This is a genomic window from Sporolactobacillus vineae DSM 21990 = SL153 (assembly GCF_000377985.1).
In the GTDB taxonomy this organism is placed as follows: Bacteria; Bacillota; Bacilli; order Bacillales; family Sporolactobacillaceae; genus Sporolactobacillus; species Sporolactobacillus vineae.
Genome location: NZ_KB899045.1, coordinates 241,684 through 299,354, shown reverse-complemented (window position 1 = coordinate 299,354; position 57,671 = coordinate 241,684). Strand labels below are relative to the sequence as shown.

At 49.5% G+C, this 57,671-nt stretch carries 51 protein-coding genes, 1 tRNA gene and 1 pseudogene (1 of these 53 running past the window's edge); 4 read left to right on the top strand and 49 right to left on the bottom strand.

The annotated features are described in order from the left end of the window. From hypF to D889_RS0107445, 18 genes and pseudogenes are all read right to left on the bottom strand, one after another. Positions 1 to 1,404, bottom strand: the 5' portion of a protein-coding gene (gene hypF, locus D889_RS0107525; RefSeq protein WP_010631942.1) for a carbamoyltransferase HypF. The gene continues 882 nt to the left of window position 1, outside the view; 1,404 of the gene's 2,286 nt are visible here — the first part of the coding sequence; it begins with the start codon at positions 1,402 to 1,404; its stop codon lies beyond the left edge, outside the window. Further along, positions 1,389 to 2,048 carry a hydrogenase nickel incorporation protein HypB gene (gene hypB, locus D889_RS0107520; protein WP_018962246.1) on the bottom strand — a complete coding sequence of 220 codons (660 nt, stop codon included), beginning with the start codon at positions 2,046 to 2,048 and terminating at the stop codon, positions 1,389 to 1,391. Before hypB ends, hypF begins: the two co-directional genes overlap by 16 nt. A 4-nt stretch (positions 2,049 to 2,052) precedes the next feature. After that, a complete protein-coding gene (locus D889_RS0107515) occupies positions 2,053 to 2,406 on the bottom strand; it encodes a hydrogenase maturation nickel metallochaperone HypA/HybF (RefSeq protein WP_010631940.1) in 354 nt (117 codons plus the stop codon). Then, on the bottom strand, positions 2,399 to 2,827 hold the full coding sequence (locus D889_RS0107510) for a (2Fe-2S)-binding protein (RefSeq protein WP_010631939.1): 429 nt from the start codon (positions 2,825 to 2,827) through the stop codon (positions 2,399 to 2,401). Before D889_RS0107510 ends, D889_RS0107515 begins: the two co-directional genes overlap by 8 nt. Then, positions 2,827 to 3,303 (bottom strand): HyaD/HybD family hydrogenase maturation endopeptidase, encoded by a 477-nt coding sequence (locus D889_RS15835; protein ID WP_238537653.1) that lies wholly within the window; start codon positions 3,301 to 3,303, stop codon positions 2,827 to 2,829. The genes D889_RS0107510 and D889_RS15835 overlap by 1 nt, the downstream gene beginning before the upstream one ends. Before the next feature lie 60 nt (positions 3,304 to 3,363). Beyond that, positions 3,364 to 4,059, bottom strand: a pseudogene (gene cybH / locus D889_RS15830) (Ni/Fe-hydrogenase, b-type cytochrome subunit); the annotation flags it as partial. 75 nt (positions 4,060 to 4,134) lie between these two features. After that, complete coding sequence (locus D889_RS0107500; RefSeq protein ID WP_010631937.1) at positions 4,135 to 5,862, bottom strand: nickel-dependent hydrogenase large subunit; 1,728 nt, start codon at positions 5,860 to 5,862, stop codon at positions 4,135 to 4,137. After that, positions 5,855 to 6,946 carry a hydrogenase small subunit gene (locus D889_RS0107495; protein WP_010631936.1) on the bottom strand — a complete coding sequence of 364 codons (1,092 nt, stop codon included), beginning with the start codon at positions 6,944 to 6,946 and terminating at the stop codon, positions 5,855 to 5,857. The genes D889_RS0107500 and D889_RS0107495 overlap by 8 nt, the downstream gene beginning before the upstream one ends. Before the next feature lie 291 nt (positions 6,947 to 7,237). Next, positions 7,238 to 8,107 (bottom strand): DUF2231 domain-containing protein, encoded by an 870-nt coding sequence (locus D889_RS0107490; RefSeq protein ID WP_010631935.1) that lies wholly within the window; start codon positions 8,105 to 8,107, stop codon positions 7,238 to 7,240. A 188-nt stretch (positions 8,108 to 8,295) separates the two neighbouring features. After that, positions 8,296 to 9,180: an AraC family transcriptional regulator gene (locus D889_RS0107485; RefSeq protein WP_010631934.1), complete on the bottom strand. Its 885-nt coding sequence runs from the start codon at positions 9,178 to 9,180 to the stop codon at positions 8,296 to 8,298. A 157-nt stretch (positions 9,181 to 9,337) separates the two neighbouring features. Then, complete coding sequence (gene eno / locus D889_RS0107480) at positions 9,338 to 10,627, bottom strand: phosphopyruvate hydratase (protein WP_010631933.1); 1,290 nt, start codon at positions 10,625 to 10,627, stop codon at positions 9,338 to 9,340. 181 nt (positions 10,628 to 10,808) lie between these two features. Then, positions 10,809 to 11,570 carry a triose-phosphate isomerase gene (gene tpiA / locus D889_RS0107475; protein WP_010631932.1) on the bottom strand — a complete coding sequence of 254 codons (762 nt, stop codon included), beginning with the start codon at positions 11,568 to 11,570 and terminating at the stop codon, positions 10,809 to 10,811. A gap of 40 nt (positions 11,571 to 11,610) precedes the next feature. Beyond that, the gene (locus D889_RS0107470) at positions 11,611 to 12,798 is read right to left on the bottom strand and encodes a phosphoglycerate kinase (RefSeq protein ID WP_010631931.1); all 1,188 of its coding nucleotides are present in this window, start codon (positions 12,796 to 12,798) and stop codon (positions 11,611 to 11,613) included. A gap of 159 nt (positions 12,799 to 12,957) precedes the next feature. After that, a complete protein-coding gene (gene gap, locus D889_RS0107465) occupies positions 12,958 to 13,965 on the bottom strand; it encodes a type I glyceraldehyde-3-phosphate dehydrogenase (protein ID WP_010631930.1) in 1,008 nt (335 codons plus the stop codon). A gap of 24 nt (positions 13,966 to 13,989) precedes the next feature. Next, complete coding sequence (locus tag D889_RS0107460) at positions 13,990 to 15,015, bottom strand: sugar-binding transcriptional regulator (RefSeq protein WP_026039087.1); 1,026 nt, start codon at positions 15,013 to 15,015, stop codon at positions 13,990 to 13,992. A gap of 476 nt (positions 15,016 to 15,491) precedes the next feature. Beyond that, positions 15,492 to 16,799, bottom strand: coding sequence for an RNA polymerase factor sigma-54 (gene rpoN / locus D889_RS0107455; protein ID WP_010631928.1), 1,308 nt, complete (start codon positions 16,797 to 16,799; stop codon positions 15,492 to 15,494). A 118-nt stretch (positions 16,800 to 16,917) separates the two neighbouring features. Beyond that, complete coding sequence (locus D889_RS0107450) at positions 16,918 to 17,859, bottom strand: magnesium transporter CorA family protein (RefSeq protein ID WP_010631927.1); 942 nt, start codon at positions 17,857 to 17,859, stop codon at positions 16,918 to 16,920. 362 nt (positions 17,860 to 18,221) lie between these two features. Continuing rightward, positions 18,222 to 18,674: a CotD family spore coat protein gene (locus tag D889_RS0107445; RefSeq protein WP_010631926.1), complete on the bottom strand. Its 453-nt coding sequence runs from the start codon at positions 18,672 to 18,674 to the stop codon at positions 18,222 to 18,224. Positions 18,675 to 18,896: 222 nt separating this feature from the next. Between D889_RS0107445 and D889_RS0107440 the strand changes: the two genes are divergently transcribed. After that, a tRNA-Arg gene (locus D889_RS0107440) sits at positions 18,897 to 18,971 on the top strand. Positions 18,972 to 19,214: 243 nt separating this feature from the next. Continuing rightward, entirely contained in the window at positions 19,215 to 19,799 is a 585-nt protein-coding gene (gene clpP, locus D889_RS0107435; RefSeq protein WP_010631925.1) for an ATP-dependent Clp endopeptidase proteolytic subunit ClpP, read from the top strand. 171 nt (positions 19,800 to 19,970) lie between these two features. Here clpP and D889_RS0107430 read toward each other — a convergent pair whose 3' ends face one another. From D889_RS0107430 to D889_RS0107325, 20 genes are all read right to left on the bottom strand, one after another. Next, complete coding sequence (locus tag D889_RS0107430) at positions 19,971 to 20,228, bottom strand: HPr family phosphocarrier protein (protein ID WP_010631924.1); 258 nt, start codon at positions 20,226 to 20,228, stop codon at positions 19,971 to 19,973. A 16-nt stretch (positions 20,229 to 20,244) separates the two neighbouring features. Beyond that, complete coding sequence (gene whiA / locus D889_RS0107425) at positions 20,245 to 21,183, bottom strand: DNA-binding protein WhiA (protein WP_010631923.1); 939 nt, start codon at positions 21,181 to 21,183, stop codon at positions 20,245 to 20,247. A 29-nt stretch (positions 21,184 to 21,212) separates the two neighbouring features. Beyond that, the gene (locus tag D889_RS0107420) at positions 21,213 to 22,175 is read right to left on the bottom strand and encodes a gluconeogenesis factor YvcK family protein (RefSeq protein ID WP_010631922.1); all 963 of its coding nucleotides are present in this window, start codon (positions 22,173 to 22,175) and stop codon (positions 21,213 to 21,215) included. 8 nt (positions 22,176 to 22,183) lie between these two features. Beyond that, positions 22,184 to 23,047: an RNase adapter RapZ gene (rapZ, locus tag D889_RS0107415; RefSeq protein WP_010631921.1), complete on the bottom strand. Its 864-nt coding sequence runs from the start codon at positions 23,045 to 23,047 to the stop codon at positions 22,184 to 22,186. 341 nt (positions 23,048 to 23,388) lie between these two features. Then, a complete protein-coding gene (trxB, locus tag D889_RS0107405) occupies positions 23,389 to 24,339 on the bottom strand; it encodes a thioredoxin-disulfide reductase (RefSeq protein ID WP_010631919.1) in 951 nt (316 codons plus the stop codon). A 100-nt stretch (positions 24,340 to 24,439) separates the two neighbouring features. Beyond that, the gene (locus D889_RS0107400; protein ID WP_010631918.1) at positions 24,440 to 25,981 is read right to left on the bottom strand and encodes a tetratricopeptide repeat protein; all 1,542 of its coding nucleotides are present in this window, start codon (positions 25,979 to 25,981) and stop codon (positions 24,440 to 24,442) included. Positions 25,982 to 26,224: 243 nt separating this feature from the next. Then, a complete protein-coding gene (locus tag D889_RS0107390; protein ID WP_010631917.1) occupies positions 26,225 to 26,746 on the bottom strand; it encodes a DoxX family membrane protein in 522 nt (173 codons plus the stop codon). 166 nt (positions 26,747 to 26,912) lie between these two features. Beyond that, positions 26,913 to 27,563, bottom strand: a complete 651-nt coding sequence (ppaX, locus tag D889_RS0107385; protein ID WP_010631916.1) for a pyrophosphatase PpaX — start codon at positions 27,561 to 27,563, stop codon at positions 26,913 to 26,915. Between the two features lie 87 nt (positions 27,564 to 27,650). Continuing rightward, entirely contained in the window at positions 27,651 to 28,460 is an 810-nt protein-coding gene (gene lgt / locus D889_RS0107380) for a prolipoprotein diacylglyceryl transferase (protein WP_010631915.1), read from the bottom strand. A 159-nt stretch (positions 28,461 to 28,619) separates the two neighbouring features. Beyond that, positions 28,620 to 29,540 carry an HPr(Ser) kinase/phosphatase gene (gene hprK / locus D889_RS0107375; protein ID WP_010631914.1) on the bottom strand — a complete coding sequence of 307 codons (921 nt, stop codon included), beginning with the start codon at positions 29,538 to 29,540 and terminating at the stop codon, positions 28,620 to 28,622. Between the two features lie 141 nt (positions 29,541 to 29,681). Then, complete coding sequence (locus tag D889_RS0107370; protein WP_010631913.1) at positions 29,682 to 30,059, bottom strand: phage holin family protein; 378 nt, start codon at positions 30,057 to 30,059, stop codon at positions 29,682 to 29,684. 5 nt (positions 30,060 to 30,064) lie between these two features. Continuing rightward, positions 30,065 to 30,259: a PspC domain-containing protein gene (locus D889_RS0107365; protein WP_010631912.1), complete on the bottom strand. Its 195-nt coding sequence runs from the start codon at positions 30,257 to 30,259 to the stop codon at positions 30,065 to 30,067. A gap of 87 nt (positions 30,260 to 30,346) precedes the next feature. Beyond that, complete coding sequence (gene uvrA, locus D889_RS0107360; protein WP_010631911.1) at positions 30,347 to 33,229, bottom strand: excinuclease ABC subunit UvrA; 2,883 nt, start codon at positions 33,227 to 33,229, stop codon at positions 30,347 to 30,349. 7 nt (positions 33,230 to 33,236) lie between these two features. Beyond that, positions 33,237 to 35,207, bottom strand: a complete 1,971-nt coding sequence (gene uvrB, locus D889_RS0107355) for an excinuclease ABC subunit UvrB (RefSeq protein ID WP_010631910.1) — start codon at positions 35,205 to 35,207, stop codon at positions 33,237 to 33,239. Positions 35,208 to 35,385: 178 nt separating this feature from the next. Further along, positions 35,386 to 35,676, bottom strand: coding sequence for an AbrB/MazE/SpoVT family DNA-binding domain-containing protein (locus D889_RS0107350; protein WP_010631909.1), 291 nt, complete (start codon positions 35,674 to 35,676; stop codon positions 35,386 to 35,388). 278 nt (positions 35,677 to 35,954) lie between these two features. Beyond that, positions 35,955 to 37,157, bottom strand: a complete 1,203-nt coding sequence (locus D889_RS0107345; RefSeq protein ID WP_010631908.1) for a cell division protein — start codon at positions 37,155 to 37,157, stop codon at positions 35,955 to 35,957. A 279-nt stretch (positions 37,158 to 37,436) separates the two neighbouring features. Continuing rightward, the gene (locus tag D889_RS0107340) at positions 37,437 to 38,891 is read right to left on the bottom strand and encodes a S41 family peptidase (protein WP_010631907.1); all 1,455 of its coding nucleotides are present in this window, start codon (positions 38,889 to 38,891) and stop codon (positions 37,437 to 37,439) included. Positions 38,892 to 39,137: 246 nt separating this feature from the next. Beyond that, a complete protein-coding gene (gene ftsX, locus D889_RS0107335; RefSeq protein ID WP_010631906.1) occupies positions 39,138 to 40,031 on the bottom strand; it encodes a permease-like cell division protein FtsX in 894 nt (297 codons plus the stop codon). Then, positions 40,021 to 40,707 carry a cell division ATP-binding protein FtsE gene (gene ftsE, locus D889_RS0107330; RefSeq protein ID WP_010631905.1) on the bottom strand — a complete coding sequence of 229 codons (687 nt, stop codon included), beginning with the start codon at positions 40,705 to 40,707 and terminating at the stop codon, positions 40,021 to 40,023. The genes ftsX and ftsE overlap by 11 nt, the downstream gene beginning before the upstream one ends. A gap of 310 nt (positions 40,708 to 41,017) precedes the next feature. Next, positions 41,018 to 41,914 carry a YitT family protein gene (locus tag D889_RS0107325; protein ID WP_010631904.1) on the bottom strand — a complete coding sequence of 299 codons (897 nt, stop codon included), beginning with the start codon at positions 41,912 to 41,914 and terminating at the stop codon, positions 41,018 to 41,020. A gap of 139 nt (positions 41,915 to 42,053) precedes the next feature. On the opposite strand from D889_RS0107325, the gene D889_RS0107320 reads away from it, so the two are divergent. Beyond that, positions 42,054 to 42,413, top strand: coding sequence for a DUF4181 domain-containing protein (locus D889_RS0107320; RefSeq protein ID WP_010631903.1), 360 nt, complete (start codon positions 42,054 to 42,056; stop codon positions 42,411 to 42,413). Between the two features lie 75 nt (positions 42,414 to 42,488). On the opposite strand, the gene prfB is transcribed toward D889_RS0107320, so the two are convergent. The 3 genes from prfB to hpf form a co-directional block, all read right to left on the bottom strand. Beyond that, positions 42,489 to 43,590 (bottom strand): peptide chain release factor 2 gene (prfB, locus tag D889_RS0107315; RefSeq protein WP_141629373.1). Its coding sequence is split into 2 segments (ribosomal slippage): positions 42,489 to 43,517 and positions 43,519 to 43,590, totalling 1,101 coding nucleotides; the frame shifts between segments, so codons are not numbered across the junction. 102 nt (positions 43,591 to 43,692) lie between these two features. Next, entirely contained in the window at positions 43,693 to 46,218 is a 2,526-nt protein-coding gene (secA, locus tag D889_RS0107310; RefSeq protein WP_010631901.1) for a preprotein translocase subunit SecA, read from the bottom strand. 394 nt (positions 46,219 to 46,612) lie between these two features. Next, a complete protein-coding gene (hpf, locus tag D889_RS0107300) occupies positions 46,613 to 47,176 on the bottom strand; it encodes a ribosome hibernation-promoting factor, HPF/YfiA family (protein WP_010631900.1) in 564 nt (187 codons plus the stop codon). 404 nt (positions 47,177 to 47,580) lie between these two features. On the opposite strand from hpf, the gene D889_RS15600 reads away from it, so the two are divergent. Next, positions 47,581 to 47,721, top strand: coding sequence for a hypothetical protein (locus tag D889_RS15600; RefSeq protein ID WP_018962238.1), 141 nt, complete (start codon positions 47,581 to 47,583; stop codon positions 47,719 to 47,721). A gap of 120 nt (positions 47,722 to 47,841) precedes the next feature. Here D889_RS15600 and fliT read toward each other — a convergent pair whose 3' ends face one another. From fliT to D889_RS0107255, 8 genes are all read right to left on the bottom strand, one after another. Then, positions 47,842 to 48,186 carry a flagellar protein FliT gene (gene fliT, locus D889_RS0107290; protein ID WP_010631899.1) on the bottom strand — a complete coding sequence of 115 codons (345 nt, stop codon included), beginning with the start codon at positions 48,184 to 48,186 and terminating at the stop codon, positions 47,842 to 47,844. Between the two features lies 1 nt (position 48,187). Beyond that, on the bottom strand, positions 48,188 to 48,595 hold the full coding sequence (fliS, locus tag D889_RS0107285) for a flagellar export chaperone FliS (protein ID WP_010631898.1): 408 nt from the start codon (positions 48,593 to 48,595) through the stop codon (positions 48,188 to 48,190). A gap of 20 nt (positions 48,596 to 48,615) precedes the next feature. Continuing rightward, complete coding sequence (fliD, locus tag D889_RS0107280) at positions 48,616 to 50,490, bottom strand: flagellar filament capping protein FliD (protein WP_010631897.1); 1,875 nt, start codon at positions 50,488 to 50,490, stop codon at positions 48,616 to 48,618. Between the two features lie 16 nt (positions 50,491 to 50,506). Then, positions 50,507 to 50,869, bottom strand: a complete 363-nt coding sequence (locus D889_RS0107275; protein WP_010631896.1) for a flagellar protein FlaG — start codon at positions 50,867 to 50,869, stop codon at positions 50,507 to 50,509. A gap of 101 nt (positions 50,870 to 50,970) precedes the next feature. Beyond that, on the bottom strand, positions 50,971 to 52,035 hold the full coding sequence (locus D889_RS0107270) for a glycosyltransferase family 2 protein (protein WP_010631895.1): 1,065 nt from the start codon (positions 52,033 to 52,035) through the stop codon (positions 50,971 to 50,973). A gap of 112 nt (positions 52,036 to 52,147) precedes the next feature. After that, positions 52,148 to 53,227 carry a glycosyltransferase gene (locus tag D889_RS0107265; protein ID WP_010631894.1) on the bottom strand — a complete coding sequence of 360 codons (1,080 nt, stop codon included), beginning with the start codon at positions 53,225 to 53,227 and terminating at the stop codon, positions 52,148 to 52,150. A gap of 46 nt (positions 53,228 to 53,273) precedes the next feature. Then, on the bottom strand, positions 53,274 to 56,288 hold the full coding sequence (locus D889_RS0107260; RefSeq protein ID WP_010631893.1) for a CDP-glycerol glycerophosphotransferase family protein: 3,015 nt from the start codon (positions 56,286 to 56,288) through the stop codon (positions 53,274 to 53,276). Between the two features lie 97 nt (positions 56,289 to 56,385). Beyond that, positions 56,386 to 57,213 (bottom strand): flagellin N-terminal helical domain-containing protein, encoded by an 828-nt coding sequence (locus tag D889_RS0107255; RefSeq protein WP_010631892.1) that lies wholly within the window; start codon positions 57,211 to 57,213, stop codon positions 56,386 to 56,388. Positions 57,214 to 57,671 lie beyond the last annotated feature (458 nt).

The following is a 57,671-nucleotide window of genomic DNA, read 5'->3' as shown; positions in this document are numbered from 1 at the left end:
GCTGAAAAGCGGGTGCCTGTCGACGGCCAGCAATTTCGGCGTGATTCCCATCCACCGTGTCAGGTGGGCAAATGTTTCTTCATAGTGATCCATGCCTTCCACCGACGACAGATCGCCAAGATGCGGGCTGATAAAAATCTGGCGGCCGCGGCCGAGCGCGAACGTGTTCTTCATCTGGCTGCCCAGCGCCGCAATGCCGTCTACGCTCATTTGGGTTGCCATCGGATCCGGTACATAACCGCGTGACCGCCTGAGAAAAAAAGGCAAATCCTGACCGACACGGACGACGGAATCATCAATTGCATGCAGAATCGGCCGGTTATGGCTCAGAATGCAGTCCGAGATCCCCGATAAATACTGGACGGCCCGTTCGTTCTGATAGAGAATCGGCAGGCCGGACGGATTCGCACTGGTCATCACCAGAAACTGATACGTGCCGTCGTCGAACAGTAAATGATGCAGCGGCGCATAGGGGAGCATAATCCCGACTGTCCCGACGCCCGGTGCCACCGCCCGTGCTATACTCTGAGGAAACACCTGCCGCTGGCGCAGCAGGACAATCGGTGCTTCCGGTGAACGGAGCACGCGTTCCTCTTCTGGAGACACTTCGGCAATCCGCTTTGCCTGTTCCACCGAAGCGGCCATGATCGCGAGCGGTTTATCCGGCCGCCCCTTTCGCTGCCTCAGACGGGCTACGGCTTCCTGATCCGCTGCATTGCAGGCCAGATGGAACCCGCCGATCCCTTTGATGGCGACAATCCCGCCCTGCTCCAGCGTATCAACAGCCCGGCCAAGTGCTTTTTCCCCGTTCCCCAGTGCGGTCCCGTCCGGAGCAATAAGTGAGAGTTCCGGTCCGCAGGTGCTGCAGGCAATCGGCTGCGCATGGTGGCGCCGGTTCAGCGGATCCTCATATTCCTGCCGGCAGTCCGCACACATCTCAAAAGCTATCATCGACGTATAAGCCCGGTCATAGGGCAATCCTTCAATGATCGTATAGCGCGGACCGCACTGGGTGCAGTTGATGAACGGATACCGGTAGCGGAAATTTTTCGGATCACGCATTTCCCGCAGACAATCGTCACACACTGCTGAATCGACAGGAATCACCAGTTCCGATTTTCCCGACCGGTCACTTTCGATAATCCGGAAAGTCGTGTAGCCTTCCGGCGGAATAGCCTCCGCAATCACCCGGTCGATACGGGACAGGCGCGGCCGTTCGTTCATCAGCCGGAGCCTTGCCCGGTCGATCCGGTCACGGCTTCCCTCCCAGATGATCCGCACGCCGTCCATATTGTTCTGAACCGTGCCAGACAGCTTTTCTTCAGCAGCAATCCGGTAAACGAACGGACGGAAACCGACCCCCTGAACCCGGCCGCGGACGATGATTTTTACGGCTTCAGGCACGCCTGCCGCGCCTCTTTAATCCAGTTCAGCCAGTCATCGAAGCCCTGGCCGCTCCGGGCGGAAACCGGCATCAGCCGGGATTCCGGATTAATCGCCTGAAGATCTTTGCGCGCCTGATCGAGATCGAACGGGACATAAGGGATCAGGTCGGTTTTATTGATCAGTGCCAGTTCCGTGACATGAAACATTAATGGATATTTGGGAATCTTATCGTTACCCTCCGGCGTGCTGAGCACAACCACCTTATGTGTCTGACCGAGATCGAATTCAGACGGACAGACGAGATTGCCGACATTCTCAATAAAAAGAATATCCGTTTCATCGAGATCGATCTCCGGAAGTACCTTGGCGATCATCCGCGGATCCAGGTGGCATTCTCCCTCTGTCGCAATCTGCACGGCACGCGTACCCGCTGAACGGATCCGGTCGGCGTCGCGTTCGGTGGCAATATCGCCTTCAATCACAGAAATCCGGTACTGACCGGACAGAGCTCTGACCGTTTTCTCAAGAATCGTCGTTTTGCCGGCACCCGGTGAACTCATGATATTGATTACCAGTGTTCCGGTCTTCTGAAAAAGCTTTCGATTGAATTCAGCGGCACGGTCGTTATTCTCCATGACATCCTTTTCCAGTGTCACTTTCATGATCTCAGCTCCCTTCATATGACTCAATTCTAAATGTTTCTCCGGAAATAACCACCCCGAACGGCATGCCGCAATCAGGGCAGAGGGCCAGATACTCATTCGGTTCGTATTCTTTGCCGCAGACGGCACACCTTGCTTTTCCCGGTTCGCGGATGATCTCCAGGCGTGCCTGCCCGCCGATCCCCGGAATCTCTCCGGTCTTCCTGAAGGCATCAAAGGCAAATCGCAGCGCATCAGGCAGAACATTGCTCAGATCACCGACAATCAGCGACACTTTCTCAACACTTTTCATCCCATGGCCGGCAGCATCCTTGGAAACCATCTGCAAGGCGTCTTCCATCAGACCCATCTCATGCATGCGGCCTGTCGCCTCCTTCCGGCAGAGCGACCCACCAGCTCCCTTTCTCGTGTTTCACCTGATAGCCTTCGAGTTTCAGCGGCTGTTCCTCCCCGGTAAACGTGTAGTTCTTTCCGCACGCCGGGCAATGGAGCTGCCGGGCGTAAGCAATCCAGGACAGAAGTTCGTGGCAATCGGGACAGGATTTTCCGCACACCGTCAGCTTCCCGTCATGGCCATAGAGGCAGATCAGTCGCCCGTCACAGACCTGTTCGGAATATCCGGAGCCGACGGGATCAAGACGGTGCCAGCTGACCCCGTTCAGCACATCGGCCGCTCTGCCGATTTTAGCCATATCCTGTTCGATAAATGGGGAGACAATCTCTTTCCCGGTATCCGTCAGGCTCTGAACCAGTTCTTTTAAAAAGGAACGGCGGTCCATTAAACTTCCCGCCATTCACGGAGCTGTCGGCGAATCCGGCCGATCAGTTCCGGAACAGCCGACTGAACCGTTTCGCTCAGTTCCGTGCCGAGATCGAGCGATGCCGGCTGAATCCCGAACATCACCATCCGTTCGGGAAGACGGTCGCGCAGCTGGGCTGCGGATACCACTTCCTGAAAGCCGATCTGGTGCACGGACATTTTGATTCCGTTAAAGGAGGGAATCTCCTCCTTTTCCAGCCTGATCTGTGTTCCGGGATCCTTTCCGGCATTAACGGCATCGATGATGATCAGTGACCGTGTCGCCTCAACCGGGCCGAGCAGCTGCATGCCTTCCGTCGTTCCGTCGACAAATTCAAGATTGCCGATATCCTTGAGCGCTTCCTGCAGCCGGGGAAGGATCTGAACGCCCAGTCCTTCATCACTGTATAAAGAATTGCCGATACCGAGAATCGTGATCTTCCGCGCTTCGTCCACGGCCGCCGTCTGCTTGTGCAGCACCGTCACCGCCGCTTTTTCCTCCGCACGATGTGCCGGCTCGAACTTATATCCGGTAAAAATCGACGACATCGTCCCGTTCTTTGCCAGCCAGTCTTCACGAAACGCCATATAGACGTGAATCACGATGAACAGCATAAAAGCCCAGGCAACCAGATGATGCCAGGAACGCACGGTATAGTCCGAACCGCCGAAGACGAACGTCACCCAGGCGAACGCTTTGCCAAAAATGGAATCCGGCTGCGGCTGAAAAAGCAGGTAATAGCCGGTAAATACCATAATCACCGAGCCCAGCCCGATAAAGATCCAGTAGCTCAGCTGAGCGAGCGGATTGTGCCCGATATAATGCGGCTTGTGATTTGGGAGAAACAGATAACCCTTCACCGTCTCAATCAGTCCGCTCCAGAAACTTTTCTGGAGAATCTGCGATTTAGCATAATGATTGCCCTTGAACGTCCAGTAAAAGCGAAAGATCAGATTCGCTGTAAAGATAAACGCGGTGAAGAAGTGTATGTCCCGCACCCAGCCCATGAAAAAATCATAATAAGCTTCTCCGTTATTGGCCGGTGTGATGAACGGATGGCCGATGTAAATCCCTGTAACCATCAGGATCATAATCGACGCCGCATTGACCCAGTGAAAGATCCGGATCGGCAGCTGCCAGACGTAGACAGAGTTCTGCTCGCGGGCATGAACGGCATTGCGGTCGGCTGCGGCTGTTTTTCTGTTTTCCAGCCGTCCTTCTGCCCGCTTTTCCCGGATGACCGGTTTAAGTTCCGCCAGTGTTCTCATCACTTGTCCCCCCTCTGATCAGCCATCGACACGAACCGACGTCTTGTTCTTGTTCTCAAGATCTGTCAGATGAACAGCGCAGGCAAGACATGGGTCGAAGGAATGCACCACCCGCAGGATTTCGAGCGGCTGGTTTGGATCGGCAACCGGTACATTTTTCAGTGAAGACTCATAGGCGCCGATCCTGCCGGCATCGTCACGCGGTGAGGCGTTCCAGGTTGTCGGGACGACCGCCTGATAGTTGGCGGTTTTACCGTCCTTGATCTCAATCCAGTGACCGAGCGAGCCGCGGGGCGCTTCCACCGTACCCACGCCCAGTGCGTGTTTCGGCCAGGTCTTCGGTTCCCACTTGCTGTTGTCGAAAGTGACCTGATCGCCGCTTTTTAGATTTGCCATCAGGCTGTTGAAATCGTCGCGCAGCCAGTCGGCCGCCAGCTGGGCATCCAGCCCGCGAGCAACGGTTCTACCGACTGCCGAGTGGAGTGCCGTGATCGGGAGACCAAGCTTTTTCAGCGTATCGTCAACAAGTGCACGGTAATCCCCGGTATTTTTTGCATAACCGACCATGATCCTTGCTAGCGGACCGGTTTCCATCGCATTGCCCTTCCAGCGGGGCGACTTCACCCAGCTGTATTTTTCATTCGTGTTCAGGTTTTGGAACGGCGGCGTCGGACCGGTATAATTCATGCTGGTTTCGCCTTTCCATGGATGGCGTCCGCCGCTCGCCTTGCCGTCATAGGTGTACCAGGCGTGATCGATCAGCTCACTGACCTGATTCGGGTCGCGCGGGTCGATATCCAGCACGTCGTTCATGTTGCCGTTCAAAATGATTCCTCGCGGGACCCGGTATAACTGCGTGTCATGGATGTCTTTCGTCGAAAAGTCGCCATAGCACAGATAGTTGTTCAGCCCGCCGCCGATCTCCTGTTTCGCCCAGTCCTTGTAGAACGAGCCGATGGCCAGCAGGTCGGGAAGATAAACCTGATTGACAAAATCGTGAGCCTGTGAGATCAGCTGATCGATGAGTGCCAGTTTCTCCGAATGAATGCCGTTGTCCATATTGATGTCCAGCGGCGTTGCCATCCCGCCGACCAGGTAATGCGGGTGCGGGTTCTTTCCGCCGAAAATGGTATGGATCTTCACAATCTCTTTTTGCCAGTCCAGCGCCTCAAGGTAGTGGGCAACTGCCAGAAGATTGACTTCCGGCGGCAGTTTGTAGCCCGGATGCCCCCAGTACCCGTTGGCAAAGACACCCAGCTGGCCGCTGTCCGCCACTTTCTTGATCTTAGCCTGGACACTCTTGAAATAGCCCGGCGATGAATTCGGCCACGGCGAAATCGACTGCGCCAGTTTGCTGGTGGCAGCCGGATCGGCTTTCAGCACGCTCAGTGCATCGACCCAGTCGAAGGCATGCAGATGATAAAAGTGAACGACATGGTCATGCAGGATGATCGTCGCATTCATGATATTGCGGATCAGGTTGGCATTCTGCGGAATCCGAATGCCCAGAGCATCTTCGACCGAACGGATGCTTGCCAGCGCGTGGACTGTGGTACAGACGCCGCAGATACGCTGCGCGTAGGCCCAGACGTCGCGCGGATCCCTGTTTTTAACCACCAGTTCAATCCCGCGGATCGCCGTTCCGGAGCTGAAGGCATCCTGAATTTTACCATTCTGGACGTCCGCTTCAATCCGCAGATGCCCTTCAATTCTCGTAATCGGATCGACAACGATACGTTTACTCATGATGATCACCCTTATTCTGGTCTTTCGCCTGATGATGCTTTACCGCTGCAGTAATGCCCGCATGGGCGCCGACACCGACAGCGGCGGCGGCGGTAATCCCGGCACCCCACTTCTCCGGATTGATCGTCGTCTGGGTCAGCGGCAGTTTCGCCTCGTGCGTATAGAACGGTCCGTTATCCCAGAAATCTGCTTCTGAACAGCCGATGCACGGATTGCCGGACTGAATCGGGTAGCTGATGCCGCCGTTCCAGCGCAGTTCCGCACAGGCATTATAAGTCGTCGGTCCCTTGCAGCCCAGTTTGTAGAGGCAATAGCCGGCCTTCAGATTCGGATCATCGAAGGACTCGGCGAACAGACCGGCATCAAAATAAGCACGGCGGTTGCACTTGTCATGAATCCGATGCCGGTAAAAAGCCTTAGGACGCCCGAGCATATCCGTTTCCGGAAGCGAACCGAATGTGACGATATGCGCCAGAACACCGGTCATCACCTCGGCAATCGGCGGGCAGCCGGGGACACGAATGATCGGGGTTCCTTTCAGGACGGCGGCAATCGGCCGGGCACCCGTCGGATTCGGTTTGGCCTTGGCAATACCGCCCCATGAGGAACAGGTACCGAAGGCGAGGACCGCTTTCGCGTGTGCGGCTGCCTCTTTTAACAGGTCGGCACCGGAACGGCCGCCGATCGTCAGATAACAGGGATTGACCGGAACGCTTCCCTCGACAACGAGGACATATTCACCGGCATACTTTTTGAGGACGTTCTGCTCTGCCGCCTCCGTCTGGAAACCTGCTGCAGCAGTCAGCAGTTCCATATATTCCAGTGAAATCATATTAAAAATAACGCTCTCGGTCTTTGGATAGGAAGACCGGATGAAAGATTCCGAGCAGCCGGTACAATCCTGCATCTGCAGCCAAATAACCGGGATTCGCTTTTTCGTTTCCAGTGCATGGGCAACCGTATTTGTCTGTGAATAGTCCAGACCCAGGGTTGCGGCAAGCGCTGCGCACATTTTAAGAAACGTGCGCCGAGAATACCCTCGTTGAAGAACAGTCTGATAAATTGTTGGTTCTTCCTTTTTCACTGAATTCGCTTCCTTTCAATGTTTCTACTCCATTCAGGTCAATCGGATATCCATTGAGTTATTGGAAAGTAAGACAAATGTCAAATATATTTAAATTTTAATGATTTTTTTATAATTGTAATATGACATGTATCACATAAAGCAGTTATTTTCTGTGATATAATACCGCTCCTCTTAACTGAAAAATTCCGGAAATTTTTTTCTCAGATGATCCTGGCCGATTCATTGTAAAAAAAGGAAAGCCCGGTGGTTCGGACTTTCCTTTTTTTACGCCTTAGTGATGCATGCCGCTTATTTCCCGAACAGTTCAGGGAACAGAGCGATCGTACCGCCAAGGTGAGAAGCGACGGAAATGATGACGATGCAGACAACCGCACCGACGATGTAGACTGCTTTGCCCTTCAGCAAGTCTTTCGCTTCAAATTCGAAGTGGAAGTACGAACGGACAACGCTCAGTATGATGAAGGCGATCATGGTGATCACGCCCCATACCGCATGCAGATGAAGCGCAGCCGGATCATACTTAACCGGCTTAACCGCGGCATGTGCCAACGCAGGCATTTCAGCGGCTCTCATGTAGCCGGTGATAACTGTTGCGATAATGGCAACTGTACCGAGAATCAGGAACGTGTAGCCGATGTCCTGCAGACTCTTGGCCCAGCTCTTCGCTTTCCAGATAATTGCGGACAGATCAGCAAGGAAGCCGACAATCACCAGCGGAACGGTGAACTGAAGAACCCCCCAGTGCGGATAGCGATAGATTTTGAACAACGTGAAAGCCAGAATCGCACCGACGAGTGAGAACACCAGGTAGAGCAGGTTGTCCCCGAAATCTTTTTTCGTCGTTTTCGAAAGAACGATGCGGACAACAGCCAGAACGGTCACATAGGCTGTGAAAATAATTGCCTTCGTGGCATGTGCCCCGATGGTTGCCATCAGGCCGAGTGATTCAGCTGCAATCAGGCCGGCCAGGCAAGTCACAATACCGGTGATTGCCGTTGCGACAAGCGTGATATAGCCTGCCTTCTTCAGTGTCCCGTTCCATTTTGACTTTTTCACGAATGATGCTACGAGATCACACAGAAAGCTGACGACGATCAGTGCAATCGGGAAATGTAGCACCAGAAAATGAAATGTGTTGAATACATTAGGAGTTGCCAATTTCTTTCCCCCACTTTCCAGATATACGAGATTATATAGAATTGCTGTACCGCTTACAATTACATCGTAATCCTGAGGGGAGAAAAAAACTGTGCAGATATGCCGAAGAAATGAGCCGATCTGCTAAAACGACCGGCCGTTGAGAAGAGAATATGAATAATGAGAACCATTGTCATTGACAATAATCCTCATTCCGCGGAGATCGACTGGTTCTTGCGAAAAACATTCGGGGTACAGGCTTCGAAACGCTTAAACGTTCGGTTGAAATTGCTGATATCTCTGAATCCGACCTTCTGAGCGACCATCGTCACCGTCAGATCCGTGGTGGTCAGCAGATCTTTGGCCGCATCGATGCGGACTTTATTTCGATAGTCGAGAAAGGAAACGCCGGTTGCCTTTTTAAAATTCATCGTAAAAGCGGACTGGCTCAAGCCGCTGAAGCTGCACATCTGTTTCAGACTGATTTCCTGCATATAATGCTGCTTGACATAGCTGCAAATTTCTTCATACTGATCCTTTTTCTCAACAGACTGAGGGCGTTCTGCAGCCGCCCATCTGGCCAGGTAAAGAAATACTTCCATCAGCTGCATCCGAATCATGCAGTGATAGCCCCATGACTTCCTGGTATATTCGCTGTAGATCCGGTCGAGCAGCAGGACGAGTTCGAATTGCCGGCTCGAGGAAAGCGACAGGGAGGAATGAAACGACTTATTCCCGATCATCGACGGATCAATGAAAAAGGGATCAATGTATGCCGATGCATGATTCAGTGTCGCCCATTCACCATCCAGCAGCCGTTGATGGAACATGATTCGGTAAAGTTTCAGGTAAGAACCCTTTGCGACACTGTATGCATGCATCATTCCCGGCTGAATGATGAGCACATCGCCGCGCCGGATTTCGGTTGTCCGACGATTATATTGATGCATGCCGGCGCCGCCGGCCACGTAGATCATTTCAGTAAACGCATGATCATGCAAACCGGTAATCTCCCCCACATGAAACTCATCAATGCTCATGCGAAAAGGAAATTTATCGCTGTCGGCAAATTGGTTTTCGGAATAATGAATCATAAACGATGCCAGCCTTTTTCGAAAATTTTTCTGAAAATGTCTACGACTCTTATTATAAACAAAACACGAGACAAATTAAAAAAAACGGTTCCGCAACCCGAAAACGGGACGGAACCGTTTTTTACATCCAGCCTTTAAAACGTTAAGGGACTGAATCTTATTTGATGTTGTAGAAAGAATCGTTGCCGAGATACTGAGAAACGTTGCCAAGATCTTCTTCGATTCTCATCAGCTGATTGTACTTGGCAATACGGTCTGTTCTTGCCAGGGAACCGGTCTTGATTTCTCCGGCGTTTGTGGCAACAACGATGTCGGCGATCGACGTATCTTCCGTTTCACCTGAACGGTGAGAAACAACGGCAGCGTAGCCGGCTTTCTGAGCCATTTCAATCGCATTCAGCGTTTCAGTCAGCGTACCGATCTGGTTGACTTTGATCAGAATCGCATTGGCAACACCAAGGTCGATACCTTTCTTCAGGTAATCTGTGTTGGTCACGAACAAGTCGTCGCCGACCAGCTGAACCTTGTCGCCGAGCGCCCTGGTCAGTTTCTGCCAGCCTTCCCAGTCGTTTTCATCGAGACCGTCTTCAATCGAGATGATCGGGAATTCTTCAACCAGTTTCTTGTAGTAGTCGATCATCTCATCGGTTGTTCTGACAACGCCTTCACCTTTGAAGTTGTACTTGCCGGTTTTTTCGTCGTACAGTTCAGAAGAAGCAGGGTCGATGGCCAGTTTAACATCCTTGCCCGGCTTGTAGCCTGCAGCTTCGATCGCTTCGAGGATCGTGTTCAGCACTTCTTCGTTGTTCTTCAGGTTCGGAGCAAAACCGCCTTCGTCGCCGACAGCGGTCAGATGGCCCTTCTTCGAAAGAACGGATTTCAGTGCGTGATAAACTTCTGCACCCATGCGGATCGCTTCGTGAACGGAATCGGCACCGACAGGCATAATCATGAATTCCTGGAAGTCGACACTATTGTCGGCGTGCTTGCCGCCGTTCAGGATGTTCATCATCGGCGTCGGCAGAACCTTGCCGTTGACACCGCCGAGATAGCGGTACAGCGGAATGCCGAGTTCATCGGCAGCCGCATTGGCAGCAGCCAGTGAAACACCAAGAATGGCGTTGGCACCCAGTTTGCCCTTGTTTTCCGTGCCGTCGAGATCGATCATTGTCTTGTCGAGAGCAACCTGTTCGGAAACTTCGAGGCCGACAACTTTCGGTGCAATCAGATTGTTCACATTGCTGACAGCCTTGAGTACACCCTTGCCACCGTAACGGCTCTTGTCGCCGTCACGCAATTCAACGGCTTCGTGTTCACCGGTTGAGGCACCGCTTGGTACCAGTGCGCGGCCGAAACCGCCGTCTTCGGTATTGATTTCTACTTCAACTGTAGGATTGCCGCGGGAGTCGAGGACTTCGCGTGCATATACATCCGTAATTAGAGACATCAGTATCTCTCCTTATTTTGTTTTGATATTTTAAGTACTGCTGCCGGAAACCGGCCGATGTCCGGACAAAGAACCGGTTCCGGAGCAAATCATTCTGATTCAATAGTGATTCAAATGCAAGGATTATCGACTAAGAACGTGCAGCCTGTGCACAACGTCGAAGCCATGCATCGTGCGGCAGTCAGGCCTTGGCGCCGTCCAGCAGAGCCAGGAACGATTCCGGCTGGAGGCTTGCGCCGCCGACAAGACCGCCGTCGATATCAGCCTGAGCCAGGAAATCCTTGATGTTGGCAGGTTTTACACTGCCGCCATACTGAATGCGAACTTTTTCGGCAGCATCTTTGCCGTACAGCCCGGCAATCGTTTCACGAATGAAATGGCAGACTTCTTCAGCAATTTCCGCAGTTGCGGATTTACCGGTGCCGATTGCCCAGATGGGTTCATAGGCAACAACAACAGACGGAGCCTGATCTGCAGGAACGCCGGCAAATGCCTTGGTGACCTGATTCTTAATCACAGCCTGCCATCTGCCGCCCTCTCGCTCGTCCAGCGATTCGCCGACACAGAAAATCGGCAGAAGATGATGTGCGAGTGCAGCCAGAACCTTTTTATTGACTGTATCGTCCGTTTCAGCGAAATAAGCTCTCCGTTCTGAATGGCCGATAATGACATAGTCAACACCCAGGTCCTGAAGCATAACCGGGCTGACTTCTCCGGTATAGGCACCGGATTCTTCAAAGTGAACATTTTCGGCAGCAATCTTCAGATTGGAGCCCTTCGCGTCGGCAACGATGCGGTCGAGTGCAACAAACGGTGCGGCAACCACCGAATCCACGATATCCGGAGAAGGCACTTTGTCCTTGACCGCTTCGACGAATTCATGTGCTTCTTTAACCGTTTTGTTCATCTTCCAGTTACCGGCAATAATCGGTTTGCGTGACATGTATGACACCCATCCTTTCTTGCAGTTCAATTACAAAAATTTATTCAGCGTCATTCAGTGCAGCAACGCCCGGAAGTATCTTGCCTTCCATCAGTTCAAGCGATGCACCGCCGCCGGTTGAGATATGAGTCATCTTGTCCGACAGATGGAACTTGGCAACCGCTGCAGCGGAATCGCCGCCGCCGATGATTGTGGTTGCATCGGTTGCTTCGGCCAGAGCCTTGGCAACTTCTTCCGTGCCCTTGGCAAACGGATCCATTTCGAAGACGCCCATCGGTCCGTTCCAGACAACCAGTTTGGACTTCTTAATGGCATCCGCGTACAAAGCAACGGTCTTCGGTCCGATATCGACGCCAAGCCAGCCTTCAGGGATCTTATCGATATCAACGGTCTTGACATTGGCATCAGCCGCAAATTTATCGGCAACAACCGTATCGATCGGCGTCAGGAAATTAACGCCCTTCGCTTTGGCTGTTTCGATAAATTTCCTGGCCAGTTCGAGCTTATCTGCATCAAGCAGTGATTTGCCGATGCCATAGCCCTGAGCTTTAACAAAAGTATAAGAAAGGCCGCCGCCGACGATCAATGTATCGACTTTGTCCAGCAGATTTTCGATGACGCCGATCTTGTCGGTAACTTTGGCACCGCCAATGATCGCCGTAAACGGATGCTTCGGATTTTCAAGCGAAGCGAGGAGAATCTTCAATTCCTTTTCCATCAGGAAGCCGGCAACTGCAGGCAGATAATGGGCAATGCCTTCAGTTGATGCATGAGCACGGTGAGCTGATCCGAAAGCATCATTGACATAAACATCAGCCAGTGAAGCAAACGCCTTGGCCAGTTCCGGATCATTCTTCTTTTCGCCTTTTTCAAAACGAACGTTCTCAAGCAGAAGCACGTCGCCGTCGTTCAGCTTGGCAACAGCTTTTTCAACTTCCGGTCCGACCACTTCGTCGGTCTTGGCAACCGGTTTGCCAAGCAGTTCGCTCAGCTTTTTAGCAACCGGATCCATCTTCAGAGAATCACGATTCTCCGGAGTCGGGCGGCCAAGATGGGAAGCCAGAATCAATTTGGCTCCGTGCTCGGTCAAATATTTGATGGTCGGCAGTGCGGCGACGATACGGGTATCATCGGTAACCGTCGTTCCATCGAGCGGAACATTGAAGTCGCAGCGGCAGAAAACGCGTTTGCCTTTGACATCAATGTCGCGAATTGTTTTCTTTGCCATTACAAAGCCCCTCTTTCTGCTTTATTCCAGTCCGGATCCGGCCCGTGTCCGGCTTTACGGCCGGCCGCGCCGGATCCAAATTGCCACATCATGATAAAATAGCGGAAACAAAGCTGTTTCCGCTATTCAGGTTCTATTCAAAAGTTTCTTCGGCAAACATTATTTGGACAGTTTGGCGAAGTATTCCAGAGTTCTTACAAGCTGTGAAGTATAAGACATTTCGTTGTCGTACCATGCAACAACCTGAACCAGCTGTTTGCCGTCGACTTCAAGGATCTTCGTCTGAGTAGCATCAAACAGAGAGCCGTAAGTGATGCCGATAACGTCGGAAGAAACGATCGGATCTTCGTTGTAGCCCAGAGTTTCGTTGGCAGCTTCCTTGATCGATTCGTTGATTTCTTCAACCGTCGTATTTTTCTTCAGCGTAGCGTACAGCAGAGTTGTTGATCCTGATTTAACAGGGACACGCTGAGCAGAACCGTCGAATTTGCCTTTCAGTTCAGGGATAACAAGCGCAACGGCCTTTGCAGCACCTGAAGAAGCAGGAACGATGTTTTCAGCAGCGGCACGGGCACGGCGCAGGTCGCCTTTTCTGTGCGGGCCGTCAAGAGTCATCTGATCGCCGGTATAAGCGTGAACAGTCGTCATCAGGCCTTTTTCGATGCCGAACTTGTCGTTCAGAACTTTAGCTACCGGAGCCAGAGAGTTGGTTGTGCAGGATGCACCGGAAATAACGGTTTCCGAGCCATCCAGCGTATCATGGTTAACGTTGAATACGATCGTCTTCATATCGCCCTTGGCAGGTGCAGAAATAACGACTTTCTTTGCGCCGCCCTTGAGGTGTGCTTCAGCTTTATCTTTAGAAGTAAAGAAGCCGGTGCATTCCAGAACGATATCGACGCCCAGTTCGCCCCAAGGCAACTGTGCCGGGTCACGCTGTGAAAGAACTTTGACCTTCTTGCCGTTGACTACGAAGTAGCCTTCCTCAACCTTAACTTCGCCGTCGAAACGACCCTGAGTTGTATCATATTTCAGCAGGTTTGCCAGCATTGCCGGATCTGTCAGGTCGTTAACTGCAACAACTTCCAGTCCAGGAACGTTCTGGATTCTTCTGAAAGCCAAGCGACCGATACGTCCGAAACCATTAATACCAACTTTTACTGTCATAACGAAGATGACCTCCTAAATGGTTTAAATATTTTTTAAAATCTCTTGCGCGGCGCCCTCATCCGTGACCAGCACGGAATCCGGACCCCTCTTAAAATAAGCCTTAATTGCCTCAGCCTTAGACTTGCCCCCGGCTACGGCAATCACGGACCGTGCGCCAAACAGGTCTTCCCATTGCAGTCCGATCGTCTGGACTTTGTGAATCACCCGGCCCGTCCGATCAAAGAAATAGCCAAAAGCTTCGGCCACAGCATGTTCCGTATCCACCTGTCTGAGAACCTCGACGCCTGAATGGCGGCGGAGTGCCATTGTTCTGGCACTGCCGATCCCGTGCACGACCATCGTCGCACTGTGAACAAGATCCAGAATGCGATGGATGCTCGGTTCTTCCATCAGGCTGTGATACGAGTCGTCACTCAGCTGGTCCGGAACGTGGAGCAGATGATAGTGTCCTTCAGCCTTCTCGGCCATTTTCGCGCAGATCGAATTTGCCTGGTTCTCGGCCTCTTCACCAAGTCCGCCTCTTGCAGAGACGAACAGAAGCTGCCGGTGAGGCTTTCGGAGCGGATGCATCATTTCCGCGACAGCCGCCAGAGTAGACCCTCCGGTTACCGCGATGATGTTATCCTCTTCCAGACAGCGCTCGATTTCCTTGACACAGGCAAGCCCGATCTCGTTTCTGACCAGTTTGAACTGATCACTGTCGCCGGATACGATGACTGCTCTTGGAACGCCTAAACAGCGTTCCAGTTTCTTCTCCATTTCCTTCAGGCCCGAAATGTCCTCCATGGCTTTACCCAGTTTCCGGACAAGTCCCTCACCCTGTTCCGTCAGGTACATGCCGCTTGACGCCATCTGAATCAGGCCTTGCCGGCTGAGAAATGTCACTTCGCCCCGCAGGACGCGTTCCGTCATACCAAGATGGGACGACAGACTGCGTCTTCCGATCGGCTGAAGAAAATGTAAGGATTGAAGAATACGGTAGCGGCTGGACATTATGTCTAAGACATCAGGGATGAGCTTTGTCTGAAGATCAAGCAAGTGTTCCACAGCGTCCCCCTCGATCGACTCAAAAGCGGTCTTAAAATGTCCCACATAAGTCATTTTATGTCCCATCTGCTCCATTGATCATGATATCAACTTTTCTCAGCGTTTACAAGCATAAAAATGTAAATGTTTTGTGTGATCTGCCTTTCGACGCAAATTTGTCACAACCATGGCAAGCCTTGATGCCATGCGTTTTCTTTCATAGTCGGAACTGTCAGCATATTTTGAAAATGATTCTCTCTCCAGGTGGTTATCCTCCCCCTTTTATCAGGATCATGTTCTGAAATAGACATGTTGAGTATTCCCCGGATTTCGCGTAATCAAACACAATCCCGGCATTTTCGACACGCTCAGGGCACTTATCAGGGACAATCCAAGTCCCATAGGCCAGGACAAGATTCGTCCGGGAGGCGAGAGGCGTCCCATGTATTTTGTGAATAATTTCTCATAAACAGTGTTAAACAGCGTGACTCGTGTCTTCAGCGCACCCGCCGTTCGGCCGTCGAACCGATGCCGGAGTTCATCCGGTACTTGGCAACCACCCTTCTGGAACAGTGCAGATTCTCCGCGGCCAGCAGTCGGACCAGCTGTGCATCAGAATAAGGATGCCGGGGATCCTCCCGGCCGATCCAGTAGCGAATGCGGGCCAGTATCTGAAAGGACGAAATCGTATTCTGCGCCGGTCTTAACGCACGAACAAATAATTTTTTCATCGGCAGCAAGCCATAAGGCGACTGGACATATTTATTGGCAACCGCACGGCTGACCGTGGATTCACTCAGTGAGAGACGCTGCGCCGCCGCTTTCATTGGAAAAGGCCGCAGCGCTGCCTCACTGCCTGTCTTCAGAAAGGCTTCCTGTTCGGTCATCAGCAATTCGGTCAGATGGACCAGTGTCTGCTTGCGCCTTGAAATGCCGGAGATCAGCCAGTCTGCTTCCGCCTTTTTTTCACGCAAGTAGCGCCTCGTCTCGCTGTCGGCTGCATCCATATAATTCATGTAATTCTGACTGTCCAGCGAAATCACCGGAAGATCCCGGTCTTCCAGTTCACAGCGCAGTCCCTCGTCACTTTTAAGAATCGTAATATCCGGAATGATATACTGAGCCGGCCCGGTCTGCACAGTGTCGACAGGAGCAGGATTAAGTCCGCGGATCACGGCCACCGCACGGCTGATTGCCTCTGGTGATGTGTGCAGCGCGGCGGCCAGTCCGGACCAGTTTCCAGACAGGAAGCAATCCGTATGTCCGGTCAGAATGGCTTCTGCCAGCGGCTGCGCCGGCGTCATCCGCTTCAGCTGCAGGAGCAGGCACTCCGTCAGCGTCCGCGCCCCGATGCCGGCCGGCTCCAGCGACTGAACCGCATCCAGGGCAGCGCCCGCCGTTTCCGGTTTGAGTCCGTATCCGCCAAGCAGTGCTAACGGATCAGCATCAAAATAGCCCTTTTCATTCAAGCTATCGATCAGAAAATCCGCAGCGGCCAGGGTCACTTTTTCCAATGTCAGCTGGTGCAGATCGTGATGGAGTTCCTCTCTGAAATCGGCTGCAGAGGCAATCGTCTCTTCAATGACATCCGTTGTACTGCGGCTCTCTTCACGCCACTGCCGCGAGCCTGCAGAAACATCTGCCGGCCGGACGGATGCCGTATGGATCAGGGGATTCTCCAGCGCTTTCTGAGCCACAAAATCAACGAGCTGATGATTGTTCAGTTGCAGGAGTTTGACCGATTGATAAAGTGCCGGCGCCAGCTTCTGTTTCAGCGACTGTTTCTGTACCAGTGAAAGACCCACCGCGATCACCTCCTGACACTCATTATACCAGAGCCGCAGCCGGAGTGGCTACGCTTCCATTTTTTAGCTGGGATAAAAAAAGAGCAGAGTCTGCTGACTCCACTCGAGAAGATTTTGATTAAAAGTATTTCTTTTTCCAGAAAAACAGAGCCGTGACTCCGGACAGAATCAGGGCGATCATAAACGGGACCCAGAACGAATGGGCTTCGCTGGCAAATGGAATGTTCTGAACGTTCATTCCGTAGAAACTGGCTACCATCGTCGGGATCGACAGGACGATCGTCACGGTCGTCAGAAACTTCATGACCACGTTGACGTTGTTTGAGATGACCGAGGCATAGGCATCCATCATGCCGCTCAGAATGTTGCTGTGCACCTCCGACATTTCAATCGCCTGTTTGATCTCGATGATGACGTCTTCCAGCAAGTCCTGATCGTCCTCGTACATTCTCATAAACCGCTGCCGCGTCATCTTCTCCATTACAATATTGTTCGACTTCAGAGAGGTCGTGAAATAGACCAGCGTCTTTTCGAGCGCCAGCAAGTTGAAAAGTTCCTTGTTGCGCATCGATTCATGCAGTTCGCGCTCGATCAGCGACGTGCGCCGGTCGATCGTCTTGAGGTATCTCAGATAATAGCGGGCAATCGCATAGAGAATCTGTAAAGTAAAGCGTGTCTTTTTATAAGTAAAAAAATTTCTGATCTTATTATTGACAAAGTCGTCGATGATCGGATTGCTCTGCAGGCAAACCGTGACAAAATAAAACGGCGTCACGATCATGCCGAGCGGGATGGTGTCATAAGGAGCAGAATCCGATTCATCCTCAACAAGGACCGGAAAATCAACAATGATCAGCACCGTATCGTCTTCCTTTTCGATACGGGACCGTTCATCATCATCCAGTGAGTCGCGAATGTAATCGGAAGGAATGCCGGTTCCCCTGACAATCTTTCCAATTTCAAATTCTGATGGCCGGGTTAAGTTGATCCAGCACCCCTTGGCCAGTTCATCTTTCTTAATCAAGTTATCTTGCTCATCGGTCAGGTAAATATCAATCATCCTGCCGCCTCCTCTTGAATTGGAGGAAGCTCAGACATACCGGTCAGGCACAGGACGGCCGGTCACTGAAGAACTGCCGACAGCCGAACGATATGGAAACTTCCCCCTTACTATGCCCGGGTCCGGGTTTCTGATGAGACGAACTGTCGGAACTCATTCAGTAATCAACTCCCTTTTACTCTGGTTTATCCGGCTTGAAAACCGCGTGGCGTTTCCAGCCAACATGTTCTATCATACATTGCGGGCCAGAATAAAACAATTCTAAATAAACTTTGACTTTTTCCGGACAGCGGGATTTGTCGCGCACCGAACAACCGGACCTCTGGCCATCAGAAGTCCGGTTGGGTCTTTCCATATGGATTTCAGCAGTGCGGTTTCGGAAAGCACGGATGTCCGCATTGAACGTTGATATGTCGTTCATCGCAGCATTGCGACATCGTATGCGGATAAAAGTGCTGGTGCTCATAAATGTAGTGTGTCCGGATGCGCGTATGCATCGGGTGAATATGGCGGACAATGACCGGTTTGTAAATGTCCTGGACATTGACGTCTTGCGGATCGTAGACCGCCCCCGCCTGAGTGGGCGGACAATGCAGTGTATTCCCGGTGACCGAACCTTTCCCCATCACCGGAAAACCGGCCGGCTTTTTCCCGTACGGACTGGTGACCGTTTTATGGACGGCCGCCGGTCCCACCGCATGAGCGGGGTGCCAGTTTGGCACGTTCGCTGCCGGTTTCATCCCGGGATAATTATTTTGGCACGGAGCATAGGGATTGGACGGGGTCGGGTTATTGGAATAAGGTGATACCTCCAAATTTGTTCCTCCTCACAAATTTAAGTACATTCATAGCCTATGAGCAGGGAAAACGCCTTGCCTTAATGGATTAACCTATTTTTTCCGGGACACCTGAAATTGGGCGGGCGAATGTTCGGAGCGGTGCACCGGACATTTTTTTCATCCAGGGGTTGCAAAATGACCGGCAATCGCTTAAAATTAACAGATGTCAGTGAAGATGTACTTTAATTTTGCAGATATGCGCTCGTAGCTCAGCCTGGATAGAGCAATGGTTTCCGGTACCATGTGGCGGGGGTTCGAATCCCTTCGAGCGCACTGACTGGAAGACCGCGCTTCAGATCAATTCTGAGCGTGGTCTTTTGTTATTGTTTCGAAAAGTGCACTGCCGGACATTTTCCATAAAATGGATCACGGCTGGATTTTCGGCTTTATCGGCTGGATTTTCGCTCGTGACGGCCGGATTTCGGGAGATAAAATTTGACCTATACTGACCTTTAATGTATGATTATCCTTGGTCAGACAGAAAATCACTTTTAGATCAATGAGGAGGTAGCATCAATGCCTTTAATTCCTACAGTTATTGAACAGACAAATCGCGGTGAACGGGCATACGATATTTACTCACGGCTGCTGAAAGACAGAATCATCATGCTGGGTTCGGCAATCGACGACAATGTCGCCAATGCGGTTGTGGCGCAGCTGCTTTTTCTTGCCGCCGAAGATTCCGAAAAAGATATTTCCCTGTACATCAACAGCCCCGGCGGATCGATTACAGCTGGCATGGCGATCTACGACACGATGCAGTACATCAAGCCGAAGGTCTCGACCATCTGTATCGGCATGGCCGCATCCATGGGCAGCTTCCTGCTGATGGCCGGTGAAAAGGGCAAGCGCTATGCACTGCCGAACAGTGAAATCATGATCCACCAGCCGTCCGGCGGCATGCAGGGACAGGCTTCCGATATGGAAATTCACGCGAAACGGATTCTTCAGATCCGTGAGAAACTGAACCATATCTATGCAGAACGCACCGGCCAGCCTTTTGAAGTCATCGAAAGAGATACCAACCGCGATAACTTCATGTCGGCTGAAGAAGCCAAGAAATACGGCCTGATCGACGAGATTCTTGTCAATGCAAAATAATTTGTCATGTAAGGCAAACAGCCTGCGGCGCACAAAATGCGTTGCAGGCTGTTTTTTTACTTTTTGAAAACAGATCATATTCAGATGCCCTTCATGTGTAACTTCACAGAGCAATGATTCGAAATGCAACTTTTTATCGTCTCAATAACAGCGCTTACAATTTACCGAACTCTATTCGGCCTTTTCAACCAGACCCGATAGAACTGCAATGGCTTCATTCTCATCCGGTCCGTCCGCCGACAGAATAAAGTGGTCGCCGAATGCCGGAGCAACGCCCATGACACCCATGATACTCTTCACATTGACGATTCGCCCGTCTTTTTCGAGCGTCAGATGTGAGGAGAACTGGCTCGCTTCCTGGACGAACAAAGCCGCCGGGCGTGCCTGAAGGCCATTTCTCAGCTGTACCGTCACGGTTTTCTTAATCATCAGCCTCACCCCCTTTTTATACCTGTCCCTGCCGGATCCGGCTGGCGATCCGGTCAATTTTTCGGAACCGGTGATTGATGCCTGATTTGCTGATCGGTGCGCCACTGACGAGTTCACCCAGCTCTTTCAGGGTAATATCCGGATTCTGAAGCCGGAGTTCAGCAATTTCCCGCAGCTTATCCGGCAGTTCCTGAAGCCCGATCTGCTTTTCGATCAGTCGGATATTCTCCACCTGGCGTGTTGCCGCGTCGACCGTCTTATTCAGGTTGGCCGTTTCACAATTAACAAGCCGGTTGACTGAATTGCGCATGTCTTTGACAATCCGGATATCCTCAAAATAGAAGAGCGCCCTGTTGGCACCGATGATGCTGAGAAAATCTGTAATTTTCTCTCCTTCTTTCATATAGATGATATACCCGTTTTTCCGCGGCAGCACTTTCACATTCAGTTCAAATTTATTCATCAGTTTAGCCAAAGAATACGTATGTTCTTCATAATTCGAAAATATTTCCAGATGATAAGACGATTCGGGATGATTCAGCGATCCGCCGGCGAGAAAGGCACCGCGCAAATACGACCTGCGGCAGCATTTTTTCCGGATCAGTTCCGGGGCAATCTCCCGGGTAAACTGACTCGTCTCGTCAATGATTTTCAGATCGCGAAGGAAACGGCCCGCCGTCTCTTTCAGGCGGACAATATAGACATTGTTCTTCTTCAGTCTCATTTTCCGGCGAACGAGAATCTCGATCTGATAATCCTTGTAGACCTGCTTGATCAGGCGATAGATGCGGCGTGATATTGCGGCGTTCTCAGTCGCAATATCCAGCTCGATCCGCTTGTTGCGGATTGAGACAAATCCGTTCATCCGCGTCAGGGCGGCCAGTTCAGCGCGCGCACAGCAGTCATCGACATCAAGTGTAACCAGCTCTCTCTTCGTATCTGCAGCAAATGACAAGACCCGGCACCCCTTTCGTCGGTCTGGGCTCAGACTTTTTTCTTCGTAAACAGTGTCATCAGCAGTTTGGCGACCGCTGCTTCATTGTGGCGGATCACGCCGCCCTTCGTCCGGATCAGCGGTGCTGAGATCACATCAAGACCCATCTGTTCCAGACGATCACGATCGACCGACACCGGTTCTGCACATTCACCGGCATAGGCGTCCAGAATCGACGGCGCGATCGGCTGGTTATTGGCCAGTATCGTGTTGATAAACGGTTTGCCGACATGACGGTGAATCGCCGCAATATGATCTGAAGCCGAATACCCGTCCGTTTCGCCCTTCTGTGTCATCACATTACATACGTATACCTTTCGCGCCCGTGAGCGAACCACTTCTTCGGCGAGCTCCGGGACAAGCAGATTCGGGATGACGCTTGTGTACAGGCTGCCGGGGCCAAGCGTGATCAGGTCGGCCTCCCGAATCGCTGCGACGCTTTCCGGCAGTGGACGGATGTTATCCGGTTCCAGAAAGACATGTTCAATCTTTTTATTCACCGTCGGAATGGTGGATTCACCCTCCACCACGCTGCCGTCATTCATCACCGCGCCAAGCACGATGCCCTGGTCGGCAGCCGGCAGAACTTCGCCGTGAACATTGAGAATATGGCTCATTTCCCGGACGCCCTTGACAAAGTCGCCGGTAATCGACGTCAGGGCAGCGATCAGCAGGTTCCCCATCGAATGACCGTTCAGACCGGCATCTGTCTTAAAACGATGCTGCAGCAGTTTTTCAAAAATAGGTTCCACATCTGAAAGGGAGACCAGGCAGTTGCGGATATCTCCCGGCGGCGGAATCTGGAGCTCGTTGCGCAGCATCCCGCTGCTGCCGCCGTCGTCCGCCACCGTTACAATGGCCGTAATATCAATCGGATATTTTTTCAGGCCGCGAAGTACGGACGGAAGCCCGGTACCGCCGCCTATGGCCACAACTTTCTTACGATCCGTCATCTTTTTACTTATCCTCTCTCTATGTCCCGGTGCGATACACTGGTCGGATAATCCGCGGAAAACTTCTTCCCGAGCCACTCGGCAAGGGCGACCGAACGGTGTTTGCCGCCCGTGCAGCCGATCGCAATGACGATCTGTCCTTTCCCTTCGCGTTTGTATTGCGGAAGCATGAACTGCAGCAAATCCGTCAGTTTCTTTAAAAATTGCTGCGTCTCCGTCCATTTCAGCACATACTCCGATATATCCGCGTCCAGACCAGTCCGGTCACGCATATGCTTCACGTAATAAGGATTCGGGAGAAAGCGCACGTCGAAGACAAGATCGGCATCCATCGGCAGACCGTATTTGAAACCGAAGGACAGCAGATTAACACGAAACGTCTCGCTTTCCTTTCCGAAATCACTGATAATCTGATCCCGAAGCTGGCGTGACGACAGTGCCGACGTGTCGATATAATACTGAGCCAGTCCTTTGACCTCTTCCAGCTTCCTGCGTTCCAGTCGGATGCCCTCAACCGGCCTTCCCTTTGGAGAAAGCGGGTGCGAACGGCGTGTTTCCTTATAACGTCTGACCAGTGTCTGATCGTTAGCATCCAGAAACAATATCTTTGGTTTGATTTTTTCAGACTTGCTGAAGACGTTCAGTGATTTGAGCAGCGAGTCAAAAAATTCACCGCCGCGCAGGTCCATCACCAGCGCCAGCTTATTCAATTTTTCCGAATCGGACCCTTCGATCAGATCCATGAATTTAGGCATCAGCGTCGGGGGGAGATTGTCGATACAGAAATAGCCCATATCTTCAAAGATGCGCGTAGCTACCGTTTTCCCGGCGCCCGACATCCCGGTAATAATCACAACTTGAATGTCTCTCATCGTTCTCCCCGCCCCGTCACTAAATAATTCGTCAGTCTCAGTTCCGGTCCGCAGGCCGGTTGCTGTACTTAACAACAGTATACTCGAAAACAACGGGTTCAGGAAGCGGCGCACTCACAATCCGGTGTCTGCCGGGCGAAAACGGGCGGCAGGGCCACGATGATTCAGCACAATCCCACGGAAATTTTCCAAAAAAAGAGGTGCAGAACTGAATCCGCACCATAAAAGCATCCTATTTAATAAAAAGGGGGGTCAATTTCTATAATTTATTATACCGCCCGAATATTGCAGATTAATGACAGACACATTAAGGCAAAGTGAATCTCTGCACTTCTGCGCTATCAGCCGACAGCTGACTGGTCCTTCAGTTTTTCAACAAATTTCTGGGCATTGTCCGCGGCAATACTGCCGTCCCCGGTTGCCGTGACGATCTGGCGCAGTTCCTTCTGGCGGACATCGCCGGCAGCAAAAATTCCGGGAACGCGTGTCTCCATCTGTTCATTCGTCACAATATAACCGTGCTCATCGGTGATGCCGAGTTTCTCAACAGCTTCGGACAGCGGGTTCATACCGACATAGATAAAAACACCGTCCGCAGGAAAATCGGTGACTTCCCCGGTTTTTTTATTCTTGAGCGTCAGGCTGGTTACCTTGCCGTCTTTTCCGTTGATTTCGGTGCAGACGGTATCCCAGATAAACTCAACCTTTTCATTATTAAATGCGCGGTTCTGAAGAATCTTCTGAGCACGCAGCTGGTCACGGCGGTGAATGATCGTGACTTTCGCGGCAAAGCGGGTCAGATAAGTGCCTTCTTCAACGGCGGAATCGCCGCCGCCGATCACTGCCAGATTTTTCCCCTTGAAAAACGCACCGTCGCAAACGGCACAGTACGATACACCGCGGCCGGCCAGTTCTTTTTCGCCGGGCACACCGAGTTTACGATATTCCGCACCGGTCGTCACGATCACCGTCCGGGCCTTGTAGGTTTTGCTGCCGCAGTCAACCGTCTTGAAATCTTCTCCATCTCTGATTTCTTTAATATCCCCATAGGCGTATTGGGTGCCGAATTTCTTCGCATGGTCAAACATCTTGTTCGCCAGGTCGGGGCCGAGGATCGATTCGAACCCCGGGTAATTCTCAACTGCTTCGGTATTGGCCATCTGACCGCCGGGCACGCCGCGCTCGATCATCAGCGTGTCCATGTTGGCGCGAGCCGCATAAACAGCCGCCGTCATACCTGCCGGGCCGGCTCCCGCAATAATCACATCATAAATTTTGTCCTGATCTGCCACTTAAGATCCCGTTCCTTCCTGAGCAGATTATAATAATTATTATCTGTTCATTTGATAATTCTATGCTAAAGAAACGGAGCAACAAAGTCCAGCATCCTGCTCAGGCTCTGAAATCCGCTTCGTTAGTTCGATGCAACTGTTTCTCTTCCCACTGATTGTCCAGCGCACGCGTCAGTTCAGCCACATGCTTGCGGATCCGGTAGACCGTTGTCCCGGCCTTGCTTGCCACGTCCTTCTGCGACACGTGGTTGCCGAACTCTTTCTTCCACAAATAGTACAGCGTTCCGGCCCATCCCTGCCGATCTGTGTTCCTGTCGCTGCCGATCAGTGCGTCGACGATCAGCCAGAAGCTGTAAAGCTCCGGATGTTTCATCGTTTCCTGCTCGCCGCCGGTCAGCGATTCAACAGAACGCATGATGGCCAGCCGCTCGTCACGCTGCGCCGACTGCCTTTCATTCAGAAAACGGCCGGCAATATTGCTGACGGTTGCGTCCGTGCTATGCTGTGCCGCCTGTTCCAGCATCTGCTCGTCGTTGAAACCCGCACTGTAAAATAAAGCAAAGAGCTGATAAGGCCTGCCGCCGTCCTGAATTTCCTTGCCGATCAGATCCCGGATCATAAAATTATTCCGGGCAGCCGGGTCAAACATCAGTTCCTGAATTTTTGCGTATTTAAAGGGATGAAAAGGTTTGTCACTGAAATAGTCGACTTGTTTCCAGCAGGTTTCAGCCTCCTCCAGACGGCCCGTCCGGCAGGCAGCCAGCGCCAGCCAGAAAAAGAAGACCTGGTCGCAGCGGACGCCTCTTCGCTCCGCACATTTCAGCCAGTAGTAGGCTTTCGGGTAGTTGCCCGCAAACAGGAACGTCGATCCGAGTTTTCCGCAATGTTCCGGATTCATCGGATAGATGTTGTCCAGCCGATCAAGCACCGCCTTCCATTCACCCGTCCGGCCGGTCTGATGAAAGAATGCGGCCAGGTTGCACAGCGCATGGATGTTCCCCGGATCTTTCGCCAGTACTTCTTCGACTTCCTGTATTGCCTGATCCGCAGCGTCCATGGAATAATAGGCAACCGCCAGATTATTGCGGGCAGGCAGGTAATCTGGCTGCTCATGGATCACTTTTTTAAACCAGTATACGGATTCCTCAAACCTTCCGTGCTCGAGCGCCGCACGGCCACGTTCATGGAAACCGACATAAGACGGTTCCTGTTCCTGAACCGACTTGCCGTCTTCAGACGTCAGCATAGCGTAGAGTTCCCGTGCTTCGTGGTCGAACACCCCATGCGGCTCCAGCGCCATATAGGTTTTGACTTCCGACAGCGCGGCCTCAAAATCGCCGAGATACGCATAATTATTGGCGATAAAAAAGTAACATTCCGTCATCCGGCCGTCCAGTTCGTGCACCACTTTCTTGAGCAGACTGATCGACGGCTCGTAATCCTCAAGTTCAGATAAAATAGCCGCCTGCTGGCAAAGGTACTCAACCTCATTGGGTTTGATCCGCAGTGCCCGGTCAAGCAGTTTTCTCGCCTGCTCCAGTTCGCCCTTCTGATAGCAGGCCATCCCCTTCTGATAGAAAAAATCGCCGTCCATCCGAAGCGGAATCACCTGCGCATGGTGCAAATGATCTTCTTTACTCATTAAATCTTAAGCCTCCGTGTAACCTGTTCTACTCTGTAGACAGTATAGCATATTTAATTTGCGGGTTAACCAGTGAAAATGCAGGTGACAGAGCAGCTGGTTCATTCACGGCTGCTTACGGTTCAGAGCGCTGCGCTGAACGTTCCTGACCGCATGGCGAAGCAGGCGAAGAAAGATTTTATCGTATAGAAAAAGCCCGGCAGCGGTGCTGCCAGGCAGATGAATCACTATTTTTCCGCAGCTTCAGACGATTTTGCCGTCCGCAGCAGATTTATGGAACCAGCCGCCGACGGTACGACGGATCCACGGAACCACCCAATAGTCGCCGCCGAATTTTCCGGCGTTGAATCCGGCAAATAAGATGAGAACGCCGATCAGTACATAAAGCGGGTTGGTGGATACCGTCCCGGCAAACATATACATGAAGTTCATCAGCAGACCGAAGAAAATCGCCGCTGTAGTCAACGTGCCAAGGATCAAGCCGATGCCGACAAGCAGTTCGCCCCATTTAACAAGAAAGCTGAAGAAAGGCGATGCAGGTAATGCGACATGCTGAAGAAAAGCGTTAAACGGGCCGTACAAAACATTACCTGTCGGACCTGTTACCGGATGGGCAATGGCGCCGTGAATGAAGCCGGAAGCGTCAAACGGTTTTGCCCCGAAAACCTTGTGAAAACCGTCCAGCGTCCACTGCCATCCAAGCCAAAGCCGCAATAAGAGCAAAATGACTGAAGCTGTTTTACTTGTGCGTAACCAACGAACCATGATACCAACCTCCCGTCATAATAGAACGCTTACATATAATTGCTGGTGATTTTCATCACCAACTAAATATATACCGTCTCAGCCAATTTATTAATGTGATCAATGTCACATTGTGAGCACTAAATTGTGACTTCTTTCACTTTTGACAAAAAAGTGATTCAATACTTCAGACATTGCTTTCAACTGTCTTCACAATCCCGAGCAGATCGCTCATCCGGCTGAGCAGGAAATCCGGGTGAAAACGTTCGAGTACAGCACGTCCCTTGAGCGACCAGCCGACACCTGCCGTACGGACATGCGCGCCAGAGCCGGCCAGAAGATCGGACGGACTGTCGCCGACCATCAGTGTGGTTGCCGCCTCGGCGGTCAGCCGGGTCATCGCCCGTTCAACCGGCTCCGGATCCGGTTTAAGCCTGCGGCATTCATCACTCGTGATTACCGTGTCGAAGTAGCCGTCAATGTGGGTCAGTTTCAGTCCGCGCTCGACCATATCCCGTTTTTTCGTCGAAACCACACCGAGCCGGCAGCCTTCTTTTGATAGTGTGTCCAGAGTCTCATGCACGGTCGGGAACTCGCGCACGAGTCGGTCATGGTTCCGGCTGTTGTGGTCGCGATAGACTTCGATCAGTTCATCGGTGCGCTTCGGATCGACACGGGCAAAGCTGACATCAAGCGGCTCGCCGATGAACGGGATCAGGTCTTTCCGGGTATATTTTCCAGGATAGTACTTGTCGAGTGTGTACTGGAACGATGCAAGAATCAGATCGTTCGTATTGATTAACGTCCCGTCAAGATCAAAAAGGATGGTTCGGATCATGCTGTCTCCTCCAGTCAGTCTCCTCTGAGACCCGATGATGGTTTTCTGCAAAGAAAAATACCGCTTCGCCCGAAGCGGCAACATATTTCAGGCATCGAGATAATGCGGACGATCTTTTTTACAAACGCGCCAGTATAAGATCAGACCGATGCCTAAGACGATCAGGAAATAAGCCAGCCACTGCGAGACGCGCAGCGGCCCAAGCATCAGGCTGTCCGTCCGCAGCCCCTCAATATAGGAGCGGCCGATTGCGTACCAGACGACGTACGTCATGAACAGTTCGCCGCGCTTCAGGTTGACCTTTCGAAGAATCATCAGGAGAATGAAACCGGCAAAATCCCAGACGGATTCATACAGAAAAGTCGGTATGTAATAGGTTCCGTTAATATACATCTGATTCACAATGAACTTCGGCAGATGCAGGTGCTCCAGAAAAGCACGTGTGGTCGGTCCGCCGTGTGCTTCCTGATTGATGAAGTTGCCCCAGCGTCCGATCGCCTGGCCGAGAATGACACTCGGTGCGGCAATGTCGGCCAGTTTCCAGAACTGGATTTTGCGTACTATGCAGAAGACGATGGCCGTACCGACGGCACCGATCAGCGATCCGTAGATGGCAATGCCGCCGTTCCAGATGGCAATAATCTGATCGGGATGTTTCGCATAGTACGGCCATTGAAAGGCCACGTAATAGATCCGGGCAAAAATCACGGCGATCGGTGCAGCGAACAGAATCAGGTCCACGAATGTGTCGCGGGGAAGCCCTCTTCTGCTGCCTTCACGCATCGCCAGCAGCAAACCAAGCAGCGCGGCTGCCGCGATAAATACACCGTACCAGTAAATATGAATCGGGCCTAACTGGAGCGCCACCCGGTTCAACGGCTCAATTGTCTGATCCATTCTCTTCCCAGCTTTCTTTTTCTCTTTAATTCAAATCGATCGGATGATCGAACTTGATCCTGAAGACCGAAACACAGCGCCTGAAGACCGAAAATCCCTTCAGGACCGGCGATGAACCGTAGATTTTCCTTATAAAAACAGCCGGTTTCTGCAGCCGGCTTACCGTTCGTTCAATGTGTCGTTCAATCGGTCGGAGAATTGCTGCGCCGCATGATAGCCCATATTCTTCAGGCGGAAATTCATCGCAGCAACTTCAATGATCACGGCAATATTCCGTCCGGGCCGCACCGGCAGAACCAGACGCGGAACTTCGGTATCGATCAGTTTGGTTTTTTCCTCATCCAGCCCGAGCCGGTCGTAAACTTTATTATTGTCCCACAGTTCAAGGTGAATGACCAGTGAAACCTGTTTGGCGTTAACCACAGCTCCGGCACCGAACAGCGTCATGACATTAATAATGCCGAGTCCGCGAATTTCAAGCAGATTCTGAATCAGTTCCGGGGCACTGCCGACCAGCTCGTTCTCGCCTTCCTGACGGATCTCTACCGAGTCGTCGGCAACAAGCCGATGCCCGCGTTTGACCAGTTCGAGTGCCGTCTCGCTTTTCCCGACACCGCTCTCACCGGTGATCAGCACGCCGACGCCATAGACATCGACCAGCACGCCGTGCACCGCTGTCATCGGTGCCAGCCTAGACTCCAGATAATTGGTGATCATGCTGCTCAGGCGCGTCGTCTTCATCTTTGACTGAAGAATCGGCACGTTCCGCTTGTTCGAAGAAACGATAAATTCTTCCGGGACCTCAATCCCGCGGGAGATGACGATGCAGGGTGTCTGCGCTGTGCACAGCTGGGACGTCCGCTTATAGCGTTCATCAGTGCTGAGTTCGTTGAAGAAAGACAGTTCCGTCCGTCCAAGCAGCTGAAGGCGCCGTCTTGGATAATAGGTGAAATACCCGGCAATTTCCAGACCGGGCCGCGAAATATCGCTGACGATAATTTCACGGCCGATACCCTTTTCACCGCTGACTAATTTCAGATTAAAATGTTCAATTAATTCATTAACTCGCACATTACTCATTTTTTCTCACCCGGTTTTCCGACAGTCATTCCATTTCATATGCCGTTGTCTGAAAGGAATGTAACCGTTTTATTTTAGCTTTATTTTACCATAAACCGCCTGTCGGATTAAGAAATAACCGTGTCCCTGCGGTAATGTTCATCAATTCTTTCGAAGCGGACCGATAATGAATCTCTGGATGATCATCTGGCAAATTGCCATGATGATGGCGACGACCAGTGCACTGCCGAAACCGTCCAGTTCAAAAGCAGGGCCCAGGATTGCCGCCGTCAAAAGCAGCATCAATGCGTTGATGACGAAAATAAAGAGACCTAACGTGATAATCGTTGCCGGCAGGGAGAACAGAAGCACCACAGGCCGGACGAACGTGTTCAGAATCGCCAGCACGACGCTGGCCCCGAAAGCCGCCCCGACCCCCGACAGGTGCACCATCGTATGGAGGTATCCGGCCAGTGTCATCAGAATGATCATATTCACAAGAATATTAATCATCGTGTTGGCAAACCATCTTCGGATCATCGCCGTCACACATCCTCTTCAGGAATAATAAAATAGGCGATAAAATACCCGATGATGCACGGAAAAAATCCGGAAGCGATCAGGAGAATGATAAAGATGACGCGCAGCACGGTCGGATCGATGTTCAGATAGTCGCCCAGGCCGCCGAGAATACCGGCAACCTTCCTGTTACTTCGTGAACGATAAAGCCTTTTCTCCATGGGAAACCTCCTGTGTTGTATTCTCTTTAACTATACCCTTTGCCGGGGAAAGATCACAAGTCACCCGTCATCGAAAGCGCGGAAACTTCAGCTTTTCTCAGCCGCCGCGGTCTGTTTCGCCCTCAGGCGCTCCGCCATTCTTTTACGGTCCCGCTCGAGAATCGGTTTCAGGTATTTGCCGGTATAAGAGCCCTCCGTATCCGCAATCTGCTCCGGTGTACCGGTCGCAACAATCGTCCCGCCGCCTTCTCCGCCTTCGGGACCCAAGTCAATCAGATAATCCGCGCATTTGATCACATCCAGATTATGCTCAATAATCAGGACACTGTCGCCGCTGTCGACCAGCGCCTGCAGGACGCGGAGCAGCCGGGCGATGTCGTCGGTATGCAGACCGGTCGTCGGTTCGTCCAGGATATACAGCGCGCGCCCTTTTGTGCGGCGGTACAGCTGCGACGCCAGCTTGACACGCTGCGCCTCGCCGCCCGACAGCGTCGTCGCCGGCTGGCCAAGACGAATATAACCCAGCCCGACCGCCGCCAGCGGTTCGAGCCGGCGCTTGATCCGCGGTACATTTTTGAAAAATTCGAGGCCGTCTTCAACGGTCATGTCGAGCACGTCGGCAATCGTTTTTCCTTTATAAGTAACGTCGAGTGTCTCCCTGTTGTACCGTTTGCCGTGACAGACTTCACAGGGCACATAGACATCCGGCAGAAAATGCATTTCAATTTTGATGATTCCGTCGCCGCTGCAGGCTTCGCAGCGTCCGCCTTTTACGTTGAAACTGAACCGGCCCTTTTTATAACCGCGCACTTTGGCCTCATTGGTTGCCGCAAAGACATCCCGGATCATATCAAACACACCGGTATATGTCGCCGGATTCGACCGCGGCGTCCGCCCGATCGGCGACTGATCGATCTGAATGACGCGGTCGAGCTCGCTCACGCCTTTGATCTGTCTGAACTCGCCCGGCGCATCGCGGCGTCCGTTCAGTTTCTGCGCCAGTGCTTTGAACAGGACTTCATTCACCAAAGTACTTTTTCCGGAACCGGAAACACCGGTAACGACCGTCATCACGCCAAGCGGAAAAGTCACATTGATATTTTTCAGGTTGTTTGCCTTCGCTCCGGTGATCCGGATCGCCCGCCGGGTTACCTTGCGCCGTTTTGCAGGAATAGCGATAAATTTCTTTCCGGACAGATACTGTCCCGTCAGTGAATGCGGATTCGCCATAATTTCTCCTGGCGTTCCCTGGGCGGTGATTCGCCCGCCATGTTCCCCGGCACCGGGGCCGACATCGATGATATAGTCGGCAGCCAGCATCGTATCCTCATCGTGTTCGACGATGATCAGCGTATTCCCAAGATCACGCATCCCAAGCAGCGTGCGGATCAGCCGGTCGTTGTCGCGCTGATGCAGCCCAATCGACGGCTCATCCAGAATGTACAGCACACCCATCAGCTGCGAACCGATCTGTGTGGCCAGGCGGATTCGCTGCGCTTCACCGCCGGAAAGCGTGCCGGCTGCCCGTCCTAGCGTCAGGTAGTCGAGCCCGACGTCGATCAGGAAGCGGGTCCGCTGCAGAATCTCGCGCAGAATCAGCCGGGCAATCGTCTGTTCCTTCGGCGTCAGTTCCAGATTTTTGAAAAATTGCAGCATGTCGCGGATCGGCATTGCCGTCACTTCACTGATCTGTTTTCCGGCAATCTTCACGGCCAGAGCTTCGGGACGGAGCCGGTAGCCATGACAGGTCGGACACGATTTCTGCATCATGTACTCCGACATCTGTTCCCGGATAAAGTCAGAACTGGTCTCCCGGTAGCGGCGGCCGATATTCGGCAGCACACCTTCAAAATACATATCCTTATCACGGACGTCGCCGAACTCGTTCTCATAGTGAAAATGAATCCGCTCCGTCCCGGAACCATACAAAATAATATGAAGCAGATCCTTAGGCAGTTTGTCCACCGGCACATTCATGTCGATGCCAAAATGGGCGCAGGCCGATTTCAGCAGCTGTGGATAGTACTGCGAGCTGGTCGGTTCCCACGCCGCAATCGCTCCGTCCGCCAGTGTTTTCGTCTTGTCGGGAATCACCAGATCCGGATCGACCTCCATCCGCGAGCCGAGTCCATCACAGTCCGGGCAGGCACCAAACGGGCTGTTGAAAGAGAACAGGCGCGGTTCGAGTTCGCCGATCGAGAAACCACAGTACGGGCAGGAGTGCTGTTCGGAAAAGAGCAGCTCCTCCCCGCCGATGATGTCGACCACTGCCCGGCCGTCGGTGAGCTTGCAGGCGGCTTCCAGTGAATCGGCAAGCCGCGCATCAATACCCGGACGGACAATCAGCCGGTCGATGATGACATCAATATTGTGCTTCTTGTTCTTCTCCAGACTGATCTTTTCGTTGACTTCATGGATCTCGCCGTCGACGCGAACGCGGACATAGCCCTTCTTCTTGATCTCCTCCAGGACCTTTGCCTGCGTCCCCTTCCGGCCGGAGACAAGCGGTGCCATGATCTGCAGTTTTGTCCGCTCCGGATAGGCCAGCACACGATCCACCATCTGCTCAATCGTCTGCGATGTGATCTCGATATGGTGGGTCGGGCAGAACGGATGGCCGACCCGGGCGAACAGCAGCCGGAGATAGTCATAGATTTCTGTCACGGTGCCGACCGTCGACCGCGGGTTGTGGCTGGTCGTCTTCTGATCGATGGAAATGGCCGGCGACAGCCCTTCGATCGCGTCGACATCCGGCTTGCTCGTCTGGCCGAGGAACTGGCGCGCATAGGCTGAGAGCGATTCCACATAGCGGCGCTGCCCTTCGGCATAGATCGTGTCAAAGGCAAGCGACGACTTCCCCGACCCCGACAGTCCGGTGATCACGACCATTTTGTCACGGGGAATGGTGACATTGACATTTTTCAGGTTATGCTCCCGCGCGCCTTTGACAACGATATTTTCCAGTACCATGGATTCCTTATCCCTCCGCCTTCAGTTCATAAATGATATCTCTGAGTTCAGCCGCACGTTCGAAGTCCAGCGACTTGGCCGCCTTCTTCATTTCGCTTTCCATGCTGACAATTGTCTTCTTCCGTTCCGACTTGGTCAGTTTATGTTTCTTCTTTGTTCCTTTTTTACCATTGTCGGCCACTTCATAGGTGGCTTTTATCAGTTCAGGAATCGCCTTCTGAATCGTTTTCGGCGTAATATGATGGACTTTATTGAATTCATTCTGGATTTTGCGCCGGCGGTTCGTTTCATCAATCGCCAGCTGCATCGAATCGGTCACGTTATCCGCATACATGATGACTTTACCGTGTTCGTTGCGTGCTGCCCGGCCCATCGTCTGGATCAGCGAACGTTCAGAGCGCAGGAACCCTTCCTTGTCCGCATCGAGAATCGCCACCAGCGACACTTCAGGAATGTCCAGCCCTTCACGGAGCAGGTTGATGCCGACCAGCACATCAAATTCGCCGCGCCGGAGATCACGGATAATCTCGACGCGGTCGAGCGTCTTGATTTCCGAATGCAGGTAGCGGACTTTCACGCCCATCCCCTTCAGATAATCCGTCAGATTTTCCGCCATTTTTTTCGTCAGCGTTGTCACCAGAACACGCTCATGTTTTTTCGCCCGCGTCATGATTTCATCATAAAGATCGTCAATCTGGCCTTTGATCGGCCGGATTTCAATCACCGGATCAAGCAGGCCGGTCGGACGGATAATTTGTTCCACCGGCTTTCCCGAATGTTCCAGTTCATAGTCGCCCGGCGTCGCCGAAACATATACGATCTGATTGACCTTCTGTTCGAACTCCTCGAATTTCAACGGCCGGTTGTCCCTGGCTGACGGGAGCCGGAAACCATTGTCCACCAGGACATCTTTTCGCGCCCGGTCGCCGTTGTACATCGCCCGGATCTGCGGCAGTGTGGCATGCGATTCATCCACCATAATCAGAAAGTCGTCCGGGAAGTAGTCCATCAGTGTGTAAGGCGCTTCGCCCGGCTTCCGGAAGGTCAGATGACGGGAATAGTTTTCAATCCCTGAGCAATAGCCGACCTCCTGCATCATTTCCAGATCGTAGTTGGTCCGCTGCTCCAGCCGCTGCGCCTCGAGCAGTTTATTGTTGTCACGCAGGTATTTCAGGCGATCCTCAAGCTCTGCTTTGATATTAACGATCGCTTTTTTCATTTTTTCCTGTCCGGTCACAAAGTGTGAGGCCGGGTAAATCGCGACATGATCGCGTTCACCGACAATTTCGCCGGTCATTGGATCCATCTCGGTCAGCCGCTCGATCTCATCCCCGAAAAATTCGACACGGATACAGTGGTCATCGCGCGACGCCGGAAAAATTTCCACGACATCGCCGTGAACCCGGAACGTGCCGCGTGTGAAATTGATATCGTTGCGTGTGTACTGGATATCAACCAGCTGGCGCAGCATCGCGTCACGGTCTTTCTGCATCCCCGGGCGCAGCGAAACAACGAGCGACTTGTACTCTTCAGGAGAGCCCAAACCGTAGATGCACGACACACTGGCGACGATGATCACGTCGCGGCGTTCAAACAGGGCACTGGTCGCCGAATGGCGCAGCTTGTCGATCTCATCATTAATGCTTGAATCTTTTTCAATATAGGTATCCGTCTGCGGAATATACGCTTCCGGTTGATAATAGTCATAGTAACTGACAAAATATTCCACTGCATTGTTCGGGAAAAATTCCCTGAACTCGCTGTAGAGCTGGCCGGCCAGCGTCTTGTTATGCGCAATCACCAGCGTCGGCTTTTTTACCTGGGCAATCACATTGGACATGGTAAACGTCTTCCCGGTACCGGTCGCGCCGAGCAAAGTCTGGTGCTTTCTGCCATCCTCGATGCCGTCGACGAGCTCACGGATCGCTTCCGGCTGATCGCCTTCCGGTTGATAGCCGGAAACAAGCTGAAAATCCATAGATTCGCCCCCAAATCAGTTAAATCGTTAATTATGATTATAACACATGTCACCGGGAGACCGGCAACAAAAAGCGAACAGATATTCTTAATTTCTTCTGAGCGGGAAATCAGTCTGCAGAAAAAAAGCTCCCATGTCCGGAAACATGGAAGCGGTTATAAAAATGGATGAGGTCGTCTCAGGCACGGACATCTTCGCCCAGATCTTTTTTGATTTCGGCAACAACTTCCCTTGCCGCTTTTCTGCTCAAAATCAGTTTGCCATTGGCCAGTACCAGATTATCCGGCGACACTTCGTTGGTAATCTGACACGCCATGGCCGGAATGTACTTTTTGAAGATAATCCGGTCGTCTTCCGTGAAGATTTCCAGCGGATCGCCTTCCTTAATATTCATCGTCCGTCTCAGCTCAATCGGAATGACGACACGGCCCAGTTCGTCCACTTTACGTACAATACCTGTCGATTTCATTTCCCTTTTCTCCTTTCCCGGTTTTCTTAATTCAAGCATAACACAAGAGCCGAACATTCAGGAAAAATAACTCTTCATTTACATAGTTTGTCTTTCCTGCCGTTTTGTTCTGAATGATAAAATGGAACACCCGGGGACATCGAACCCGTTCTTTGCTTTCAGAAGTTGCGGGCAGCGCATCTCTCAAAGCTCAATTCCACACTTTTAATAAGCTGGAAAAAAGAACGGGTGATTCCTGATACCGGATTATGTTCCAGTTATAGTATTCGTGACGTTGATCACGAGAGTGACTTCAAGCCTGAATTGATTTCACTTGATTCGAGAAAAAGCAGACCGATCTTATGGCCGTCATCCTGATGCACCGGTCCTTTAACAAACCGCGGTTCCCCGAAACGGTCGATCACTTTGATTTTAATGTACGCCGACTGGGCCTGCAGGGCATCATAAAAGTTCCGCTCGCTGTTCACATTCCGGTCATTCACCTGTTGAATCTCTTCACCCGGACGAACGCCGATCCGGTCGCCCAGTGAATGCGGGATCACACCGATCACGCGCAGCCCCTGTTCCGGCATCACAAAATAAAACGGACGGTTGCTCCTGAGTTCATGATGATAGAAGAGCAGAAGAAGCCGGCTGATCAGCGCGAGCACCCCGCCGGCAACGATAACGACCGGCAGATGCAGGTAGGCCCCGGTTCCGGCGATGACCAGGAAGCCGCCGGTCGTGAACAGCAGCCAATACCCAGTCCGTTTTACTGCCGGTGCCGGGAGCGATGAGGTGATCAGCTGGGCAATCCCGACGCCGAGCGGGAACAGCGCAAAGCCGAAGTTCTGGCTGCTGCCGGAGACAAACGGCCACAAACCGATATGGCCGACCGGCCCGGCCAGCGGGACGAGAAACAGGAACGGCACGATCCACAGTTCGCTCGCTTCGTGGGCGCCGACCATGCCGCCCCGGCCGCTCTGAATCAGCCGCGGCGACGTCTGCTTCGCGCCCCACAGCAAGACAAGCATCGTCTCGGCAAGCATCGCGACAGCAAGAAATACCGCGAATGCAAAAAGGTCAGCCTGGCGAACCTCCGTGATCCACTGATTGACCAGCGGGAGCGGCGTCCGGACAGGGGGGAGCAGATAGGCAGCGATCAGCGTCAGCCCGCCGGCAACGGCCGGCGACAGAAAACGGAGCTGCGTCGTCAGCATGATCACCAGATAGCCGAGGGAAAACAGCACGATCATTCCAGGCGGCACAGCAACCCCCGCCGCAAGCAGCAGAATCGATCCGCCGACGCCGACGACCAGACTCGGCGCAATGCTCCGAAAAACGGTGTTGAACATCCCGTATGCCTTGACCCGGAACGAACGCCGCTCCCGCCGGACCCGCTGCGCGCTGAACAGAAACAGCCCGACCACCAGCAGGTAGAACAACGGATTCATGAAAAAAGTCGCAATGCCGAATAAAATGGATCGAATGATGGCCCACATACGCTGTTCCCCCAACATCATTAGACACGCACAAATCAACTAATTTAAGAATACCGCAAAAATGCCTCTTCTGTGAACTGAAATCACAGGTTTTGTAAAAAATAGCTGATTTGCAGGGTGTTTTTCCAGTTTTGCCGTGGAATAGCAGAGGATCTGGAAAAGAGGAGCGCGTGCGGCTAGACTCGGCGCGTTTTAAAATTTGAGAGCGCTCGATCCACTTTTCGGTAAGGATTAAAAAACTCCGGGGCGGCCGCCCCGGAGTTTTCCAGATCCCATTCTTTATTTTATTTTCTTTTCAACAAGCCGGATCGCTGTATTCAGCTGACGGTCATTTTTCGTGTTGCTGATCGCTTTGAGTGTCGCAATCTGAAGTGCGTTCGCCGTTTTTTTGTCGATCGTTCCCGTAGGATTCAAGTGGGCCGATTTTTGGAACGCGATGACCGCCTGTTTTGTCGCAGTGCTGAAATAGCCGTCGGTCCGCTGCGGATCGTCTCCGGCAGCCACCAGCATCTTCTGCGCCGTCGCAATCCGTGAAGAGTTCTGATCATATTTCAGAATCTGACCCTTTTTCAGCGATAGCGGTGCGACATAGAAATACGCAGGCTGGGATACCTTGACCGTCGGCTGGATGCCCTTTTTATGGATCCAGTCCCCGTCCGGCGTCAGCCACTTGTCGGTCGTCAGTTTGAGTTCGCTCTTATCCGACAGCTGAATGCCCTGCTGAACGGTACCCTTGCCGAATGACTTTGTGCCGACAAGCGGATAGTCGCCCGCCTGGTTCAGCGCGCCGGACAGAATCTCGGCTGCCGAGGCACTGCCGCCGTCGATCAGACCGACAATCGGATAGTTTTTCTTTTTCTTCAGCGTTGAGTAAAACGGCTGCTTCTTACCGTTGCGGTCCTCAATCTGAACGATCGGCTTCTGATCGGTGACGAGCAGGCTGGCCATCTGCTCTACTGCCTGGAGATAGCCGCCCGGATTGCCGCGGACATCGATGACCAGCCCCTGCATCTTCTGGTTCTCCAGTGATTTCAGGGCCGTGGCGAATTCTTTGTCGGTGTTCTCATTAAACTGAGTAATCGCAAGATAACCGATCGACCGTCCGCCCTGATGGATCATCTTCTGATTCACCGTCCGGATCGGAATCGTATCACGTTTTATCGAAAAATGCAGCGTATTGGCCACGCCGGGACGTTTGATCTCGATAGTAACCGTCGTCCCTTTTTTCCCGCGAATCTTGTTGACCGCCTGATTAATATCCAGACCGTCCGTCGATTTACCGTTGATCGATACGATCTGATCGTTCGGTTTGAGACCGGCCTTTTCCGCCGGAGACCCCTTGATCGGGGAAACGATGCTGATCGTATTCCCCATCTTCTGAACTTCGGCGCCAATCCCCTGGAACGATGAAGACAGAGACTGCGTGAAGTCCGACGCCGTTTTCGCATCCATATAACTGCTGAACGGGTCGCCAAGCGCAGAAATCATCCCCTGAATAGCACCGTCATATAATTTTGTGCTGCTGATCTTTTTAAAATAATCTTTCTCAATCAGGTCATGGATCGCCTGAATTTTTGCCGATTCCGTGCCTGAAGCTGCCGCTCCGGCTGCAACCGACTGCTGTGCGGCACGCGCCGGCAGCGCCACCCGATAAACGGCAAACGCGCCCGCCGCGCCGACAATCAGCGATAGCGCCATGAGCAGCGCGACAACTTTGCCGCTGAATTTTTTCATGAATGTGCCTCCTCCATCAGTGTCACCGATTCACTGAGACACCAGTGGCAAATAGGTTATATTACTTGTAATCATACCGCAAGATGCGGCTATTGTCCTGTTCGCCGGCCGGACGTCCGTTCGTATTCCCTATTTTTTCGTGATCCGTGTCCCGTCTCTGGGGCTTCCCCTTTTATCCTGCCCGAAATCACCGAAAAAAACAGGCGTTCCCGCGATCGGAGAACCCCTGTGAAAATGACTTTGTGTTCAGATTTTAAGAAACTTGCGTACCGAGTTCAGACTGCCCCAGACGCCAATCGCCGCACCAATGCCGACGAGCAGCAGGCTGAGGTTCGTCGTCATCGTCTGATACGGGATCAGACTGATGAACATCCCGGAAAAACTTGCCCCGAGATTGTAATAAACGAAATGGTAGACAATGAAGACCATCAGAACCGGGATCACCGACCCGAGAACGCCCATAATCAGCCCTTCGATAAAGTACGGCCAGCGGACAAACGAGTTGGTCGCGCCGACCAGTTTCATGATCTCAATCTCGCGGCGGCGGGCAACAATCGTCAGCTTAATTGTATTGGCAATCAAGAAAATCGATGTGAACAGAAGGCCGACAATCAGGACAATCCCGACGTTGCGGGCAATATTGATCACGTGAAACAGCTTCTCCACCGTGCCCTTCCCGTAGCGTACGTCGGACACATAGGCAAGGCTCTGCGCTTTATTTGCCACATAAGTCGTCTGCTGCGGATTATCGGTTTTCAGGATGTACGCATTCGGCAGCGGATTTTCATTCTTCAGATCTGAGAAGGTGCTCTTGTCGTTGCCGAGGCTCTTCATCAGGTTATTCAGTCCCTGCTTCTTCGACTCATAGGTCACGGACTGCACATTCCTGATCTGTTTCAGATCCGAACCGAGCTGCCTGGTCTGAGCCTGCGTCGCCGACTGGGACACATAGACACGCACCTCAACATCACTTTCGATATCGCCGGCAATTTTATTCAGATTGAACATGACCATCAGGAACATGCCGACCAGGATCAGCGATACGGCAACCGCCCCGACCGATGCGAACGTCATCCAGCCGTTACGGCCGAGACTCTTCACACTTTCATTAATATGGCGGCGCAGTGTTCTAGGCTTCATATCCGTAGGCACCTTCCTCTTCATCGCGAACGATCATGCCGTCTTCCAGCGCAACCACCCGATGTTTGATCGTATTCACGATCTCTCGGTTGTGTGTCGCCATCACGACCGTCGTTCCCTGCTCATTGATCCGCTTGAACACATCCATGATCTGCCAGGACGTATCCGGATCCAGGTTTCCGGTCGGTTCGTCGGCAATCAGCACCGGCGGCCGGTTGCAGATCGAGCGGGCAATCGACACACGCTGCTGCTCCCCGCCGGAAAGCTGGCCCGGGAATGAATTCACCTTGTGCTTCAGGCCGACCAGGTCGAGCACCTCCATCACGCGGCGCTTGATGACCCGCGGCGACTCCTCAATCACTTCCAGCGCGAACGCCACATTTTCATAGACCGTCAGCTTCGGCAGCAGCCGGAAATCCTGGAATACAACCCCGATCTTCCGCCTGAAATAAGGCACCTGACGATCGCGCAGCGTCGCAATATTCTTATGATCAACGATAATCTTCCCTCTCGTCGGTTTCAGCTCTCTGAATATCATCTTAATGAACGTCGACTTGCCCGCACCGCTCGGCCCGACAATGTAGATGAACTCCCCTTCCCCGACGGAAAGGTCGATCCCGTTAAGCGCCATCACACCATTGGGATAAGCCTTCCAGACATTGTCCATTACAATCATGTCTTCCATAATGTGTTTCCCCTCTGCTCCTTCACAATCCTGATTTAACCAAAGCGATCATTCGCTGCCCGTAAGACTTATGTATGTAGAACCAGTTCTTCCGCCTCAATTATTCTTAATTATATCATCTCGGCGGCCGACAAAATATTAAAGAATATTACATTTAAATTTCAAATTCCGACAAAAGCCACCCATTTCAGGGAAAAATGTCCTGTGCCTGATCACGAAAGCACAGGACTCGCAGCCGGGACGCCCACGCCGCAATCGCACAGAAAGAGACGGGGCCGCGCCACTGCTGCCGCCGGGAACTTCAGTCCCCGTGATAGAACCCTTTTCCGAACACTTCCGTCGCATTGGTAATAATGAAGAAAGACTCCGGATCGATCGCTCTGACGAGCTGCTTCAGGTGCGTCAGTTCCCCCTGCGACACGACCGTCATCAGCAGCGGCCGGTCGTCTCCGGTATACCCGCCCTGGCTGGTGATCCGGGTGACGCCGCGGTCGATCTCGGCGAGGATTGCCTGACGCATCGCATCCTCTTTGTCCGAGATGATCAGCGCCATTTTCTCCGTGTTAAAGCCGATTTGTACGACATCGATTAGTTTCGCCTGCAGGTAGATGCTGATCAGCGCGTAGAGCGCCGATTCCAGGGAAAGGGTCAGCGCCGAAGCGAAGACGATCAGCCCGTCGATCAGCGACACACTGATACCGAGTGACCAGCCGGTAAATTTTTTCAGCACCTGACCGGCCAGTGCCGTCCCGCCGGTCGATCCGCGGCCGCGGAAGACAATGCCGAGCCCGATCCCGACGCCGACTCCGCCGAACACCGAACCGAGCAGCGGATTGTTCGTCGCTGCCGGCCAGCTCGCCGTCAGATAGACAGACAGCGGCAGGAACAAGGTGCCGGTCAGCGTCTTCAGGGCATAGTCAAAATAGCCGAAGCTCTTGCCGAGAATCAGTACACCGCCGATGAACAGCGGGATGTTCAGTCCCCAGAGGACATAGGCCGGTTCCCAGCCCAGTGTCCAGTGCAAGATGATACTGATCCCGCTGACTCCGCCGGCGGCAATCTTGTTCGGCAGCTGAAAAACGTTGAACGAAATGCCAAGCACAGCCGAGCCGACCAGAACATAGAAATAGTCCAGCACCACAGCCCGCCAGCCGCCTGGCGGTGCGGCATGTTTGTCCTTTTTTGCGAAGAAATGCATGTTGCGACGCCCCATTTTTAATCAGATATAAAAAGTCAATGAGACCATTCTACGGCATGCGCCCGGTACGGTCAAACAGTCCTGATGTTTTTCGCATCGGGCGGCTCCGGCTCAGCTATAATAGGAACAGAAGGAACGGATGGTGAGACACGTGGTATTTTATATCCTGCTGGCAATACTTTTTGCGGTGCTGGCTTTTTTCGCCGAGAGTCTGATCCGAAAGAAATGGGCGGTGGTTGCAGACGATTCGCCTCATCCGCGGCCGGTTAATAAGACACAACTGATCATAGAAACGATCCTGATCGCCCTGTTTCTGATTCTGATCGGTTTCTACGGGCAGCCGCTCGTTTTCGCCATCATTTTTATCGTCATTTTTACGGCCGTGCGCATGCTGTTCGAATGGAAGTACGCCAGAGTAAAGAAAGATTATCTGATCACGCTCGTCTGGGGTGCACTGATCGTCCTGTTTCTCCTGATCGCTCTGATCAGCCGGCTGTGACTCCGGGAAACTGCGCTGATAACAGAAAAAGCTCCCGGAAAAGGGCATCATCCGTCCGTTTCCGGGAGCTTCATTTTATTTGATTTTCAGTCGCAGATAAGCATCGATAAACGGATCGAGATCGCCGTCCATCACGCGATTGACATCGCCGACTTCGACGTTTGTCCGGTGATCCTTGACCATCGAATACGGATGGAAAACATAGGAGCGGATCTGGCTGCCCCAGCCGATTTCCTTCTGTTCGCCGTGCAGCGCCGCTTTCTCCGCTTCGCGCTTTTCCTCTTCAAGCTGATAGAGACGCGACTTCAGCATCTTCATCGCCTGATCACGGTTCTGGAACTGCGACCGTTCCGACTGGCAGCTGACGACAATACCGGTCGGAATATGGATCAGCCGTACCGCCGATGACGTTTTATTGATGTGCTGGCCGCCGGCGCCGCTGGAACGAAAGACTTCCATTTTGACGTCTTCCGGCCGAACCTCAATGTCGATCGTGTCGTCAATTTCCGGCGTCACTTCGCAGGAAACAAATGATGTGTGGCGCCGGCCGGCCGCATCGAAAGGTGAAATCCGGACGAGCCGGTGAATTCCTTTTTCCGCTTTCAGATAGCCGTAAGCGTCAAGTCCTTTTATCAGCAGAGTAACGCTCTTCACGCCCGCTTCATCACCGGGCAGGTAATCCAGTGTTTCCACCTGATAGCCGTGGCTCTCGGCCCAGCGCGTGTACATCCGCAGCAGCATCGACGCCCAGTCCTGGGCTTCCGTTCCGCCGGCGCCCGGGTGCAATTCAAGAATCGCATTGCTCTTGTCATGCGGACCACTGAGCAGCAGCCGGTTCTCGTAACGGTTGAATGCCTTGCTCGCTTCACCGAGCGACGCTTCCAGCTCCGTTTTCAGATCGGCGTCGTCTTCCTCTTTGACCAGTTCATAGGCTACCTGAAGGTCTTCAAACTTCTCCTCCAGTTTGCCGAGATTATCGACCTTTTCCTTCAGCTCATTGGATTCATCAATCACTTTCTGAGCCTTGCCGTTGTCATCCCAGAATCCAGGCATCGCCATTTTCTCATCGAGTTCGGCGATCCGGGCCTTTTTATTATCTAAGTCAAAGAGACCCCCTAAATTTCTGGAGACGGGTTTCCATCTCGTCAATCTCGTGTTTCATTTCCGGTAAATCCATTCATTCAACCTGCTTTCCTGAGAAAACCGGGTGGTACCGGGTCATCTGCCCCGGCATCGGCCCGGCTTCCGCTCATTATTTTCAATCGTACCCCTGCCCGGCTTATTTGCCGTGGCAGTTCTTATACTTCTTGCCGCTGCCGCACGGGCACGGATCGTTGCGTCCGACGTGCATCTTGCGAACAAACGGCTTGCGCTTCTTCTTCGGCGCGTCGCCTTCATCCTGGCCGCCGGAGAGTACCTGCAACCCGTGGGTGACACGTTCACGCTGGATCGGTTCCTCACGGATTTCCGCCTTCATGATGAAGTTGACGACTTCTTCTTCGATCGCCCCGATCATTTCCTCAAACATCTTATGCCCTTCGATTTGATAGGCACGGTAAGGATCGACCTGACCATACGCACGAAGATAGATACCCTCACGCAGCTGCTCCATCGCGTCGATGTGATCCATCCACTTCGTATCGACGGTCCTCAGCAGAATGACCCGTTCAAATTCGCGCATCCGTTCCGGCGTGAACCGCTCTTCTTTTTCATCGTAGCGTTCCCTAGCCTTCTTCTCGAGCATCTCGATCATTTCTTCCGGATCGAGACCGTCAAGATCCTTCACACTCAATTCGCCGACATCGAACAGCTTGGCATTCAGATAGTCGATGACCGAACTCAGATCCCATTCTTCCGGCACTTCGTTGTCCGGTGTGTGGGACTTGATCAGGTTCTCAATGACCGTATGGATCATGTCTTCAATGTCCGGACGCACGTTCTTCGCTTCCATGACTTCCATACGTTCTTTATAAATAATCTCACGCTGCTGGCGCATCACATCGTCGAATTTCAGCAGCTGCTTGCGGGCATCGAAGTTGTTGCCTTCGACACGCCTCTGCGCCGCTTCAACCGACCGGCTGACGATCTTGCTTTCAATCGGCTGATCGTCGTGCATGCCGAGCCGTTCCATCATACCCTTCATCTTGTCGGACCCGAACCGGCGCATCAGATCGTCTTCGAGAGACAGATAGAAGCGGGATTCACCGGGATCGCCCTGACGTCCGGAACGGCCACGCAACTGGTTATCGATACGCCGTGACTCATGGCGTTCGGTACCGAGAATGAACAGACCGCCGAGTTCAACCACACCTTCGCCCAGCTTGATATCGGTACCACGACCGGCCATGTTGGTGGCAATCGTCACTGATCCGACCTGACCGGCATTCATGATGATTTCCGCTTCACTTGCATGGTTCTTCGCGTTCAGGACATTGTGCGGAATGCCGCGCCTTTTCAGCAGTTTCGAAATCAGTTCCGATGTTTCAACGGCAACCGTACCGACCAGCACCGGCTGACCGCGGTGATACAACTTCACGATCTCTTCGACGACGGCCTTGAACTTGCCCTCTTTGGTCTTATAGATCAGATCCGGATGGTCATCGCGGATCATCGGCTTGTTCGTCGGGATCACGATAACATCCATATTATAAATGCTCTGGAATTCTTCCTCTTCCGTCTTCGCCGTACCGGTCATACCGGAAAGCTTCTGATACATGCGGAAGAAGTTCTGCAGCGTGATCGTCGCCAGCGTCTTGCTTTCGCTCTGAATCTCCAGGCCTTCCTTGGCTTCAATCGCCTGGTGCAGGCCCTCACTGTAGCGCCGGCCCTGCATCAGACGGCCGGTAAACGGATCGACGATGACGATCTGGCCGTCCTGTACCACATAGTCCGTATCACGGTGCATGATTGCATGAGCTTTCAGTGCCTCACTGACATGGTGGTTCAGCAGTACATTGGAATAGTCATACAGATTTTTAATATGGAAAAATTTTTCTGCTTTCGACATGCCTTCTTCGGTCAGCTGGACGGTCTTCGTCTTCAAATCGACCTTGTAGTCCTGCTTCTCCGTCAGCAGTCGGGCAAACTGATTGGCCCGCACATAGAGATCGGTCGACTTCTCAGCGTTGCCGGAAATGATCAGCGGCGTCCGGGCTTCATCGATCAGGATCGAGTCGACTTCATCGACAATCGCAAAATTCAGCGGACGCTGAACCATTTCTTCCTTATAAAGCACCATGTTGTCACGCAGATAGTCGAAGCCGAATTCACTGTTCGTACCGTACGTGATATCCGCACCGTATGCTGTCTTCTTCTCTTCCGGCGACATGCCGTTTGAATTCAGACCGACGCTCATGCCGAGAAAATTGTACAGCGGACCGAGCGCATTGGCATCACGCGACGCCAGATAATCGTTGACTGTGATCAGGTGGACACCTTTGCCTTCCAGCGCATTCAGATACAGCGGCATCGTCGCAACGAGTGTTTTACCTTCACCGGTTTTCATCTCGGCAACGTTGCCTTCATGCAGCGCAATCGCGCCGACAATCTGTACATAGAATGGTGTCAGACCGAGAATACGGGTCGACGCTTCCCGCACAGTCGCAAAAGCTTCCGGCAGGATGTCGTCCAGCGTTTCTCCATCGGCCAGACGCTGTTTGAATTCCGGCGTCTTCGCCTGCAGCTCATCATCACTCAGTTTCTTGTAGTCATCAGCCATGTCGTCTATTTTGTGAGCCAGTTTCTCAAAACGGCTCAGCTTGCGGAGGCTCGTGTCTCCCAAAACCTTTTTAAGCAATCCTAACATGCCTGCGAACACCTCATTTTAGACTTCCGCACCTTGTCCGGTGACAAGGCGGAGCTTTTTTCTATCTTGTCATTCCCCAATCTGCTGCTTGATTCAAAATTTTTCTTACCTGAATTTCCTGTCACATCATTCGCTGAACCGCGCCGCATTCGGACGCACCAGCTCGATTCCGGAAATTCAGTCCCGTCAATCCGGGCAGAAAGTAACAATTATCATTATAGACTAAAACGGATAGGTTGAAAACCGGAGATCACCGCCTCTGAAGGGAAAATTGAAACAGGCGGTGCGCTCTGTTCCAAACCATCCTGACAAATCGCAGCTAACGAAAAGGAGATTCACACAAATCGTGAATCTCCCCTGACCTTTCTATTCCATTCGCTTATCGGAAGGCGCATTATTCCTGATCGATCAGGCCGTAGCGTCCGTCCTTGCGCTCATACACGACACTGGTCTCGCCATTGTCGGCGTTGTTAAATACGAAAAATGTGTGGCCGAGCATTTCCATCTGTAAAATGGCTTCTTTGGCCGTCATCGGTTTGAGGACGAAACTCTTGCGGCGCACAATCTCCGGTGCATCCGCTTCCGTCTTCTGTCCGGCGGCCGCAGTTGTCTGGGTCAGCGTACCGGCACCGGGTGTCTGAATCGCCTGCCGGGTATCCTGGCGCGATTTGCGGTTGATTTTCGTCTTATACTTCTTGATCTGTCGCTCAAGCTTGGTGACGACCAGGTCAATCGCTGCATACATATCTTCCTGTCCAACTTCTGCTCTCAGGAGGAGGCCCTGAATCGGAATCGTGACTTCAATCACCTGTTCTTTGTTATGAACCCGCATATTCACCCGGGCGCTTGCTGCAAGGGGTGCACCGAAATACTTCTCCAGCTTGCCGATCCTTTTCTCTGCGTATTCCTTCAGAGAAGGTGTAACTGCAATGTTTTCTCCGCGAATGTTCAGATCCATGAGAAAACCTCCCTTCGATACTATATAGTTTCGCCATTCCCGTCCCAATTCCTGCCTAATTAACAAAATTATTTTACAAAAAACGTGTTTATTTTTAATCATTCGACGATACAGCGGCTGCATCCGACCTTTCTGATTCATGCAGAAAAGGCACCGATCACATGCAATATTTCAATCGAAATAACACCGCCAAATAGGCCGAATTCTATTGACCGGTCCCCGGATTACACATATAATAAAAGCGCAATGAGGGGTTACCTCCCCCTCAGAAAGTGATCACTTTCACAGGCATTTCACATAAGTGAGTGTTATTATGAAAAGTTGGTCTTTAGTTCCAACTTTGTGATGAAATTCTCAAACTTGCTCTGAGACGGTGACAACATCTCATAAAGGGAGACTTCCAAATGTCCGTTAAAAAAGAAGAAATCGTCGAATTGTTCGAAAAGCTCAATGAAGACGAAAAAGAATCCACATACAACTATCTGCAGTTCCTGGCCAGCCTCAACGACGAAAATTCCGAAAAAGAAGCCGTTGCCGCAGACTGACACACACAACATCCAAAAAGCAGGCGGTTCGTCCGGCAATCTTGTCGGGCGAACCGCTTTTATTATTATATTTGAAAAATGAGCTGAAAAAAAATCGCCTTGATTGATCTGAGACGATTTTTATTCGCGTTTATCCATAAAAGCACTGGTGATACCTGGCGTTTGATAACCACCTCTATATGAATTCAGAGACTTTTTTTGCCGACGGAATCGTTGCATATCACCAACCATTAATCCTCTGGTCGTTTTTAATAATATATCAATTTCTTCGTTCAATTTAACAATCTTTTTCCCAAGCACTTTTTCTTCTTCTGTATAGTTTCCAGTAAGCTGGTTGATCAGCAACTGACGTTCCTTAAGGGATGAACTCAATTTTTCGATAGATTCTTTACTATGATCCTTGATTTGCAGTTCAGCAATGCGTTTAATTTTCTTTGTTAGTTCAAAAATATCATATATGATCATGTCACACCCGTATCATGGACGAATGATTTTTTCCTTGTTCTTTGCGATTAATGATGATCACTTGCTTCCAAGTATCCCTGAAATCTGCTACCAGTTTTTCTACTTCATCCAGAATTGTTATATCATTTTTCACATTGGCTTCGATCAGCCGACGATGGATATAGTCGTACAGTGACATCATATCTTTTGCTACAGGCTGTTTGCTGTCCAGACTCACCATTAACTCCGTAATGATCGCCTGAGCTTTTTGAATGACCTTATTTTTTTGTTCATAGTTCTTATTCAGAATCGCTCCCCGACCTTGACGAATGAATTTCAGGCACCCATTAAACAGCAAGAGTGTCAATTCCCCAGGAGTTGCGGTCAAAACAGAATTTTGCTGATAAACCTTATAGGCGTTGTTTGGCATTTGTGATGCTTACCCCCTTATCAGCCGAATGTATTTTGCAGATACGCTGCCTGTGAATTTGCCTGTTCAATCGCTTGTTCCATTGCAGTAAATTCATCATAGTATTGAGTTTGTATGGTTTTCAGATGATCTTGAAAAGCGGATATCTGATCGTTCATATCATCAATACTTCTGCCGATGAAGAAGTTATCATTCACCATCGTGGCCGTTCCCGCTTGTTCCTTAACTTGGGAAACCGTATCCTGCAACGTATTGTATAGACGTTTGGCTATTCCCAGTGTAGCTGAACTGTCCGTGCTGGAATTACCATTTGTAAATAGCTTCATAACCCCTGTAGGGTCAGAGGCAATGGCGCTTTTTAATTTGTTTTCATCAATAATAAGTTTGCCATGATCTAGATAATCACTGCTCGTTGTGATGCCAATTTGTGCTAACTGGCTGAAAGTGCCGCCTGTGATCCCGCTTACCGGATTATAAATATCCTGCCGCAAACTGCTCAACGCATTGTTCAGTATGTTATCACCATATAAGGTTCCCTGATGCGCTTTCTCATTCCAATTGTTGATATCCGTTTCGTTCATTTGTGCTTTTTGTGCCGAAGTTAGTGGCGGGTAATCCCGATCTGGAGCCATACTGGTCATATCATTGATCTGCTTAATTGTATCATTATACTGATCAACGAAGCTTTTGATCTGATTAAAAACACTGTCTGTATCTGTGCTAATGCCCACAGTGACTGTTTCAGTAGCGGGTATGCTTTGTGTCAGATTAAATGTCGTACCATTAACCGTAAATGTATTCGAGTGACGTGATGTCTCCATACCATTCAGAGTAAAAGTAGCATCTGAGCCGCCTTGTTCTGTTCCTGTCATCTGAAGAGTTGTCTTCAAAAAATCGCTGTTAAAAATCATTTCATTACCATTAGAATTCAGATTACCGGACTGTGTTGTGGAAAAAGCAACTTTTTGAGTAGCAGAGTCGTAGAAAGCTAAAACCCCTGCCCCAGATCCATTAATACTTTGAAGCATACCGTCAAGTGACATACTGCCATTAAAATCTTTGACGGTGGATATCGCATTTCCACTGCTGTCATAAGTTGTCAGGTCAAAATGAACTGTTTTATAATTGTACGATGCAGTTATCGTGGAGCCTTTTGTAATCTGTTGGTTAAAAGTCATCTGTCCAGTCGTCTGATTAACGAGAACTGTCGGTGTGGTAGCCGGATCCGCGCTGTCAAAGGCAGATTGCGTAGTGACAACATTAAATGACTTATCTACACCGCCTGAATTTACAACAACAGGGCTAGTAACATCTACAGCACCATTTGCTAATTGAAAATCTGTCCCATTGGTTGCAACATTGATTTTCTCCTCGCTGATTGAATGGCTGTCCCAACTAATCGCAGTATTACTCAAATTATCAACTTGACCAATTAATGGTTTACTTGAATCAAATAATGGCTGATTGGAAATTGGGTCTTTTTTTGATATTGATGAGATGCTCTGGTTGGTCGCCGCTGTAGCCAGGGAAGCGTCACTCAATGTATAGGTTGCATTGCCAGCACTTGTCCCTGCCGTTACCGTTACTCTTGATGGATCACTGACAGTAGCAGCTTTTGCGTAACTGGATTGAATCGCCATTGTATTGACCGTTGTTTGTAAATTAGACAGCAGTGTACTCATACTGCGATAATCATCGCGTTTCCATTCCATAAGCTGAAGCTGCTGATTCATTTGATCAAGAGGAACAGACTCTGCCTGCATTAATTTATTCACAATACTATCAACATCAATACCACTAGCGAGGCCTGAAATTTGGAGACTACTATTTGTTCCTGTATTTAATAGATAATAGTTCGAATTCGTTGCCGATGTACTTCCGCTTACGCTGACCATAACTCTTTACCTCCTTTTAAGCATGCTCATTCAAGATCAAGCCTAATTTTTCAGCAATCGCTGCATACATCTCCATGAATTTTTTCGGAGGAATTTCACGGATTACCTGGTGAATATTTACATCCTGAAGCTGAACATAGTATGTTTTTAATTTATCAAAATAAACATATTTAAGCTGAGTTGTTTCAGGTTGGAGTACGTTATTCGCTTCATTCACTAACTGTTCAACCTGTTTATTTGTAGGACTTTTTGATTGTGTTAATTCTGACTGACTTTGTTGTTGACCATCCACCAATAGGATTTCTGAAACTGAACTCAGAGGTTCATTCTGCTGCATGGATGATTGAACAAGATTCTCTGTGTCTATAGAAACATCCATGGTTTCCCTCCCCCCAATAGCTAATGTGCTATCTGACATAAATATCGGTCCAAGGAGATATATTGTTTAACAAGAAAATATGTATTCTTTTTTGATTTATATTACTGCAAGCCGGCAGCTCTCTGCATTTTTGTTTTAATATTTCTCAATAGCACAATATAACTTGCTTTTACTTCAGGTGTAGATTCTTGAATGTAATTCATCATCTGTTGAACTAGAATTAATTGAATACTCTTAACATTTAATACCATTTTGTCATCTAAATTATTAATCCAATCATTTAATAAATGAATAATCTTTATTTGATCATTGGGTGTTGCAAAAATGAACATGTTGCGAACAATACCGTGAACATTATATAAAATCACTCTATTTAAATAGTGCCCGAAAAGTAAATTTCTGTTGAGCACCCCACTAATAAATTGTTCAAAATAGTGATAATTAATTTTTAAAACATTAATAATATCGTTAATAGCATTACTAGGATCTTGGTCTGCCTTCTTAACTAGAGAGGGATCATTCTCTTCTCTTACTCTATAATAATAAATAGCTTGAGGGGACAGGAAGATTTTACTTGCGTTCAAGTAAGCGAAAATTGTAAAACACTGGTCTTCACAATATTGTATATGTTTTGGAAATCTTACTTTTTGGATTAGTTCCCTTTTAAACAATTTCCCCCAAACATATATAGGATAGAATAATTCAGGATTCATAATTATTTTTTTCTCACCTGCTATGGTTAAAGAAGGAAAAATTTTATACATATTGTGCTGAAGGATTTCTTGATCATTAAACATTTTATGGCTACCGATTACTAAATCTGCTTTTTGTTGTATCGCATCTGATAACATTAACTTAATCATATCTTTTCCTAACTTATCGTCCGCATCCACAAACATTATGTACTTTCCATCAGCCATATCTAATCCTAAATTACGAGATTCCGAAACCCCACTTTGTTTATTATTTATAATTAAATGAATAAATGGATAACGCCTTGAATAGGACTCTACTATCGATTTACTACCGTCCGTTGAATGATCATCAACACATAATACCTCTAAATCACTAAAAGATTGGTTTATAATAGACTGAATCGTTGTTGATATGTATTTTGTTACATTGTGCATAGGAATGATAATACTTATCTTTACTGATTCTCTCATTGTGACCCTCTTAATTTAGGATAGAATAAAGTTAGCAATCAATTTAACTATTTCAAATTTAAAATAGCATTTAAAATAGCTTTATTATCATTACTTTTTTATTCAAGTTCCTTTAATTATTATTTTTCAGAGTATCTTTTATAGCCGATTCCAAACGATGGACTACACTTTCAACCCGATAATTTTCAACTGATTTTCTACATTGCTCCTCACAAGGTAATACTTTTTTCCCATCTATAATATCTTGCAAAATATTCTTTAACATTTTACTGTCTCCACAAGGGAAAAGCCAACCATTATATCCATCCCTAATAATTTCATTTGGACCTTCACTAGCAGAGCTTACCACTGGTAATCCTCTTGCTAGGGACTCAACAACAACAAGGCCAAATCCTTCAAAATCAGATGATAAAACAAGTAAAGAAGCACTGACTAGTTGTTTCCACGGTTCATCATGCCAACCTTGCCAAATAATATTTTCATCAATACCAAGTTCTTTTGCCAAATCTTGTAGAACAGATTTATCATTCCCGTCTCCAAAAATACTAAGTGTCCATTTTCCCTTTAATTTTTCCAGTCCTTTAAATAATACATCTAGACGCTTTTGAACATTATCCAGCCTTCCAACATAAATAAGTTTTAACTGTTTCTTAACCCTTCTTAGTGGAGTAATATTATTAAAATCAATCGGGTTTCCAATATAAAAAATTTTTTCTTCACCAACATAATTTGCAATTTGGTTTGCAATACTATTGGAAATGGCCAGATGTGCATCACATAGTTTTAAATAACTCTCTCCACCAAATACATTAGGTGGTCCATGTAGCCAGGAAAGAACAGCTGGTTTATTCACTAAATTCATTTTATTAACGGCCAATCTACATAGCCAGCTCATTACAGGTGTGTGAGTTGCTAGAATGACATCAGGCCTTCCAAAAAATTGGGTGAGTCTTTCATAATTTGAAGAAAATAGATCAACCGTTTCTTGATCAAGTGGCGTATATACATGTACTTCATCACCGTAATAATAGATATTCGAAAATTGTTCAGCCCAGTTTAAATATTTTGGGGGAGCGATTTGAAAAATTCTGACCAGGTGACCTCTTTTCATTAATTCATCGCTAATCAGTTTAATTACGTTTTCCAAACCTCCTATCCCAACTGCGTAACCCAATACGATGTCAATTATCATCTATACTTCACGCTCCGGATTTAGATAAGAGTAAAAAGCTTGTTTTTCATTCTTCTTCCAGAATGCTTCTAATAAATTTCCAAACTCTTTCCGTCGAATGATCATCTTGATATTCATGGACAATATTCTTAATATTCTCTCTTTCCTTACTGAAATAATTTACATCTGTCATAGATTTAACTATTTGGTCTTCCAGATCATGTTGTGTTGTAACTTTGGGTCCTGGTGTCCATTTTTCATATGGCTTCAGAATGAGACCTCTAGTTTTTTGGTAAGATTCAAGGTCAACAGGTGTAAAAATGATCGGTTTATTTAATAATAAGAAATCAAAGTAAACCGAAGAATAATCCGTTATTAGCAAATCTGCACCGCTCAGTAATTCATATATATCCAGCTGATGATCTACTAGAAGAGTTGATGATAATATAAGTATATTTTCACTTTTTGGTACACGATTAATAAACATTCTTTCGTCAGCTGGATGAAGCTTCACGATAAGTTTATAATGATGTTTTTTTAAAAAAATTTCAAACCGTTCAGAATTAAATTCTGGTATATCAAATAGGTTCTTCCAACTTCTATTCCCGTCATTTCTGTTTAGACGTGGTGTATGACGCCAAGTTGGCATGTAAAAAATAAATCGATCATTATTATTAATATGGAACATTTTTCTGATATTATTTTTGCCATCTGAGCGTAGTAAAAAATCATTTCTCGGAACACCCAAAATTTTAAATTTACTTTCAGCAATTCCAAAACATTTCTTCATTGACTGATTATACAAATTTGAGTATGAAACCACCGCATCTACATTTACCCATTGATTTTCAATCTTTTCCTTACCTACTTCGCTTTCATCCATTAAACCCATTGATTTAAGAGGAAAACCGTGCCATAACTCAATGACTTTTTGTTCTTTTTGTATACTTTTCTTTTGAAAAGGATAATTTCCCTCTGTTGTCACAACGACATCATTTTTAAGTAATTCATTAAAATAATTCAGATCATTCTTTTGTTCAATAAGATTAACCTGATACCTCCACTTTACTTCATCAGGTATTTGCCTCACTAATGCAGTAATATTAGATCCCGATAGTGGCGTATAGACAAGTGCTACCTTATTACGTATTTCTCCCCAAATCGTCTTCTCTGAAAGGTAGTGACTATCAGGATAACATTTTAGTGCGAGCTGCTGGATGGATAATTCTAATTTTTCAGCTCTCATCTGATGCGCAAGTTTTCCAATACTCTTTAAAATTTGAAAATGATAGAATCCTCTTTGAACAGCCTGATTAGAAAAGTTGTAGGCAGCTTCTAATAATCTGTTCTTTTTACTCTCGTTAATTAAATTGAGATATGTTTGTTCATCAAATTGCTCTTTTCCTGCTTCTTGATAAAATTGAACCGCCAGATCGTTAAAGTGATAATGGTACAGTAGATGTCCAATCTGAATATTGGCTGATTTATCAAACGCACGTCTATAATCCAGAAGTTGTTCAAACAATCCAAACTGTTGCAAACAAATGGTTCGTTCTAGAATAGTTAAGTAGACGGGCAAGTCTTTATCAGTTTCCCCAGTTCCAGTTATTAATAGATTGATAATTCCTTCGGTATTCTTATACTGCTTTCCATAAGAAATAAGTATATCCTGTTGTTTAGATAATAGACTGGCAATAATGTAATCCGAAAAATCAAAAACCCCTATATTAAAAATTGCTATTCTTTGTTTTATCGGAAGTTGATTAATCTGTTCAAGCGCTTCAGCAGGTTTTCCATTGATTAACAGACACTTGGCTTTAATATCGACTTTTTTTATATACCTCGTCTGAAAAATAAATTTTTCAGTATTTTTGTTGGATTCAGGGAAATTAAGAATAACTTTTAACAAGAATAAATCGTTTACTTCATTACCTGATAATAATTTTTCATCATTAAAAAAATGGCTGAGTTCTTCAAACGAGCTGTTCCTAAATAACAGTCCAAAATAGTTTGTTAATAATTCCACATCATTTCTGTTATCGTGAAACGCCTTACTATAATACATCACTGCTTGCTTCAAATCTTTTTTTTCTTCATAGATCTCCCCAATCCATTTATTCGGTAGATAAGAAATACTGTCTGTACTTAGCAGGGCTTCTTGGTATTTGTCCTGATTCTCAATAATTTCTTTTAATTCATGTAATGCATCATCCAACCTTCCCTGAAGAAAATAGACTCTACCTCTTATCGCCTTGAAGTCTGGATACGAATTAAAAATCGCCTCGCTGTCCCGTATCACATTTAATGTATCTTGATAACGTTTCAGACTGACGAGACACTGACATATTTGGATGAGACAAGTGCCAACCCAGGAGAATTTAATATTTGGTGCTTTTTGATAGGCTTTCACATAACAATCAAGAGCCCGTTCTGTTTTACCCTGAGAGACGAGTTCGTTCCCAAGATTAAAATAATCAAATCCAGTTTGTCCCTCAACCTTAATCTCTTTATTAATCAATGTACGATTTCTTAATCCTTTATTTTTAGTCGCTACCGTATATGATAAATAACCTGAGTGATAAACGACGAGTCTTGAAACATGTGAGCGGAGCTCCTTACCATCCATTCTCTTCAATTGTTCATGTATCGCTCGATAGTATTTGATTGCCGGATCATTTTTGTAAATTCGGACATGGTAATTATTAAAAATCGTTTGCGCATCCCTGCCTGCAAAATTATATATTTTGACCACACACATATTAAAATCATTCTTGTTTTCTTTTAGCTCGTCACGAAGTTCCAGCAAATTCTGATGATCGACGAATTCATCAGCATCTAGTGCCAATATCCACTCACTCGTTGCTTTGGATTGAGCAAAATTCCTGGCTTCTGAAAAGCTATCATTCCATTTGTAATCATAAACTTTGTCTGTATATTGTTTTGCAATCTCCTTAGTCTTATCTGTCGAGCCAGTATCCACAATGACAATTTCATCAACCCCGTCTTTAACTGATTCAAGACAGCGTTGCAGTACACTTTCCTCATTTTTTACAATCATGCATAAGGATATTAACCCTGGCATTATGTATTCCTCCTAGAATGATTCGGATACTTAAAAAAGGTGAGATTCTACTATATAGAACCCCACCTACTGAATAATCAATTGCTTTTCAAATAAATTATCTAAGTAACTGAAGAACACCCTGAGGGAGCTGATTTGCCTGGGCAAGCATCGCCTGAGCAGCCTGATTCAGAATATTATTCTTTGTGAAGTTAGCCATTTCGGAAGCCATATCAACGTCAGTAATCCGTGATTCAGCATCTGTCAGGTTTTGAGAGGATGTGCTCAGATTGTTGATCGTATGTTCGAGACGGTTCTGCAGAGCTCCAAGATTGTCTCGCTGAGTTGAAACCTTGTTCAGTGCCAAATCAATGGCAGAGATAGCTACGCTAGCAGATGTATTATCAGCAGTAAGTGAAACAATTGAAGCTCTTGCAAATCCGCTGAATAGCGAGCCAGCACTCATATTACTGATTCCAAAGTTGAGAATCTCACCGCTATTTGCTCCGATCTGAAGAGTACCAACAAAAGATCCACCTAAGAGATTCTGGGTATTGAATGCCGTAACATTACTAATACGATCAACCTCACTATAAAGATGACTTAATTCTGTGTTGATCTGGCTAACATCTTCTGAAGTATTCGTCGTGTTACCTGCCTGAACAGCCAGTTCACGCATACGCTGCAGAATGGATGTTGTTTCACTCAGCGCGCCTTCAGCCGTCTGAATCAAAGATGTACCATCCTGAGAGTTGCGCTTTGCCTGATCTAATCCGTTGATCTGGGCCTTCATCTTTTCAGAAATTGCAAGACCCGCTGCATCGTCTGCCGCCGTATTGATTCGAAGACCTGAAGAGAGTTTCTGCAGAGACTTCTGAGTTGCCGATTCATTTTTGCTCAGCTGATTCAAAGTGTTCAGCGCAGCAATGTTGTGATTGATAATCATAATAAGTTTCCTCCTTGAATTGTGTATTCCCACATCCGTGTGGATTTTAGGCTTATTGGGAAGGCGCCTTCCCAACTGCCTTACGTTTTTTATATCGACAAGCAATGAAATATGTTTAGTATACTGAGTAATTTTTAATTTTTTTTGCTATTTACAATCTGAACAAGTTACTGAATGCATTAGCATTAATCTATTCAAATCAAATAACTTAGCGAGCGTATGGCTTATACATGGACTTTTTAGTATTGAATTAATGAATTTCATTTTACTGCTTGACGTCTTCATAAAAAATATGTAACGATTTTGGATAGGTGATCTCATGACAGATAAGCATTCAATAATCGGTGGCTTGTTTCCATTAGAGCTTCCTGACCGAACCGAATATCATCCGCATGCTATCCACTTGAACAGCGCCCGCTATTGTCTTGAATACATATTACACATTAAGCACTATAAAA

Coding starts and splice junctions, on each gene's coding strand:
- lgt (WP_010631915.1), bottom strand. CDS start 28,460: ATGGATCAGACAATTGAGCCGTTGAACCGGGTGGCGCTCCAGTTAGGC.
- fliT (WP_010631899.1), bottom strand. CDS start 48,186: ATGATCATATATGATATTTTTGAACTAACAAAGAAAATTAAACGCATT.
- gap (WP_010631930.1), bottom strand. CDS start 13,965: ATGACAGTAAAAGTTGGTATTAATGGTTTCGGACGTATCGGTCGCTTG.
- D889_RS0107340 (WP_010631907.1), bottom strand. CDS start 38,891: ATGAAAAAATTCAGCGGCAAAGTTGTCGCGCTGCTCATGGCGCTATCG.
- uvrB (WP_010631910.1), bottom strand. CDS start 35,207: ATGGATTTTCAGCTTGTTTCCGGCTATCAACCGGAAGGCGATCAGCCG.
- D889_RS0107510 (WP_010631939.1), bottom strand. CDS start 2,827: ATGGACCGCCGTTCCTTTTTAAAAGAACTGGTTCAGAGCCTGACGGAT.
- ftsE (WP_010631905.1), bottom strand. CDS start 40,707: ATGATTGTAATGGACAATGTCTGGAAGGCTTATCCCAATGGTGTGATG.
- hprK (WP_010631914.1), bottom strand. CDS start 29,540: ATGAGTAATGTGCGAGTTAATGAATTAATTGAACATTTTAATCTGAAA.
- rapZ (WP_010631921.1), bottom strand. CDS start 23,047: ATGAGAGACATTCAAGTTGTGATTATTACCGGGATGTCGGGCGCCGGG.
- ftsX (WP_010631906.1), bottom strand. CDS start 40,031: ATGAAGCCTAGAACACTGCGCCGCCATATTAATGAAAGTGTGAAGAGT.
- D889_RS0107390 (WP_010631917.1), bottom strand. CDS start 26,746: ATGGTTCGTTGGTTACGCACAAGTAAAACAGCTTCAGTCATTTTGCTC.
- D889_RS0107320 (WP_010631903.1), top strand. CDS start 42,054: ATGGTGAGACACGTGGTATTTTATATCCTGCTGGCAATACTTTTTGCG.
- secA (WP_010631901.1), bottom strand. CDS start 46,218: ATGTTAGGATTGCTTAAAAAGGTTTTGGGAGACACGAGCCTCCGCAAG.
- D889_RS0107370 (WP_010631913.1), bottom strand. CDS start 30,059: ATGATCCGAAGATGGTTTGCCAACACGATGATTAATATTCTTGTGAAT.
- D889_RS0107450 (WP_010631927.1), bottom strand. CDS start 17,859: ATGATTGATATTTACCTGACCGATGAGCAAGATAACTTGATTAAGAAA.
- D889_RS0107485 (WP_010631934.1), bottom strand. CDS start 9,180: ATGATTCATTATTCCGAAAACCAATTTGCCGACAGCGATAAATTTCCT.
- D889_RS15600 (WP_018962238.1), top strand. CDS start 47,581: ATGTCCGTTAAAAAAGAAGAAATCGTCGAATTGTTCGAAAAGCTCAAT.
- D889_RS0107275 (WP_010631896.1), bottom strand. CDS start 50,869: ATGGATGTTTCTATAGACACAGAGAATCTTGTTCAATCATCCATGCAG.
- D889_RS0107430 (WP_010631924.1), bottom strand. CDS start 20,228: ATGATTAAGAAAACCGTGACGGTACAGCTGAGAAATGGCCTTCAGGCA.
- tpiA (WP_010631932.1), bottom strand. CDS start 11,570: ATGTCACGCAAACCGATTATTGCCGGTAACTGGAAGATGAACAAAACG.
- D889_RS0107265 (WP_010631894.1), bottom strand. CDS start 53,227: ATGATAATTGACATCGTATTGGGTTACGCAGTTGGGATAGGAGGTTTG.
- D889_RS0107350 (WP_010631909.1), bottom strand. CDS start 35,676: ATGAAATCGACAGGTATTGTACGTAAAGTGGACGAACTGGGCCGTGTC.
- uvrA (WP_010631911.1), bottom strand. CDS start 33,229: ATGGTACTGGAAAATATCGTTGTCAAAGGCGCGCGGGAGCATAACCTG.
- fliS (WP_010631898.1), bottom strand. CDS start 48,595: ATGCCAAACAACGCCTATAAGGTTTATCAGCAAAATTCTGTTTTGACC.
- D889_RS0107470 (WP_010631931.1), bottom strand. CDS start 12,798: ATGGCAAAGAAAACAATTCGCGACATTGATGTCAAAGGCAAACGCGTT.
- hpf (WP_010631900.1), bottom strand. CDS start 47,176: ATGGATCTGAACATTCGCGGAGAAAACATTGCAGTTACACCTTCTCTG.
- eno (WP_010631933.1), bottom strand. CDS start 10,627: ATGTCTCTAATTACGGATGTATATGCACGCGAAGTCCTCGACTCCCGC.
- D889_RS0107270 (WP_010631895.1), bottom strand. CDS start 52,035: ATGAGAGAATCAGTAAAGATAAGTATTATCATTCCTATGCACAATGTA.
- D889_RS0107500 (WP_010631937.1), bottom strand. CDS start 5,862: ATGAGTAAACGTATCGTTGTCGATCCGATTACGAGAATTGAAGGGCAT.
- hypB (WP_018962246.1), bottom strand. CDS start 2,048: ATGAAAGTGACACTGGAAAAGGATGTCATGGAGAATAACGACCGTGCC.
- ppaX (WP_010631916.1), bottom strand. CDS start 27,563: ATGATCCGAACCATCCTTTTTGATCTTGACGGGACGTTAATCAATACG.
- D889_RS0107345 (WP_010631908.1), bottom strand. CDS start 37,157: ATGTGGGCCATCATTCGATCCATTTTATTCGGCATTGCGACTTTTTTC.
- D889_RS0107325 (WP_010631904.1), bottom strand. CDS start 41,914: ATGCATTTCTTCGCAAAAAAGGACAAACATGCCGCACCGCCAGGCGGC.
- D889_RS0107420 (WP_010631922.1), bottom strand. CDS start 22,175: ATGACGGATCGTAAGAAAGTTGTGGCCATAGGCGGCGGTACCGGGCTT.
- D889_RS0107515 (WP_010631940.1), bottom strand. CDS start 2,406: ATGCATGAGATGGGTCTGATGGAAGACGCCTTGCAGATGGTTTCCAAG.
- D889_RS0107255 (WP_010631892.1), bottom strand. CDS start 57,213: ATGATTATCAATCACAACATTGCTGCGCTGAACACTTTGAATCAGCTG.
- fliD (WP_010631897.1), bottom strand. CDS start 50,490: ATGGTCAGCGTAAGCGGAAGTACATCGGCAACGAATTCGAACTATTAT.
- D889_RS0107260 (WP_010631893.1), bottom strand. CDS start 56,288: ATGCCAGGGTTAATATCCTTATGCATGATTGTAAAAAATGAGGAAAGT.
- D889_RS0107365 (WP_010631912.1), bottom strand. CDS start 30,259: ATGGAGAAAAGGCTTTATCGTTCACGAAGTAACAGGAAGGTTGCCGGT.
- D889_RS0107400 (WP_010631918.1), bottom strand. CDS start 25,981: ATGAGTAAAGAAGATCATTTGCACCATGCGCAGGTGATTCCGCTTCGG.
- clpP (WP_010631925.1), top strand. CDS start 19,215: ATGCCTTTAATTCCTACAGTTATTGAACAGACAAATCGCGGTGAACGG.